Source organism: Pseudomonas sp. KCJK9016 (assembly GCF_046231795.1).
Taxonomy (GTDB): Bacteria; Pseudomonadota; Gammaproteobacteria; order Pseudomonadales; family Pseudomonadaceae; genus Aquipseudomonas; species Aquipseudomonas bananamidigenes.
In genome coordinates, this window is the sequence record NZ_JBJJMM010000013.1 from 1 (window position 1) to 57,671 (window position 57,671).

The 57,671-nt window shown below is 59.5% G+C and carries 53 protein-coding genes and 2 pseudogenes (1 of these 55 running past the window's edge); 13 read left to right on the forward strand and 42 right to left on the reverse strand.

The features are described from left to right. The 10 genes and pseudogenes from ACK6BI_RS14465 to ACK6BI_RS14510 all read right to left on the reverse strand — a co-directional run. Nucleotides 1–1,656: phage tail protein (locus tag ACK6BI_RS14465; RefSeq protein ID WP_409317603.1), on the reverse strand; the 1,656-nt coding region annotated here is incomplete at its 3' end. Continuing rightward, on the reverse strand, nt 1,657–2,292 hold the full coding sequence (locus tag ACK6BI_RS14470; RefSeq protein WP_409317604.1) for a phage tail protein I: 636 nt from the start codon (nt 2,290–2,292) through the stop codon (nt 1,657–1,659). Then, nucleotides 2,289–3,284 (reverse strand): baseplate J/gp47 family protein, encoded by a 996-nt coding sequence (locus ACK6BI_RS14475; protein ID WP_409317605.1) that lies wholly within the window; start codon nt 3,282–3,284, stop codon nt 2,289–2,291. The genes ACK6BI_RS14470 and ACK6BI_RS14475 overlap by 4 nt, the downstream gene beginning before the upstream one ends. Next, on the reverse strand, nt 3,281–3,613 hold the full coding sequence (locus ACK6BI_RS14480) for a hypothetical protein (protein ID WP_007954853.1): 333 nt from the start codon (nt 3,611–3,613) through the stop codon (nt 3,281–3,283). The genes ACK6BI_RS14475 and ACK6BI_RS14480 overlap by 4 nt, the downstream gene beginning before the upstream one ends. Before the next feature lie 14 nt (nt 3,614–3,627). Further along, nucleotides 3,628–4,236, reverse strand: a complete 609-nt coding sequence (locus ACK6BI_RS14485) for a phage baseplate assembly protein V (RefSeq protein WP_409317606.1) — start codon at nt 4,234–4,236, stop codon at nt 3,628–3,630. 3 nt (nt 4,237–4,239) lie between these two features. Continuing rightward, complete coding sequence (locus tag ACK6BI_RS14490; protein WP_409317607.1) at nt 4,240–4,761, reverse strand: hypothetical protein; 522 nt, start codon at nt 4,759–4,761, stop codon at nt 4,240–4,242. Nucleotides 4,762–4,833: 72 nt separating this feature from the next. After that, a complete protein-coding gene (locus tag ACK6BI_RS14495; protein WP_134825658.1) occupies nt 4,834–5,175 on the reverse strand; it encodes a phage holin family protein in 342 nt (113 codons plus the stop codon). Between the two features lie 199 nt (nt 5,176–5,374). Beyond that, on the reverse strand, nt 5,375–5,800 hold the full coding sequence (locus ACK6BI_RS14500; RefSeq protein WP_409317608.1) for a tail fiber assembly protein: 426 nt from the start codon (nt 5,798–5,800) through the stop codon (nt 5,375–5,377). 538 nt (nt 5,801–6,338) lie between these two features. Continuing rightward, nucleotides 6,339–7,073 (reverse strand): XRE family transcriptional regulator, encoded by a 735-nt coding sequence (locus tag ACK6BI_RS14505; RefSeq protein ID WP_085712860.1) that lies wholly within the window; start codon nt 7,071–7,073, stop codon nt 6,339–6,341. Nucleotides 7,074–7,512: 439 nt separating this feature from the next. Continuing rightward, nucleotides 7,513–7,823 (reverse strand): annotated as a pseudogene (locus ACK6BI_RS14510) (hypothetical protein). A gap of 537 nt (nt 7,824–8,360) precedes the next feature. Here ACK6BI_RS14510 and ACK6BI_RS14515 point away from each other — a divergent pair. From ACK6BI_RS14515 to fdxA, 6 genes and pseudogenes are all read left to right on the forward strand, one after another. Next, on the forward strand, nt 8,361–9,335 hold the full coding sequence (locus tag ACK6BI_RS14515) for a fimbrial protein (protein ID WP_409317609.1): 975 nt from the start codon (nt 8,361–8,363) through the stop codon (nt 9,333–9,335). A 77-nt stretch (nt 9,336–9,412) separates the two neighbouring features. Further along, nucleotides 9,413–9,634 (forward strand): hypothetical protein, encoded by a 222-nt coding sequence (locus ACK6BI_RS14520; RefSeq protein ID WP_409317610.1) that lies wholly within the window; start codon nt 9,413–9,415, stop codon nt 9,632–9,634. Beyond that, nucleotides 9,631–9,822: a hypothetical protein gene (locus ACK6BI_RS14525; protein ID WP_409317611.1), complete on the forward strand. Its 192-nt coding sequence runs from the start codon at nt 9,631–9,633 to the stop codon at nt 9,820–9,822. Before ACK6BI_RS14520 ends, ACK6BI_RS14525 begins: the two co-directional genes overlap by 4 nt. Nucleotides 9,823–10,218: 396 nt before the next feature. Next, a pseudogene (locus ACK6BI_RS14530) lies at nt 10,219–10,775 on the forward strand (tyrosine-type recombinase/integrase); the annotation flags it as partial. A gap of 77 nt (nt 10,776–10,852) precedes the next feature. Continuing rightward, on the forward strand, nt 10,853–13,396 hold the full coding sequence (gene mutS / locus ACK6BI_RS14535) for a DNA mismatch repair protein MutS (RefSeq protein ID WP_409317711.1): 2,544 nt from the start codon (nt 10,853–10,855) through the stop codon (nt 13,394–13,396). Between the two features lie 163 nt (nt 13,397–13,559). Further along, nucleotides 13,560–13,883 carry a ferredoxin FdxA gene (gene fdxA, locus ACK6BI_RS14540; protein WP_007924025.1) on the forward strand — a complete coding sequence of 108 codons (324 nt, stop codon included), beginning with the start codon at nt 13,560–13,562 and terminating at the stop codon, nt 13,881–13,883. Nucleotides 13,884–14,395: 512 nt separating this feature from the next. On the opposite strand, the gene rpoS is transcribed toward fdxA, so the two are convergent. From rpoS to ACK6BI_RS14580, 8 genes are all read right to left on the reverse strand, one after another. After that, nucleotides 14,396–15,403 carry an RNA polymerase sigma factor RpoS gene (gene rpoS / locus ACK6BI_RS14545; protein ID WP_260522398.1) on the reverse strand — a complete coding sequence of 336 codons (1,008 nt, stop codon included), beginning with the start codon at nt 15,401–15,403 and terminating at the stop codon, nt 14,396–14,398. 106 nt (nt 15,404–15,509) lie between these two features. Beyond that, nucleotides 15,510–16,391, reverse strand: coding sequence for a peptidoglycan DD-metalloendopeptidase family protein (locus ACK6BI_RS14550; RefSeq protein ID WP_409317612.1), 882 nt, complete (start codon nt 16,389–16,391; stop codon nt 15,510–15,512). A gap of 211 nt (nt 16,392–16,602) precedes the next feature. Then, nucleotides 16,603–17,238, reverse strand: coding sequence for a protein-L-isoaspartate(D-aspartate) O-methyltransferase (locus ACK6BI_RS14555; RefSeq protein ID WP_176704451.1), 636 nt, complete (start codon nt 17,236–17,238; stop codon nt 16,603–16,605). Between the two features lie 41 nt (nt 17,239–17,279). Next, a complete protein-coding gene (surE, locus tag ACK6BI_RS14560) occupies nt 17,280–18,029 on the reverse strand; it encodes a 5'/3'-nucleotidase SurE (protein ID WP_409317613.1) in 750 nt (249 codons plus the stop codon). Next, nucleotides 18,017–19,075: a tRNA pseudouridine(13) synthase TruD gene (gene truD, locus ACK6BI_RS14565; protein ID WP_409317614.1), complete on the reverse strand. Its 1,059-nt coding sequence runs from the start codon at nt 19,073–19,075 to the stop codon at nt 18,017–18,019. Before truD ends, surE begins: the two co-directional genes overlap by 13 nt. Further along, nucleotides 19,072–19,545, reverse strand: a complete 474-nt coding sequence (ispF, locus tag ACK6BI_RS14570; RefSeq protein ID WP_409317615.1) for a 2-C-methyl-D-erythritol 2,4-cyclodiphosphate synthase — start codon at nt 19,543–19,545, stop codon at nt 19,072–19,074. The genes truD and ispF overlap by 4 nt, the downstream gene beginning before the upstream one ends. Nucleotides 19,546–19,598: 53 nt before the next feature. Continuing rightward, entirely contained in the window at nt 19,599–20,444 is an 846-nt protein-coding gene (fghA, locus tag ACK6BI_RS14575; protein WP_409317616.1) for an S-formylglutathione hydrolase, read from the reverse strand. 55 nt (nt 20,445–20,499) lie between these two features. Next, entirely contained in the window at nt 20,500–21,612 is a 1,113-nt protein-coding gene (locus ACK6BI_RS14580; protein WP_065259207.1) for an S-(hydroxymethyl)glutathione dehydrogenase/class III alcohol dehydrogenase, read from the reverse strand. 116 nt (nt 21,613–21,728) lie between these two features. Between ACK6BI_RS14580 and ACK6BI_RS14585 the strand changes: the two genes are divergently transcribed. Next, nucleotides 21,729–22,625 carry a LysR substrate-binding domain-containing protein gene (locus ACK6BI_RS14585; protein ID WP_260522394.1) on the forward strand — a complete coding sequence of 299 codons (897 nt, stop codon included), beginning with the start codon at nt 21,729–21,731 and terminating at the stop codon, nt 22,623–22,625. Here the strand turns inward: ACK6BI_RS14585 and ispD are convergent. From ispD to rpsB, 23 genes are all read right to left on the reverse strand, one after another. Further along, on the reverse strand, nt 22,622–23,329 hold the full coding sequence (gene ispD / locus ACK6BI_RS14590; RefSeq protein ID WP_409317617.1) for a 2-C-methyl-D-erythritol 4-phosphate cytidylyltransferase: 708 nt from the start codon (nt 23,327–23,329) through the stop codon (nt 22,622–22,624). The two genes, ACK6BI_RS14585 and ispD, sit on opposite strands and share 4 nt — an antisense overlap. Next, nucleotides 23,326–23,604, reverse strand: coding sequence for a cell division protein FtsB (gene ftsB, locus ACK6BI_RS14595; RefSeq protein WP_003222158.1), 279 nt, complete (start codon nt 23,602–23,604; stop codon nt 23,326–23,328). Before ftsB ends, ispD begins: the two co-directional genes overlap by 4 nt. Before the next feature lie 171 nt (nt 23,605–23,775). Continuing rightward, on the reverse strand, nt 23,776–25,065 hold the full coding sequence (gene eno, locus ACK6BI_RS14600; RefSeq protein ID WP_409317618.1) for a phosphopyruvate hydratase: 1,290 nt from the start codon (nt 25,063–25,065) through the stop codon (nt 23,776–23,778). A gap of 156 nt (nt 25,066–25,221) precedes the next feature. Then, nucleotides 25,222–26,067: a 3-deoxy-8-phosphooctulonate synthase gene (kdsA, locus tag ACK6BI_RS14605; protein WP_065259203.1), complete on the reverse strand. Its 846-nt coding sequence runs from the start codon at nt 26,065–26,067 to the stop codon at nt 25,222–25,224. 4 nt (nt 26,068–26,071) lie between these two features. Further along, a complete protein-coding gene (locus ACK6BI_RS14610; RefSeq protein ID WP_409317619.1) occupies nt 26,072–27,703 on the reverse strand; it encodes a CTP synthase in 1,632 nt (543 codons plus the stop codon). Nucleotides 27,704–27,977: 274 nt separating this feature from the next. Then, complete coding sequence (gene tilS, locus ACK6BI_RS14615) at nt 27,978–29,306, reverse strand: tRNA lysidine(34) synthetase TilS (protein WP_409317620.1); 1,329 nt, start codon at nt 29,304–29,306, stop codon at nt 27,978–27,980. Nucleotides 29,307–29,452: 146 nt separating this feature from the next. Next, nucleotides 29,453–30,400, reverse strand: a complete 948-nt coding sequence (locus tag ACK6BI_RS14620) for an acetyl-CoA carboxylase carboxyltransferase subunit alpha (protein WP_260522389.1) — start codon at nt 30,398–30,400, stop codon at nt 29,453–29,455. Nucleotides 30,401–30,540: 140 nt separating this feature from the next. Continuing rightward, a complete protein-coding gene (gene dnaE / locus ACK6BI_RS14625) occupies nt 30,541–34,062 on the reverse strand; it encodes a DNA polymerase III subunit alpha (RefSeq protein WP_409317621.1) in 3,522 nt (1,173 codons plus the stop codon). A 76-nt stretch (nt 34,063–34,138) separates the two neighbouring features. Further along, on the reverse strand, nt 34,139–34,765 hold the full coding sequence (gene rnhB / locus ACK6BI_RS14630) for a ribonuclease HII (protein WP_409317712.1): 627 nt from the start codon (nt 34,763–34,765) through the stop codon (nt 34,139–34,141). Nucleotides 34,766–34,776: 11 nt separating this feature from the next. Further along, on the reverse strand, nt 34,777–35,907 hold the full coding sequence (lpxB, locus tag ACK6BI_RS14635; protein WP_409317622.1) for a lipid-A-disaccharide synthase: 1,131 nt from the start codon (nt 35,905–35,907) through the stop codon (nt 34,777–34,779). A gap of 2 nt (nt 35,908–35,909) precedes the next feature. Next, the gene (lpxA, locus tag ACK6BI_RS14640) at nt 35,910–36,686 is read right to left on the reverse strand and encodes an acyl-ACP--UDP-N-acetylglucosamine O-acyltransferase (protein ID WP_065259196.1); all 777 of its coding nucleotides are present in this window, start codon (nt 36,684–36,686) and stop codon (nt 35,910–35,912) included. Continuing rightward, entirely contained in the window at nt 36,683–37,123 is a 441-nt protein-coding gene (gene fabZ / locus ACK6BI_RS14645; protein ID WP_409317623.1) for a 3-hydroxyacyl-ACP dehydratase FabZ, read from the reverse strand. The genes lpxA and fabZ overlap by 4 nt, the downstream gene beginning before the upstream one ends. A 106-nt stretch (nt 37,124–37,229) precedes the next feature. Beyond that, a complete protein-coding gene (lpxD, locus tag ACK6BI_RS14650) occupies nt 37,230–38,285 on the reverse strand; it encodes a UDP-3-O-(3-hydroxymyristoyl)glucosamine N-acyltransferase (protein WP_409317624.1) in 1,056 nt (351 codons plus the stop codon). 3 nt (nt 38,286–38,288) lie between these two features. Next, nucleotides 38,289–38,792 (reverse strand): OmpH family outer membrane protein, encoded by a 504-nt coding sequence (locus ACK6BI_RS14655; RefSeq protein WP_409317625.1) that lies wholly within the window; start codon nt 38,790–38,792, stop codon nt 38,289–38,291. Nucleotides 38,793–38,837: 45 nt separating this feature from the next. Further along, nucleotides 38,838–41,225, reverse strand: a complete 2,388-nt coding sequence (gene bamA / locus ACK6BI_RS14660; RefSeq protein WP_409317626.1) for an outer membrane protein assembly factor BamA — start codon at nt 41,223–41,225, stop codon at nt 38,838–38,840. A 74-nt stretch (nt 41,226–41,299) separates the two neighbouring features. Continuing rightward, a complete protein-coding gene (gene rseP, locus ACK6BI_RS14665) occupies nt 41,300–42,652 on the reverse strand; it encodes a sigma E protease regulator RseP (protein ID WP_409317627.1) in 1,353 nt (450 codons plus the stop codon). Between the two features lie 56 nt (nt 42,653–42,708). Further along, nucleotides 42,709–43,899 carry a 1-deoxy-D-xylulose-5-phosphate reductoisomerase gene (gene ispC / locus ACK6BI_RS14670; RefSeq protein WP_409317628.1) on the reverse strand — a complete coding sequence of 397 codons (1,191 nt, stop codon included), beginning with the start codon at nt 43,897–43,899 and terminating at the stop codon, nt 42,709–42,711. Beyond that, nucleotides 43,896–44,702: a phosphatidate cytidylyltransferase gene (locus ACK6BI_RS14675; RefSeq protein ID WP_409317629.1), complete on the reverse strand. Its 807-nt coding sequence runs from the start codon at nt 44,700–44,702 to the stop codon at nt 43,896–43,898. Before ACK6BI_RS14675 ends, ispC begins: the two co-directional genes overlap by 4 nt. Beyond that, complete coding sequence (gene uppS, locus ACK6BI_RS14680) at nt 44,702–45,457, reverse strand: polyprenyl diphosphate synthase (RefSeq protein ID WP_409317630.1); 756 nt, start codon at nt 45,455–45,457, stop codon at nt 44,702–44,704. The genes ACK6BI_RS14675 and uppS overlap by 1 nt, the downstream gene beginning before the upstream one ends. 14 nt (nt 45,458–45,471) lie before the next feature. Beyond that, nucleotides 45,472–46,029 (reverse strand): ribosome recycling factor, encoded by a 558-nt coding sequence (gene frr, locus ACK6BI_RS14685; RefSeq protein ID WP_065259188.1) that lies wholly within the window; start codon nt 46,027–46,029, stop codon nt 45,472–45,474. Further along, a complete protein-coding gene (gene pyrH, locus ACK6BI_RS14690) occupies nt 46,026–46,769 on the reverse strand; it encodes a UMP kinase (protein WP_011332683.1) in 744 nt (247 codons plus the stop codon). Before pyrH ends, frr begins: the two co-directional genes overlap by 4 nt. Before the next feature lie 209 nt (nt 46,770–46,978). Next, a complete protein-coding gene (gene tsf, locus ACK6BI_RS14695; RefSeq protein WP_065259187.1) occupies nt 46,979–47,842 on the reverse strand; it encodes a translation elongation factor Ts in 864 nt (287 codons plus the stop codon). Between the two features lie 203 nt (nt 47,843–48,045). Further along, nucleotides 48,046–48,783, reverse strand: a complete 738-nt coding sequence (gene rpsB, locus ACK6BI_RS14700; RefSeq protein ID WP_409317631.1) for a 30S ribosomal protein S2 — start codon at nt 48,781–48,783, stop codon at nt 48,046–48,048. A gap of 373 nt (nt 48,784–49,156) precedes the next feature. Between rpsB and map the strand changes: the two genes are divergently transcribed. From map to ACK6BI_RS14720, 4 genes are all read left to right on the forward strand, one after another. Beyond that, on the forward strand, nt 49,157–49,939 hold the full coding sequence (map, locus tag ACK6BI_RS14705) for a type I methionyl aminopeptidase (RefSeq protein WP_065259186.1): 783 nt from the start codon (nt 49,157–49,159) through the stop codon (nt 49,937–49,939). 40 nt (nt 49,940–49,979) lie between these two features. Beyond that, the gene (locus ACK6BI_RS14710) at nt 49,980–52,682 is read left to right on the forward strand and encodes a [protein-PII] uridylyltransferase (protein WP_260522381.1); all 2,703 of its coding nucleotides are present in this window, start codon (nt 49,980–49,982) and stop codon (nt 52,680–52,682) included. A gap of 35 nt (nt 52,683–52,717) precedes the next feature. Next, the gene (dapC, locus tag ACK6BI_RS14715; protein ID WP_409317632.1) at nt 52,718–53,917 is read left to right on the forward strand and encodes a succinyldiaminopimelate transaminase; all 1,200 of its coding nucleotides are present in this window, start codon (nt 52,718–52,720) and stop codon (nt 53,915–53,917) included. Between the two features lie 159 nt (nt 53,918–54,076). Continuing rightward, nucleotides 54,077–54,805, forward strand: coding sequence for a M12 family metallopeptidase (locus ACK6BI_RS14720; protein WP_409317633.1), 729 nt, complete (start codon nt 54,077–54,079; stop codon nt 54,803–54,805). Between the two features lie 6 nt (nt 54,806–54,811). On the opposite strand, the gene ACK6BI_RS14725 is transcribed toward ACK6BI_RS14720, so the two are convergent. Next, entirely contained in the window at nt 54,812–56,443 is a 1,632-nt protein-coding gene (locus ACK6BI_RS14725) for a Na+/H+ antiporter (protein WP_409317634.1), read from the reverse strand. A 181-nt stretch (nt 56,444–56,624) separates the two neighbouring features. Here ACK6BI_RS14725 and ACK6BI_RS14730 point away from each other — a divergent pair, with 181 nt between their 5' ends. Then, complete coding sequence (locus ACK6BI_RS14730) at nt 56,625–56,987, forward strand: ArsC family reductase (RefSeq protein WP_047601306.1); 363 nt, start codon at nt 56,625–56,627, stop codon at nt 56,985–56,987. 31 nt (nt 56,988–57,018) lie between these two features. Beyond that, a protein-coding gene (dapD, locus tag ACK6BI_RS14735) for a 2,3,4,5-tetrahydropyridine-2,6-dicarboxylate N-succinyltransferase (protein WP_409317635.1) crosses the window boundary here: on the forward strand, nt 57,019–57,671 show its 5' portion. The gene runs 382 nt beyond the window's last position; the window shows 653 of its 1,035 coding nt (coding positions 1–653); the start codon lies at nt 57,019–57,021; its stop codon lies off the right edge, out of view.

Genomic DNA, 57,671 nt, shown 5'->3' on the forward strand with positions numbered 1-57,671 from the left:
AGCCCCGCCACCGCCTTCGCCGCGAACCCTGATTTTGTTAGTGCCGGGGGTCGCGTTGTACGCTTGAGTGGCACGAATGCGCCGCACACCGAGCAGGCGACCGGGAGCGTTTTTGATTACCAATTGCTCCAGGGCAGCGATATCAATCGTTCCCTGATTGACCGGTGCGTTCCAGGCTTTGATGCACCACATGACGGCGATGTTGCGGGGGCGGGTTTCGCCGTTACCCGACGAAATGGCTGGACCTGTCTTCAGCCAACTGTCCTCACCGGAGGGGTAGTAAGTTGTATTGGTGCTTACAGTATTTGTTCCAGTAATACCGATAGCTTCCGCACCGTAAGGCCAACTTCCAACCCCCGCTCCCATGCCGCGCGCACTCTGAATCGCCGCAACTGCCGCCGTATCATTCACGCCCGTTACATGTGAGTGCCCCTCAGACAGCATGGATTGCAGACTACCGAGACCACGACCCGCATCCACCCCACGCCCATGATCCCAACCCCGCAAGAACTCCCCGCGCGCCTCCGGCAACCGGAAATTCCCGACACCCTCATCACCCTTGTTGAACTTGCCGCCCAGATAGGCGCTCAAGTCCGGGTAGGTCGCGCTGCTCTTGACGCTGTTGTCCAGCTCCAGAAAACCCGGCGGCGGCGTATCGACGGGGAACGCCACAATCGATCCCACCGGCAACGCCGAGGCCTTGGCGATCAGCGCTTCGACTTCAGCCTTGGTGTAGGAATCCTTGATGCCGAAACCGGCGAGCGTGTCGGGATTCGAGCCGGCCATCGCGCGACCATACTCGTCGACGCTCAGGCTCTTGTAAGTACCGGCAGCAATCCCGGTGCGACCTGCCAGCATCTTGAAAGTCAGCGCAGTGGTGCCGAGGGTGATCGGCGCGTTGGTGGTCAGGTGCCACAGCGAATCACCGTTGAGCGTGCCCTCTTCCACCATCACCGTCAGGCCCGGGGTGACCTTGGCGCTGACGTTGGCATCGTTGGCCCGAACCCAGTCACCGTTGGCGACGATCCACAGACCGTTGTCCTTGGCCAGGGTCTGGTTCGGCAGCAACACACGGTCGCCGGCGATCACGGCAACACCGTCGATCTGCTGCGCACCGTTCAACACCACGTTGGCGGTGGCAGCGACGCGCACCGATTGCTTGCCATCGAGTTTGCCGAGTTCTTCGGCGAGGTAACTCATGACCCAGGCACGAGTGGCCTTGACCACGGTGTCGTCGATCAGCAGCGTCACCAGCGAGGCATTGCTGGTCTCGAAAATCGAGCGGATGTAGAACTCTTTGCCCGAGCCGGAGGTGGCCAGCACCGGTTTGAACGACTCCGGGTATTTGACGATGGCGTAGAGAATGCCGGTGTCGGTCCACAGACCGGCTTCACGCACGTACCAGCCGCCGACGTCCGGCGGGATGGTCACTTCGGCGAGCAGCCAGCTCGGATTTTTCTCGTCCTGGAACAGTGCGTTGAGCGGTCCGCGCCAGACTTCGCGCTTCAGCGCGGTAGCTGTCGCGGCCGGGTTGTAGACCGCGCCGCCGCCATCGCCGACGGAAATCTGCGTCAGCTTGATCGGCACGCCCGCTGCCTTGCAGGCGGTTTCGTAGGCAATCCCTGCGTTGGTGAGCAGGGTGTAATAGTCAGCCATTCAGGCCCCCTGAGGATAAATAGTGGATGTTTCGACGGTGTACAGAGCGGCCGCCATGAAGGCTTCACCGGAGGTTTCGAGGCCTTCGAGGAACACCGGGTAGACCGTGGTCAGCTCACCACAAAAAGTCGCGGCACCAATCACATGAGAGCCGAAGGCGCTGAGGCCGACCGACACCGACAGCACGTCCCGCTCGCTCTTGGCATCGGCCAGGCGTCGGTCGAGACGGGCGTCGATGGCTTCGCTGTAGGGTTGTTCAGTGAAGGCCCGCACGGAAAAGCTGTAGGGTTCGCCGGGCGGTGTCGTCTCGTACCAGGCGCGGACTTCCGGCCTCAGTTGCAACCCCTTGGCAGCGTTTTCCAGCGCCTTGCGAGTGCCGGCCTGGCGCGCGGTGGGCCAGGCCAGTTCGACGGTCAGGCGCTTTTCCGCTTCCGGTGCGTCGGTGCTCCATTCGGCCACGCCGCGATCCGCTGCGAGATACGGCAGGAACGCGACCGGTGTTTCGCTCGGGTTCATCAGTTCGGGAAACGGCGGCATGATGCGGTCAAGCAAGGTGCCGAAGCCGATATCAAGCGCCCGTTCCAGCGCCGAGCTGTTGGCCGGCAGCAGGGTCGGACGCGGTGTCTGGTCCGTCATAGCGTCTGCACCTCGACCTCGACCGCCGTACAGTACGGCGCTTGAAACGCGCTGCACACGATGGGTGTCAGCGGTTCAAGAATCTGCAACTGCACGGCGCCGGCGCTGTGCAGCGTGTAGTCGATCCAGCTCGGATCGACCCGGCCTTCCAGGCGATGACAACTGTCGGCATAGGCTTGCAGATGTTGCTCGGCGGCGACTTTGGTCAGGCCCGAATCCGGGCCCGAATTGATCTTCGCCACGACGCGGATTTTGTAGCGCTGAATCTCGGCGCCCTTGACGGTGACCTTGTCGGTTTCCGGGCAGACGTCGGGCCGGGCAAAGTGTCGACGCACGCCGTCGAGCAATGCGGTGGACGGTGTACCGTCCGCCTCGCGGGACAGCACAGTCACCTGCACTTCTCCGGGTGCGGTGCGACGACCGTTGCCATCCTTGACCTTTGCGGCGAGGCCGTCCGGGGCGAAGGTGTAGGTGACGTCGACGACACCGGCATCAGTGGACTCGACTTTCACCGTCGGCCGCTCGCCGAGGGTGAAGACTTCGCGGCGATACTGCATCCGCGAACCGGCCGCCGGGGCATGGGGCGCCAGGTAATAGCGCAGCCGGGCGTCATCGTCGCTTTCGTAAATCGCCGGCACTGGCGGGAATGCCGCCGGGTCGCCAGGGTCGAGCAACTGTCGCTCCAGGCCCATGTCCGCCAGCCGCGCATCGAGGTTGCTGCCAGTGGCCCACCACGCCAGCATCTGCTTGATGCGGGCGTTATATTTGCGTTCGTGGGTTTGCAGGCGAACGCAAAATGCTTCGAGCGCCATGGTCAGCAGTTCGCTTTCGTTTTCCAGGCTAGTCTTGAGTTTCGCAGCGCTCTGCGGCGAGCGGGATCCGACGTATTCGAGGACGAAGGTCTTGAACTCGGCCAGCAAATCCTCGAAGGCCTCGACCTTGATCAGCGAAGGTTCGGCCAGTTGGTTCTGGCCAGGGATCAACATGCTCATGTCACGACCTCGAAAGTCTGTTGGCGGTTTTTCCAGGTGCCGGCGAAACGCAGCAGCAGGCCGGCGCCCTGTCGGGTGGCGACGATCACGCCGGGCTGGAAATCGCCGATGCCGTTCTGCGGGTTGTAGAACGCCTGCGCGGCGTGGCTCTGGGCCAGAAGCAGAATGTCATCGCCGAGGTTTTGCCCCAGCAGCGTGGGGATCAACGAACCATAAAGGGGCCTTTTTTGCCGGGTGCCCAGCGGCGTGGTCAGGGCTCGTGTCGCGCGCTGCACGAATTGCAGCCAGTCGTCGACCGTGGCCCCGCTGTCTCTATCGATTCCGATCATGGGAGGCTCTTGATTCAGGGGCTGATGACGCGACCCTGGTGATCCACCAACGGGCCGCTGAAGTGCACGCCCGAGGCGTCGATGGTCAGGCCGGTGGCGCCCAGTTGCAGGGTGATCGCTTGCGGCGTCATCGCCAGCCGCGCCGGGCCGATACTCAGTTCCAGCGCTTCGCGAGAACCGCTGAACGCGGCCGGGCCGTTTTGCCAGTGCAGGGTGTGAGACGCGTCGTCGTAGCCGCTTTCGCTGCCATCGCCATGCACCCGTCGCGTCAGCGTGGGGATCGTCGCAGCGGGTGGAAAGCGGTCACTGTTCAGGCCGAACAACGCCACGCTTTGTGCACCGCTTTCGCCGCTGCCGTAGTTGAACAGCAGACACTGTTCACCCACGCTGGGAATCCGCGATTCGCTCTGGGCGCCGGCGCTCGGGTTGAAGAACTTGATGGCCGGCGTGAGCAATCCTCCGTGACTGACCTTGCACGTATTGCTCGCCGCGTCGACCTCCTGACAAACGCCGATGCGGCAAAAACTCTCGGCGCGCCGATGCAGGTCTTCGATCTCCGCGTCCATCTCCGCCAGCCGTTCGATGATCGGGCCCAGTTGCATTCGCAGTAACGCGTCGAACATCGGTCAGGCCTCCAGCGAGGTGTATTGGTCGGGGTCGTCGATGTCGCTGACTTCCCAGGTGCGGGCGAATTTCGGCGTACCGAGCGGGTCGTCGAGCAAGGTCGGGCCCAGGTAGAGGGTCTGGTTGAATGTCAGGGTCCAGGCCTTGTTGGGCTGATCGGCGCGAATCGCCAGCGACGGCAAACCATCGATGTTCATGGGCAGATCGCACTGTTCGCCGGGCAGGCCCCAACGGTTGTCAGTGATCAGGTTTTTCAGGGCGGCGATCAGGTCACACGCGGCAAACGCCGTGGCGGAAAGCGCCGGAATGACTTGCAGCGACAGTGTCAGCACATGGGCGATTCGCCCGTTGGCGGCGCGCTCTCCCGGTGCATTGCGTTCGATGTCGATCAACACCCAGGCCTTGTCGCCGGGGGCCGTGAAGTCATCGTGATTACCGACTTGCACGTTCAGGTCGATGTTGTTGCGCAAGGCTGTCGCCATTGCCGTGAACAGCTGCGAAGGCTGCTGGATCGGTGCAGACATGCATGACCTCCTTTTCGAATGTCCACGCAAAATCCCGCCGCACAGCGTGCAGCGAGGCAAGAAAGGGGTGGGTTACTGTGGATCGCGCGGTGGCGGAACTTCGCAGACGCCGATGCGTTTGGCGGCCCAGCGTTCGTACAGACCGATGGCCACGTCGGCGCCGGCCATGGCGGTCAGGCAACCGAAGGCGCCGGCAGCCCAGATCGACATGCCGGCGGCGTACAGCAGCATGATCGCCGAGACGCCGCAGATCATGCAGGCGCCGGAGCGCAGGGCCAGACGTCGCAACAGGGGCCAGCCGCGGGCGCCGTCCTTGTCCGCACGCCACATTTCGCCGGACACCCCGCCCGCCACGGCAAGGAGGATGACCAGCCAGATTGGCATGTCTGCCAATGCTTGTTGCTCGGTTGTCATGTCACGCCTCCTGGGAAAATTGATGTGTGATGTGTTTTGTTCTCAAACGACGTATCTGTGCAAATCCTTTTGGTTCTCCGCCTGACTTTTTGTTTTTGCCGCACAACTTCGCTTACGCGGTGCGCATCAAGTGGATATTCCAGAAAGCCCGGCGCATTGACCGGGCTTTTCAGTGTGCGCTCTCTGAATTGGTACTGATTCAGAAGGGCGCTACGGGCCATTCGACCGTGTACGGATAGCCGGATTGTTTTTTTGCATCACAGACCGCGACGTAATACTGCTTGAAAGCCAGCAAAGACGCTTCCTCTTCAGGTGTGGCAATCCCCAGATCCTGTTTGTATTGCAGCGGGTTCATCATCAGCCAGCCTTCTGCCGCTCCCACCAGAAACCGAATGCGATTGGTAACGATATCAACCTGATCCTGGTAGGTTGGCTCGGAAAAGGCCCAACCATTGCCCGTGTACTCAGCCTTCCATCCCACCTGAACTATGGTGTCAACGCTGGTCTCGATCCAGTTGCCGATGACGCCAGGCGGGATCATTGGCATTTGCTCGGCATCCACAAATTGCAGAACCTTTGGAAAAGGGTTCAGGTTGCTCATTTCAATCAATACGTAACGAATCATTATTCTTCCTTGTTGCTGATACTCAGCATGGTTGTCGTTGAACTCTGCGAGCCGGTGGTACCGGTGACCATTCGAGGCAGGCATTCCAAAAAGCCCGGCATTTCGCCGGGCTTTTCAGTAATGCGCTCCTTCGCCTTCCTTCAATCCTGTGTACGTGAAGGAAGCTGACTTTTCGGCGCTACTGGCGCGGTACGAGTCCATTCAAATTGTTTTTCCGACCGCGGTCCCTGCCCGCCGGATAACTGCTTCTGGTGCTTTACGCTGCACACCCGGGTCAGTTGCCAACCCTCTGAACCGTTAAGGCCGGTTCATCGCTGCCTGTTCTTGTGGAACTAAAGAGCTGTTGTTGCCAGCCGCTTTGTCGAGCGGCTTGGTGGCAAGAATATGCATGTATGCATATCCAGTCAATGCGTAAATGCATTTATTTGTGCATGAGAATTGCGCGGATGCATGGAAGCCCCGCCAATCAAGGGTTGTCCGGTTTTCTACAGGCGAAAAAAAACCCGCCGTGGGCGGGTTTTATCTGAGAGAGGGATCGTTACCGGGCGTACATGCCCCACCAGAAGACGTGACCGAGGATGACAATCTGTTCTTCCTGCATGTCCTGGAAGCTGTAGTCCTCGTCCGGATGCTCATCGCGATTGAAGCTGCGCAAGCGTATACCGGTGGGCAGGCGATAGAGCTGTTTCACCCGCAACTGACCGTTGTGGTTGATCGCGTAAAGGTCGCCATCAATGATGTCGCCGATCCCGCACTTGCCCGCGTTCACACCGACGGTGGCGCCGTCACGCAGCACCGGCAACATGCTGTTGCCCCGTACGGTCACGCATTTGGCCTGGTCGAACTGCACGCCGTTATGGCGCAGGCTGCGCTTGCCAAAGCGCAGACTGGAGCGTTCGCTCTCTTCGATGACGAATCTTCCTGATCCAGCAGCCAATTCAACCTCGCGAAGAAAGGGCACCGACACCTCGTCGTCATCGACGGGCGTGTCATCGTCCCACAGGCTTATGTCCTTGAGTTCGGAATGCAACTCCTCGCGCCCGCCGCCGGCGACCGGCGCAACATCCGCGCGCCCGCGCAACTGATCGGTGCTCACGGCGAAGTACTCGGCGATCTTAGAGATGTGTTTATCCGAAGGATCGACGATCTTCCCGCTGAGAATCCGCGAGAGAGTGGATTGAGGCACGCCGGTGCGACGGTGGAGCTCCGTGGGGGAGATCCCGTGCTGATCGAGCAGTGCTCTTAAGACGGAGGATACGTTGCGTTTTTGCATAACGCGCATAGTGCTTGAAGTTTTTCGGGAAGACAAATGCTGATTTGCATAAATCGTGCATAATCGACCTTTTTGCGCCAGATAGATGTCACCGGGCCGCGATGCCTGCGTCCGACAGACCGCCCATGGTAACCTTGCGCCCATCGCGGAAAAGCCCGGCCACGGCCTCGCTTTTGCCCCACATCTTCCAACGAGTTACCTGACAATCCGATGAATAAAGCCGTCTCCGACCTGTCCTCCCACACTCCGATGATTCAGCAGTAATGTGGAAAATCGACCTCAGGCCGCACCGTTCACGGCCTATGCGTCGAGCCTGTCCAATATGCATTGGCGAGTTTGGGCGACTTTCGCCTAGTAAAACCGAGAAGCTTTCGAGCGGTTTTAGACAGCCTATGCGCCCCACCCTGGCGTTCTGCCGATAACGATCCGTCCTGGCTCGTCACCTTCCCAGCTTTTCAAATTCTGCCCTGCACCACCAGGACTGCGCATACAGCACGCCGTCAATGTCCTCGAATCCATTGATGTTCATCCCGGGTTGGGCCATGCCGTTGACCTTGGCGTCGTGCAGCCGAGGAATGATGTCAGGCCCAGGAGTCGGGCTGAATACCCAGGCCTGTGTGGCTACCCGGCCAAGCGGTACGCTGTGGTGGTCGCCGATGTGGAGTCGGCGCGCAGGGGCTGAACCTTCTTCAGTTGATCAGAGGGGATGGCCTGGCCATTCACGCGGCGGCGGACGAGGAGGTAGTACATGTCGCACCGAAATACTGTATATAGATACAGCACCCAGCATCAGGAAACGCAAACGCGCCAGTACCGCTCGGCGGACTATGCTTGTTCGTTCAAGCAGAAGGGCGGCACATGTATGGAAGGTTGAGCCAGGACCGAGGCACACACGACATATCGTGTCACGGGTAATCAGTTGCTAAGCCCATTCAGCAAACAACCGCTCCAGGTAGAGATCTTACTGTCATCTGGGCACGTGTGTAGCTATCAGAATTGTCTGATTAAACCTGCAGCCCTTCTGGGGGTAACTTGGTGCGTTAATTTATCGGGCGCGCACCATGCGAGACTTAAGACAAACTCACAAGAAAGCAAATAAGCATTATAGTAGCTGGAATATAATTTTATTGAGTATGCTCTTCACTATTTCTGCATGCACTTCACCAACTCACAACTCTTTAAACAACACATCCAGCGAAACAGAGAGCACCCATTTAAACGAGACTTACCATCATTTAACGACTGAGCACCCTGAATCCAACTGGAAATTCGCTGAGGGCTCGGCAAATGATTAAACCTATTACATCACTGGTAGCTTGTATTTTTATCGCTGCACCTTCGCTCTCGTTTGCAGCTTGCGAGTTTGTCACCGGTCACTCACAAAAACAGATAAATATAAGTATACCTTCAACGCTTTCCATCCCAAGAGATGCAGCAGTCAACACCGTGATTTACGAATCACCGGCAATAACCTTTTATGGTGACGCATCGTACTATTGCACGACCACATTCACGGGCGGGATCAAAAACAACGTGGGAACGGATTCAACCTCAACTTATTTCCCAATAGGTAATACGGGGCTTTCGTGGCAGTGGATTTATCAGGGCGCTGAATATAAGGGATTTGCCGCTGGAAAACCTCGAGAACCTGGCAGATTCGGTTTCAATACCACTACAAACGCCCTACGCATAGTTAAAACTGGAGTTATTTCACCAGGCGCAACCATACCAGCCGGAGTCCTAGGGTATATACAAATAGAATCGGCAAACCTAAGACCTTTAGCAATGGTAACTAGTAATATTTCAGCCATTACACTTCAGTCATGCGAAACCCCAAACATTGCCGTTGAAATGGGCGAGCACAACCTTAGCGTATTTTCAAGAAGCGGAAATACCACACCACCCAGAGCGGTCAATATAAAATTAAGTAACTGCCCGAGCGGAATCCAGAAAGTGAGCTATAGCTTATCTGCCACATCAGACTCTCCTGCTGTGGACGGCGCAATCGGCATTATCGAATTAAACAAAAGCTCAACAGCAAAAGGTATCGCACTGCAATTACTTGACAACAATCAGACCCCCATTCAACTCGACAAAATTTATGACTTCAACGAGTACTCAACAGCCGGCGGAAACTTCTCCATACCCTTGAATGCCAACTATATTCGTACCCTACCGAATGGTAATGCTGGCCAATACGATGAGGGAATGAGCGCGGGTTCCGCCAACAGCGAAGTGACCTTCGTTATGAATTATTTGTGACTAATGTCTGGGCATGACGGCTTTCCGAGTGAACGTCAGTGGCCGTCTCAGGTTCATATCGCTGACTGGCTATCGGAATGAGTCGTACGCCTCGCCCGCTCTCCCGGTCGAGCATCAGCCCGTGCGAGCAGTTCACCGGCCGTGACCTCACCGAAGCCGAGGGGTGGCTGCTGCTCCGGGTGTTGAAGGATGTGCACCCGTGGCAGAACACCGACAAGTTCCACGAGGACAGCGCGCTGGATGGCGTGGCGTACTCGTTGCTGAAGGCTGAGGCCCTGGCCGTTGGTGCCCGGCCATGAGAACTCTCGGCGAAATCATCGAAGCAGCTAAATCCGGCGAGCGCCCTGACTACGACGACCTGCGCCTGGCCGTGTGCGCCATGGACGGGCTCACGACCTTTGACCGCCAGGCCATCTGGATGGCTGGCCGAGGGCGAGGAGACAGGCAAGAAGCCGTTCTTGACCAGGAGCTGCGTCTGGCACCGTGACGAGCCATCGCTGACACCGACTGGATATCGGCAAACGTCAAACGCAACGCGATGACAAGGCTGGCGACGCTCCTGGGTGCAGCCACCCGGGAAGGCCTACTAATCAAAAAACCTGCCGAGATGATTGAACTGCCGAAGCGATCAAGGAAGGAAATCGCCCCCTTCACCCTCGCAGAGGCCAATAACATCATCGACAGGCTGTACCAGCATGAGCACTGGCCAAGCCTTATCTACGCACCTCTGTTCGAGGTCATATTTTTCACTGGCCTCCGGCTCTCGGAGGCCTTGGCCGTACGTGGGATGCAACCGATATGGGAAAGAAGACGGTACACCTCAAGAGGACCGTTGCGCTGGGCAAGGTGGAGGAAAGGACAAAAACCGGCAGAGACCAGTTCGTGCACGCGCATTCGGCGACACACGGAGAAGCGGCGCGATCGGAACATCACCGATGCCGAGTTTGAAAGGATCTGTGACAAGGCGAGCCCGAACATGCGGGTCATCTATGAGATGTACTATCTGACCGGCCAGCGGATCAGCGACATGCTGTCCATTCACCTGTCGGATATCAGTGAGGAAGGTATTGCGCTCAAGCAGCAGAAGACTGGTGCTCGGCTCATCGTCTGGATGAGCCAGACCTAGAAGCCCTGGTCTCCAGGACCAAGGCGTTGCCTCGTCGCGTTCGGGGCCTGACATTGTTCTGCTCACCGCGTGGCGGCAAACCGGTTCATTACAGCTCGGTGAAAGATGCATTCAAGCGTAACTGTGACGCGGCTGGAGTCGTCGGTGCAACGCTGCACGACGTGCGCGCGAAGTCGCTGACCGACACAGCCAAGCAAGGAAACAACGCCCAGAAGCTTGGCGGCCATACCGACGCAAAAATGACCGCGCGCTATCTTCGCCTTCGTGAAACTGACATTGCCGAGCTTCCAACAATGCCGAAAAAATCCCTGTAGTATTAGAGAATTGCCCCGTGTCAAATAGACAGACTGAGCCAAAGCCTTTGAATATCGACGTTTCCAGCCACACCCCAATGATGCAGCAATACTGGCGCCTGAAGAATCAGCACCCGGACCAGCTGATGTTCTACCGCATGGGCGACTTCTACGAGATCTTCTACGAAGACGCGAAGAAAGCGGCCAAATTGCTGGACATCACCCTGACTGCCCGCGGGCAGTCGGCGGGGCAGGCGATTCCGATGTGCGGGATTCCGTATCACGCGGCGGAAGGCTATCTGGCGAAGCTGGTCAAGCTTGGCGAGTCTGTGGTGATCTGCGAGCAGGTCGGCGACCCGGCCACCAGTAAGGGGCCGGTGGAACGTCAGGTGGTGCGGATCATCACCCCGGGCACGGTCAGCGATGAAGCGCTGCTCGATGAGCGCCGCGACAACCTGATCGCGGCGGTGCTGGGTGACGAGCGTCTGTTCGGTCTGGCGGTGCTGGACATCACCAGCGGCAACTTCACGGTGCTGGAGATCAAGGGCTGGGAAAACCTGCTGGCGGAGCTGGAGCGAGTCAACCCGGTCGAGCTGTTGATCCCGGATGACTGGCCGAAGGATCTGCCGGCGGAAAAACGCCGTGGCGTTCGTCGCCGTGCGCCGTGGGATTTCGAGCGTGATTCGGCGCTTAAGAGTCTCTGCCAGCAATTCTCCACCCAGGATTTGAAAGGCTTCGGTTGCGAAACCCTGACCCTGGCCATCGGTGCTGCCGGTTGCCTGCTGGCGTACGCCAAGGAAACCCAGCGTACCGCCCTACCCCACTTGCGCAGTCTGCGCCATGAACGTCTGGACGATACCGTGGTGCTGGACGGCGCCAGCCGTCGCAACCTGGAACTCGATACCAACCTGGCCGGTGGTCGCGACAACACCCTGCAATCGGTGGTCGATCGCTGCCAGACCGCCATGGGCAGCCGCTTGCTGACGCGCTGGCTCAATCGCCCGTTGCGTGATCTGACCGTGTTGCTGGCGCGCCAGACTTCGATCCGTTGCCTGCTCGACGGTTACCGCTTCGAAAGACTGCAGCCGCAGCTCAAGGAAATCGGCGACATCGAACGGATTCTGGCACGGATCGGTCTGCGCAATGCCCGCCCTCGCGATCTCGCTCGTCTGCGTGATGCACTCGGCGCGCTGCCGGAACTGCAAGTGGCGATGACCGATCTGGAAGCGCCGCACCTGCAACGCCTGGCGGCTACCACCAGCACCTATCCGGAACTGGCGACGCTGCTGGAAAAAGCCATCATCGACAACCCGCCTGCGGTCATCCGCGATGGCGGCGTGCTGAAAACCGGTTACGACAGCGAACTCGATGAACTGCAATCGCTGAGCGAGAACGCCGGCCAGTTCCTGATCGATCTGGAAGCCCGGGAAAAAGCCCGCACCGGTCTGGCCAACCTGAAAGTCGGTTACAACCGTATTCACGGCTATTTCATCGAATTGCCGAGCAAGCAGGCTGAATCGGCACCGGCGGACTACATCCGCCGTCAGACCCTCAAGGGTGCCGAGCGCTTCATCACTCCCGAGCTGAAAGAGTTCGAAGACAAGGCGCTGTCGGCCAAGAGCCGTGCCCTGGCTCGCGAAAAGATGCTTTACGAAGCGCTGCTGGAAGATCTGATCAGCCAGTTGCCGCCGCTGCAGGACACTGCTGGTGCCCTGGCCGAACTGGATGTGTTGAGCAACCTCGCCGAACGTGCGCTGAATCTCGACCTGAATTGCCCGACCTTCGTCAGCGAACCTTGCATGCGCATCACTCAGGGTCGTCACCCGGTGGTCGAGCAAGTGCTGACCACGCCGTTCGTGGCCAACGACCTGAGCCTGGACGACAGCACCCGGATGCTGGTGATCACCGGCCCGAACATGGGCGGTAAATCCACCTATATGCGCCAGACTGCGTTGATTGTGCTGCTGGCACACATCGGCAGCTTCGTGCCGGCCGCCAGTTGCGAACTGTCGCTGGTGGACCGGATCTTCACCCGGATCGGTTCCAGCGATGACCTGGCGGGCGGCCGCTCGACCTTTATGGTGGAAATGAGCGAAACCGCCAATATCCTGCACAACGCCACCGAGCGCAGCCTGGTGTTGATGGACGAGGTCGGTCGCGGCACCAGTACCTTCGACGGTCTGTCCCTGGCATGGGCGGCAGCCGAACGCCTGGCGCATTTGCGTGCCTATACTCTATTTGCAACGCACTATTTCGAACTGACAGTGTTGCCGGAAGCCGAGTCTCTGGTGGCCAACGTGCACCTCAACGCAACCGAGCACAACGAGCGGATCGTATTCCTGCACCACGTGCTGCCTGGGCCGGCCAGCCAAAGCTACGGCCTCGCGGTGGCACAACTGGCCGGCGTACCGAACGAGGTCATCACCCGCGCCCGTGAACACTTGCGCCGCCTGGAAGATACCGCACTGCCACATGAGGCACCGAAACCGGCAGCCAAGGGTAAACCGGCGACGCCACAGCAGAGCGATATGTTCGCCAGTCTGCCGCACCCGGTGCTGGACGAACTGGCCAAACTGGATCTGGATGACGTGACACCACGTCGCGCGCTCGAAATGCTATATGCACTGAAGAACCGGATATAAGCACTGAAGAAGCGGATATAACGCAAACGGCTTCAAGCTGTTAGAATCTCGCGCGGTTCGGGATGCTGCCGGCTATTAGCCTGACCGGCAGACATCGCTCCCGAACCTGGCGACCCCAACCGTGAAGGGGCAACGCTGCCGCCGCCTGAGGAGAAAATTAGAAATGACCTTCGTCGTCACCGACAACTGCATCAAGTGCAAGTACACCGACTGCGTAGAAGTCTGTCCGGTGGACTGCTTTTACGAAGGCCCGAACTTCCTGGTGATTCACCCGGATGAATGCATCGACTGCGCACTGTGCGAACCTGAATGCCCGGCCGTCGCCATTTTCTCCGAGGACGAGGTTCCGGAAGAAATGCAGGAATTCATCCAGCTGAACGTTGAACTGGCCGAAATCTGGCCGAACATCACCGAAAAGAAAGATTCGCTGCCGGACGCCGAAGAGTGGGATGGGGTCAAAGGCAAGATCAAAGACCTCGAACGCTGATTCCCTCTGCGTTCATGCAAAAGGCCCCACGAGGGCCTTTTTGCTTTTCTGTGTCTTGCTTTTCTTCAAGCAAAAAAAAGGGGCGGTTTGACCCGCCCACATTTTTTCCCTATTCCCTGTGTTCCTTTTCATCGTCCTGATGAATCGCGTCCTGCGATGTCCATTCCCTTCTTCCTTGAAGGGCGTGTCTATCCGTCGACACACCCCGAATACTAAAGAGTTCCCTGGTTCGAGCAACCGGCCCGTTCCGGTAAAACCTCGTGTCATAAGCATTTAACATCTAAAAATATTCATATAAATCAATAGTTTAAATGCACGCTTACAGTTCAATGGATGTCCTCCACAGTGTAAAAATAACGAACACTTACGAAAGAGTAAGCCAGGGCTTACACCGGGAGACTACAAACCCGGGAACAGATGACCTTCCGGCATGATTCGAAAAGCGTGTCAAAGCCAGGCAGCAAAAAGCCCCGAACAGGTCGGGGCTTTTTGGGGGCGATCAGGCGAAACGCTTACTGAAACAGCGACTCGCTCGACAGGCCATTCTTTTCAAGGATCTCGCGCAGACGCTTGAGGCCTTCAACCTGGATCTGTCTCACCCGTTCCCGGGTCAGGCCAATCTCAAGGCCTACATCTTCCAGCGTGCTGCTCTCGTGACCGCGCAGGCCGAAGCGGCGGACCACCACTTCGCGTTGCTTGTCGGTCAGCTCCGAGAGCCATTGATCAATGCTCTGCGACAGATCGTCGTCCTGCAGCAGTTCGCATGGATCTGTCGGACGGTCATCCGTAAGGGTGTCCAGCAGGGTTTTATCCGAATCCGGACCCAGCGAGACGTCGACCGAAGAAACACGCTCGTTCAGGCCCAGCATGCGCTTGACCTCGCCCACCGGTTTCTCCAGCAGGTTGGCGATTTCTTCGGGTGAAGGTTCGTGATCGAGCTTTTGCGTCAACTCCCGTGCGGCCCTCAGGTACACGTTGAGCTCCTTGACCACATGGATCGGCAGCCGGATGGTCCGGGTCTGATTCATGATCGCGCGCTCGATGGTCTGACGGATCCACCAGGTCGCGTAGGTCGAGAAGCGGAAGCCGCGCTCGGGATCGAACTTTTCCACCGCCCGGATCAGCCCGAGGTTGCCCTCTTCGATCAGATCCAGCAGCGACAGCCCCCGATTGACGTAACGCCGGGCGATCTTGACCACCAGCCGCAGGTTACTTTCGATCATGCGCTTGCGTCCGGCAGGATCGCCACTTTGCGACAGACGCGCAAAATGAACTTCTTCCTCCGGGGAGAGCAATGGGGAAAAGCCGATTTCGTTGAGATACAACTGCGTGGCATCGAGTGCCCGAGTGTAGTCGATGTATTTGTGTTGCTTGAGTGAAGCGGAGTGTTTGGATTTGGCACGAACGGAAGGTGGAGCAGCCCCTTCATCATTCGACATCGAATCCGAATCGATGGCGGTCTCCATCAGGAGAACCTCATCGTCGATGTCAAACTCCGGCACTTCTTTACTGAGAGCCATTGTTATAGTCCTTTGGTGAGTTCGACCCCAAGCTCAAGCGGCGCCTTTATCCTTGGCAACGCTGGAGCCTGTCCCCTCTACGTGACGGAACAGGCTGGTCTGCAAATCAACGTCTTGGCAGGAACTGCAGCGGATCTACAGGTTTACCTTGTCGGCGAATCTCAAAATGCAGTTTCACCCGGTCTGTACCCGTTGACCCCATTTCGGCAATTGTCTGTCCGACCTTGACCTGCTGCCCCTCCCGTACCAACAGCCGACGGTTGTGTCCGTAAGCACTGACGTAGGTTTCGCTGTGTTTGATGATGACCAATTCGCCGTAGCCCCTTAAGCCACTCCCGGCGTAAACCACCGTCCCATCAGACGCAGCTAAAACAGGCTGTCCCAAATCTCCGGCGATATCAATTCCTTTATTCAAACTACCGTTTGAAGAGAATTTACCAATCAGAATGCCATTAGATGGCCATCCCCAGCCGGTCGGGGCCGGGCCCGGAGGAGGCAATGGCGCCGGTGCCGGCTTGTTGGCGACGGACGGTACAACCGTCGTGGATGCAGCCCCGGAACCGGTGGTTGTGGTGGTCGTCGTGCCATTTGCCTGGCGCCGGATTATCGTGGTTTTGCTGGACGAAGACGGTGCAGAAGCGCTGTTGCTCACCACCGCTGTCGGCGTTGAACCCGGGCGACCGTCGAAGCGAATTGTCTGACCCGGGTGGATCGTGTACGGCGTAGGAATGTTGTTCCGGGCAGCGAGCGCTTTGTAGTCCCAGCCGTAGCGAAACGCGATGGAAAACAGTGTGTCACCCGGACGGACTACATACTGCCCGGTCGTCACTGTAGGACGCTGGGCCACCGCGTTGTTACGATCGACGACCCGCACGTTTTTCGATTTGGTGCTGGAGCAACCGACCAGCAAGGTGCTCAAGACAAGGCCAGTCACCAGGCGCTGAAAGCTCGTGTTACCCATACGCTGCGCAATGACTGTGAGACTCACCCGCCGCTCCCTTTGTGGTGGCTGAAAAATGTGGATGGCCGATTTCGGCCTGTAACGTCGCAAGTATAACGGGCGAATCCGGCTTTACCTTTAATGAAGCGTTATCGCCCGGCGCACACGTTTGCTCATGGATGATGAATTCCGTTTAAACAATCGGTGCCGCTGTAAGACAGGTGCACTCGCAAGGAATTCAGCGCCGAAAAACAAATGCTCAGGCCAGCGGCCCGTTGAGCAATGGCACAAAGCGAACCGCCCCGAGAACATGTCGCGAGAAGCCGTTTTCTTCGCGCACGATCAACATCAATTGCTGAACTTCGCCCGAGCCGACCGGTATGACCATTCGCCCGCCCGGTGCCAGCTGATCGAGCAGCGCCTGCGGAACATCGGTCGCCACGGCCGTCACGATGATGCCGTTATAAGGCGCCAGTGCCGGCCAGCCTTCCCAGCCATCGCCCCAGCGGAACACCACGTTACGCAGGTTGAGTTCAACCAGCCTTTCCTTGGCCCGGTCCTGCAGCACCTTGATCCGCTCGACGGAGAACACCCGCTCGACCAGTTGCGATAACACCGCCGTCTGGTAGCCGGAACCGGTACCGATCTCCAGCACTTTGTCCAGCGGACCCGCTTCGAGCAATAACTCGCTCATGCGCGCCACCATATAAGGCTGGGAGATGGTCTGGTTGTGGCCGATCGGCAGCGCAGTGTCTTCATAGGCACGGTGCGCCAGCGCTTCGTCGACGAAGAGATGGCGCGGCGTGCGACGGATCACTTCCAGCACACTGGCGTTGGACAAGCCTTCTTCATAGAGACGCTGGATCAGGCGTTCACGGGTTCGCTGGGAGGTCATCCCGATGCCGCTGCGCAACCGGTCGTCTTGTTCACGAGCCATCAGTCGAGCCCCTCCAGCCAGCCGTCGAGACTTCTGAACGCATCATTGAAGGTGCGATCGAGCATCAACGGAGTGATGGAAACATAACCCTGCATCACTGCATGGAAATCGGTGCCCGGCCCGCCGTCCTCTGCGTCTCCCGCGGCGGCGATCCAGTAACCGGCCTTGCCACGGGGATCGACCACTTTCATCGGCGCCGCCGCACGGGCGCGGTGCCCGAGGCGGGTCAATTGAATGCCGCGAATGTGATCGACAGGCAGGTTGGGAATGTTCACGTTCAGTACCGTGCGCGGTGGCAGATCGAGCCCCGCGTGGGCCTGGACCAGCTTGCGCGCAAAGTGGGCGGCCGTGGGCAGATTCTCCACTTGCCGGGAAACCAGCGAAAAGGCAAACGATGGGCGTTCGAGAAAACGACCCTCGAGGGCCGCCGCCACCGTTCCGGAATACAACACGTCGTCACCCAGGTTGGCGCCGAGGTTGATGCCCGAAACCACCATGTCCGGCTCGCGCTCCAGCAGGCCGTTGAGCCCCAGATGCACGCAGTCGGTGGGCGTACCGTTGAGACTGATGAAGCCATTGTCCAGGTATTGCGGGTGCAGTGGACGATCCAGCGTCAGCGAACTGCTGGCGCCGCTTTTGTCCTGCTCCGGGGCGATAACCACGCATTCGGTGTAATCCGCCAGCGCAGCGTAAAGCGCGGCGAGACCGGGTGCGGTTACCCCATCATCGTTTGAAATCAGAATACGCATGGGCTGTCCGTCTGCCCCACCGGCACCAGATCAACGAGTTCGCGCACCAATGCGGTGGCGAAGCATCCGGCCGGGAGGACGAATTCCAGTTGCAGAATGTCAGGCTCGGGATAATGCCACGTCAACCCGCCAATGGGCAGCCGCAGGATGCGACGTTCGTGGCTCATACCGGCATTAATCAACCAATCGCGCAGATCCGTTTCGCGTGCGGCGATCGCCTGCTCCAGATCATGGACAGCACCGGCGGCCGGTGAGTCACCTTCCCCCCACTGCGGACCGGTCGGATGCAAATCGAGAATCGCCAGGCGCGGATCGCTGCACTCGGCTTCACCTGCCGGGAAAAAGCTGCGGCTGTCGGTGAACGCCAGCAGATCGCCGACCTGGGCGCGCTGCCAGGTGCCATCGGCAACGCGCGCCGCCAGCACCTGATTGAACAGGTAACTGCGTGCAGCCGACAGCAGGCGCGAACGTACATTGCGCTGCTCCGGCAGGGCCTTGCGCGCCGCCCATGAACGGGCATCGGCGACGTTGCCGCCATCATGGCCGAAACGCTGGGCGCCGAAGTAGTTCGGGATACCTTGCCGGGCGATCTGTTGCAGGCGTTCGTCAATGGCAGCCTTGTCGCCATTGAATTGAGTCAGGCGCAAGGTAAAACCGTTTGCCGAATGCGCACCGCGTTGCAGCTTGCGCTTGTGACGGGTGGTCTTGAGGATCTTCAGCGTGTCGTTTTCCGCTGCCGACAGATCCGGATCGGCCTTGCCCGGCAGTTGCACGCTGAACCACTGGCGAGTCAGTGCCTGACGGTCTTTCAGACCGGCATAGCTGACCGTGCGCAGCGGCACGCCGGCTGCCCTGGCGATACGTCGTGCGGCCTCTTCAGTGTTCAGGCCGCGCTTTTCCACCCAGATCCACAGATGCTCGCCGTCACCGCTGAACGGAATGTCGAGCACCTCATCGACCTGGAAATCTTCGGCGATGGCTTTCAGCACTGCGGTGCCGAGGACGTCGCCATAGGCCCGCGGGCCGAGCAGTTGCCGTTCGTTCATGCGCGCAGCAACAAGGCAACGGAATGCACGGCGATGCCTTCTTCGCGACCGACGAAACCAAGCTTCTCGGTGGTGGTGGCTTTCACGTTCACTTGATCCAGTTCTATTTGCAGGTCCGCGGCAATCAGCGCACGCATGGATTCGATATGGGGCGCCATTTTCGGTGCCTGAGCGACGATGGTGTTGTCGACGTTGCCGACTTTCCAGCCTTTGGCGTGGATCAGACTGACCACATGACGCAACAGCACACGGCTGTCGGCGCCCTTGAATTGCGGGTCGGTGTCCGGGAAATGCTTGCCGATATCACCCAGCGCCGCCGCGCCGAGCAGGGCGTCGCTCAAGGCATGCAGCAGGACGTCACCGTCGGAGTGAGCGAGCAGCCCGAAGCCGTGTGCGATTCGCACGCCGCCCAGAGTAATGAAATCGCCTTCAGCGAAACGGTGCACATCATAGCCGTGGCCAATACGCATAAAAAAACGCCCCGAATTTTGTCAGGGCGTGATTCTACCTGCTTTGTCAGGCGTTAGGCGCCTAGAGCGCGTGCGTGATGCTGCAAGTGGTCGTCAATGAAGCTCGCAATGAAGAAATAGCTGTGGTCGTAGCCCGGTTGCAGGCGCAATGTCAGCGGATGTCCCGCCTGTTTTGCCGCTTGTTGCAGGGCTTCGGGCTTGAGCTGAGTGGCGAGGAAATCGTCGCGGTCACCCTGATCGACCAGCAATGGCAGTTTCTCGTCGGCCTCGGCAATCAGCGCACAGGCATCCCACTCGCGCCACTTCGAACGGTCTTCGCCCAGATAACGGGTGAATGCCTTCTGCCCCCACGGGCAATCCATCGGGTTGTTGATCGGCGAAAACGCGGACACTGACCGGTAGCGCCCCGGATTGCGCAATGCGCATACCAATGCGCCGTGCCCGCCCATGGAGTGACCGCTGATGCTGCGCTTTTCCGAAGCCGGGAAATGCGCCTCAACCAGTGAAGGCAATTCCTGCACGACATAGTCATGCATCCGATAATGCCGCGACCAAGGCTCCTGCGTGGCATTCACATAGAACCCGGCACCGAGACCGAAATCCCATGCGCCATCCGGATCACCCGGTACATCCGGGCCACGCGGGCTGGTGTCCGGCGCCACAATGATCAGGCCGAGTTCGGCCGCCATGCGCATCGCGCCGGCTTTCTGCATGAAGTTCTCGTCCGTGCAGGTCAGGCCCGACAGCCAATACAGCACCGGCAACTTGCCGCCCTGCTCTGCCTGCGGCGGCAGGTACACGGCGAACACCATGTCGCAGCCCAGCACCTCGGAGCGATGCCGATAGCGTTTGTGCCAGCCGCCGAAACTTTTCTGACAGGAGATGTTTTCCAGATTCATGTAGGACTCCTACGCAACCACGGCTGCACACTGGCAACCGTGGCATCGCGATTGATCAGAAATGAATGACGGTGCGGATGCTCTTGCCTTCGTGCATCAGATCGAAGGCCTTGTTGATGTCTTCCAGGCCCATGGTGTGGGTGATGAAGGTATCCAGCGGGATTTCGCCGCTCTGCGCCATGTCGACATAGCTTGGCAATTCGGTACGGCCACGCACGCCGCCAAACGCCGAACCGCGCCAGACACGACCGGTCACCAGCTGGAACGGACGGGTGGCGATTTCCTGGCCGGCACCGGCGACACCGATGATCACCGACTCGCCCCAACCTTTATGGCAGCACTCGAGGGCTGCGCGCATCAGTTGCACGTTGCCGATGCATTCGAAGGAGAAGTCGACACCGCCATCGGTCATGTCGACGATCACTTCCTGGATCGGACGATCGAAATCTTTCGGATTCACACAGTCGGTAGCCCCCAGTTGCCTGGCGATTTCAAACTTGGCCGGGTTGATGTCGATGGCAATGATGCGCGAGGCCTTGGCCTTTACCGCGCCAATCACCGCCGACAGACCGATGCCGCCGAGACCGAAGATGGCCACGGTGTCGCCCGGTTTGACCTTGGCGGTGTTGATCACAGCACCGATACCGGTGGTCACGCCGCAACCGAGCAGGCAAACCTTTTCCAGCGGCGCATCCTTGGAGATTTTCGCCACCGAGATTTCCGGCAGCACGGTGTACTCGGAGAAGGTCGAAGTACCCATGTAGTGGAAAATCGTTTGGCCCTTGTAGGAAAAACGCGAAGTGCCATCCGGCATCAGGCCTTTACCCTGAGTGGCGCGAATCGCCTGGCACAGGTTGGTCTTGCCCGACTTGCAGAATTTGCACTGGCCGCATTCCGGGGTGTACAGCGGGATCACGTGGTCGCCGACAGCGACCGAGGTCACGCCCTCGCCGATCGCTTCGACGATGGCGCCCCCTTCATGACCGAGGATCGACGGGAAGATACCTTCCGGATCAGCACCGGACAGGGTGTAGGCGTCAGTGTGGCAAACCCCGGAAGCCACCACGCGCAGCAACACTTCACCGGCCTTGGGCATGGCGACATCCACTTCTACGATTTCCAGCGGCTTCTTGGCCTCGAAGGCAACGGCGGCGCGGGACTTGATCATGCTGACTCTCCAGTGAATCCATTGAATAAAAAACCAGATCGCCAGTGTAGTTCAGCGTCTATTGATGAATAATCCGGACAAAAGCAAAACATTATTGCCACACAGGGATAATCCCGATGTCCGAGAACCGCTGGGAAGGCATCGACGAGTTCGTCGCCGTTGCCGAATGCAGTCAGTTCACCGCCGCTGCCGAACGCCTGGGCGTTTCTTCCTCACATATCAGCCGTCAAATCGTACGACTGGAAGAGCGTTTACAGACGCGCCTGCTGTACCGAAGCACCCGTAGAGTGACGCTGACGGAGGCCGGTCAGACTTTTCTGCAACATTGTCAGCGTCTGCAGGATGGTCGCGAAGAAGCGTTGCGCGCGGTCGGCGACCTGACCAGCGAACCCAAAGGCATGCTGCGTATGACTTGCGCCGTGGCGTATGGCGAGCGCTTCATCGTGCCGCTGGTGACCCGGTTCATGGGGCACTACCCACAACTGCGCATCGATATCGAGTTGACCAACCGGCAACTCGATCTGGTCCATGAAGGGCTGGATCTGGCGATCCGTCTCGGGCGTCTTCAGGATTCCCGATTGGTGGCAACCCGACTGGCACCACGACGCATGTATCTTTGCGCGTCGCCGTCCTACCTCGAACGGTACGGTCGACCACACAGTTTGTCGGAACTGAGCCGACACAACTGCCTGATCGGCAGCTCGGATATCTGGCAGCTGGAGCAGAACGGGCGGGAATTTTCCCAGCGGGTGCAGGGAAACTGGCGTTGCAACAGTGGGCAAGCGGTGCTGGATGCGGCGCTACAAGGCGTCGGTCTGTGTCAGTTGCCGGATTATTACGTGCTGGAGCATCTGCACAGCGGCGCGCTGATTTCGCTGCTGGAGGCGCATCAACCGCCGAACACGGCGGTGTGGGCGTTGTATCCACAACAACGGCACTTGTCGCCGAAGGTGCGCAAGCTGGTGGATTTTCTCAAGGAGGGTCTGGCCGAACAGCCGGAGTACCGGATTTAACGACGGTTGGCCCATCGCTGGCGCAACCATTCCAGGTCTTCCGGACGGGTGACTTTCAGGTTATCCGAACGGCCCTCGATCAGACGCGGCGCCATGCCGGCCCACTCCATCGCCGAAGCTTCATCAGTAATGACCGCATCGGCGACCAGACTGTCCGCCAATGCGCGGTGCAGTGCGCCGAGGCGGAACATCTGCGGCGTGTACGCCTGCCAGATCACGCTGCGGTCCACGGTTTCGACCACACGACCGTGCTTGTCGACCCGCTTCAGGGTGTCGCGCGCCGGCACGGCCAGCAAACCGCCTACCGGATCGTTTGCCAGCTCGGCGAGCAACTTGTCCAGATCGTCACGGCTCAGATTCGGTCGTGCCGCATCGTGCACCAACACCCAATCCTCATCGTCGGCACCTTGCGCGTGCAAATGCAGCAAGGCGTTGAGCACCGAACCGGAACGCTCGGCGCCACCCTCGACCCGTTGAATTCGCGGATCGCTGGCGCTGGCCAGGTCCGGCCAATAAGGATCATCGACAGCCAGACTGACCACCAGCCCTTTGAGGCTCGGGTGATCGAGGAAACAGCCGAGGCTGTGTTCGAGAATTGTGCGCCCGCCCAGTTGCAGATATTGCTTGGGACGGTCCGCGGCCATACGGGCACCGACGCCCGCGGCAGGAATCACGGCCCAGAAGGCCGGCAGGGAATCGATCATTGGGCCAACTGGTAAAGGGTTTCGCCGTCCTTGACCATGCCCAGCTCGTGACGAGCGCGCTCTTCAACGGTCTCCATGCCTTTCTTCAACTCGCTGACTTCAGCGTCCATCACCCGGTTGCGCTCCAGCAAGGCTTCGTTCTCGGCGTGTTGATCAGCGATCTGCTGATTCAGTTCGGCAACTTGCGCCAGACTGCCATTGCCCACCCACAGGCGGTACTGCAGACCGGCCAGCAGCAAGAGCAAGACGAGAAACAACCAGTAAGGACTGCGCATCGAATATCAGGTATCCAGTGAAAAAAGACAGCCACGCAAAAACTTTGAAGCATCTGATAGCACGAAGCCTGGAATATCCAGGCTTGTGCATATAAGGCATCAGATTAGTGGCAAATCCATCGCTGTCACGACTTTTCCGACACAATCCGGTGTCTTTCTATCATTTACTGCTCAGCCGCGAAACTCGGAGCGGCCGTTGTACTTGGCCTTGCCATTCAACTGCTCTTCGATACGCAGCAGTTGGTTGTACTTGGAAACGCGGTCGGAACGGCACAGCGAGCCGGTCTTGATCTGGCCAGCCGAGGTGCCCACGGCCAGGTCGGCGATGGTCGAATCTTCGGTTTCGCCCGAGCGGTGCGAGATCACGGCAGTGTAACCGGCAGCCTTGGCCATCTGGATGGCTTCCAGGGTTTCGGTCAGGGAGCCGATCTGGTTGAACTTGATCAGGATCGAGTTGGCGATCTTCTTGTCGATGCCTTCTTTCAGGATCTTGGTATTGGTCACGAACAGGTCGTCGCCGACCAGTTGCACCTTGTCGCCGATCTTGTCGGTGAGGATCTTCCAGCCAGCCCAGTCGGACTCGTCCAGGCCGTCTTCGATGGAGATGATCGGGAAGCGCTCGGTCAGACCTTTCAGGTAATCGGCGAAACCTTCGGCGTCGAAGGACTTGCCTTCGCCGGAAAGGTTGTACTTGCCGTCTTCGAAGAACTCGCTGGCGGCGCAGTCCAGGGCCAGGGTCACGTCGGTGCCCAGCTTGTAGCCAGCGTTGGCGACAGCTTCGGCGATCGCCGACAGGGCGTCTTCGTTGGACGACAGGTTAGGCGCGAAACCACCTTCGTCACCCACGGCGGTGTTCAGGCCACGAGCCTTCAGAACAGCTTTCAGGTGATGGAAAATCTCGGTGCCCATGCGCAGACCTTCCGAGAAAGTCTTGGCGCCGACCGGCTGAACCATGAACTCCTGGATGTCGACGTTGTTGTCGGCGTGTTCGCCACCGTTGATGATGTTCATCATTGGAACCGGCATCGAGTACACACCCGGGGTGCCGTTCAGGTTGGCGATGTGTGCGTACAGCGGCAGGTCCTGATCCTGTGCAGCTGCCTTGGCCGCGGCCAGGGAAACGGCGAGGATGGCGTTGGCGCCCAGGTTCGCCTTGTTTTCGGTACCGTCGAGCTTGATCATCGCGTGATCCAGGGCTTTCTGGTCGCTTGGGTCGGTGCCCAGCAGCAGATCGCGGATCGGACCGTTGATGTTGGCTACCGCCTTGAGCACGCCCTTGCCCAGGTAACGGCTCTTGTCGCCATCACGCAGCTCGAGCGCTTCACGCGAGCCAGTGGATGCACCGGACGGCGCGCAGGCGCTGCCGATGATGCCGTTGTCGAGAAGCACGTCCGCTTCCACGGTGGGATTGCCACGGGAGTCGAGAACTTCACGACCTTTGATGTCGACGATTTTTGCCATTGTTGTAAACACTCCAAAGTTGACGAAAACGACGCAGCTAGAGGAAATCTTTTGACCGTCGGCAAGTGGTTTACAGCGGGCAGCTTGCAGACGACAACGCTCATGCCCGAGGGCATGAGCGACAAATCGTGCGGTACTTTACCGGAGAATTGAGGTTTACGCGGTTTCTACCGTCGGAAAACTCTTCACCAGTTCGTCCAGGGCTTTGAGCTGGGCCAGGAATGGCTCCAGTTTGTCCAGGCGCAAGGCGCAAGGGCCGTCGCATTTGGCGTTGTCCGGATCCGGGTGAGCTTCGAGGAACAGACCCGCCAGCGACTGGCTCATGCCTGCCTTGGCCAGGTCGGTGACCTGGGCGCGACGACCGCCGGCGGAGTCGGAACGTCCGCCAGGCATTTGCAGCGAATGGGTCACGTCGAAGAATACCGGGTACTCGAACTGCTTCATGATGCCGAAGCCGAGCATGTCGACCACGAGGTTGTTGTAGCCGAAGCTCGAACCCCGCTCGCAGAGGATCAACTGATCATTACCCGCTTCCACGCACTTGTTCAGGATGTGCTTCATTTCCTGAGGCGCGAGGAACTGGGCTTTCTTGATGTTGATCACCGCACCGGTTTTCGCCATCGCCACGACCAGATCGGTCTGGCGCGACAGGAAGGCCGGCAGCTGGATGATGTCGCAGACTTCGGCGACGACCGCGGCCTGGTCAGGCTCGTGGACGTCGGTGATGATCGGTACGCCGAAGGCTTGTTTGATGTCCTGGAAGATGCGCATGCCCTCTTCCAGGCCAGGACCGCGATAGGAGGTCACAGAAGAACGGTTGGCCTTGTCGAAACTGGCCTTGAACACGTAAGGGATACCGAGCTTCTCGGTGACCTTCACATACTCTTCGCAAACCTGCATGGCCATGTCACGGCTTTCCAGCACGTTCATGCCGCCGAACAGCACCATGGGTTTGTCGTTGGCAATCTCGATGTCGCCGACGCGGATGATCTTCTGTGCCATCGGGTTACGCCTTCTTCTGGTGTTGAGCCAACGCTGCTTTCACGAAACCGCTGAACAGCGGGTGACCGTCACGTGGCGTCGAGGTGAATTCCGGGTGGAACTGGCAAGCGACGAACCATGGATGATCCGGAGCCTCGACCACTTCAACCAGCGCTGCATCGGAAGAACGACCGGAGATCTTCAGGCCGGCCTCGATGATTTGCGGCAGCAGGTTGTTGTTCACTTCGTAACGGTGACGGTGACGCTCGACAATCACATCCTTGCCGTAGCAGTCATGTACCCTGGAGCCGGGTTCGAGCAGGCATTCCTGAGCGCCGAGGCGCATGGTGCCGCCCAGATCGGACGCTTCGGTACGCACCTCGACGGCACCGGTGGCGTCTGCCCACTCGGTGATCAGACCCACGACCGGATGACCGCTGGCGCGATCGAACTCGGTGGAGTTGGCGTCTTTCCAGCCCAGCACGTTACGGGCGAACTCGATGACCGCCACTTGCATGCCCAGGCAGATACCCAGATACGGAACCTTGTTTTCGCGAGCGTACTGAACGGCAGTGATCTTGCCTTCCACGCCACGCAGACCGAAGCCGCCCGGTACGAGGATCGCGTCGGCACCTTCCAGCAGCGCAGTGCCCTGGTTCTCGATGTCTTCGGAATCGATGTAACGCAGGTTGACCTTGGTGCGGTTGGTAATGCCGGCATGACTCATCGCTTCGATCAGCGACTTGTAGGCATCCAGCAATTCCATGTACTTGCCGACCATCGCGATGGTGACTTCGTGCTCCGGATTGAGCTTGGCATCGACGACCTTTTCCCATTCGGACAGGTCGGCGCCATTGCATTGCAGGCCAAAACGCTCGACGACGAAGTCGTCCAGACCCTGGGCGTGCAGCACGGCCGGAATCTTGTAGATGGTGTCGACGTCTTCCAGGGAGATCACCGCACGCTCTTCAACGTTGGTGAACAGCGCGATCTTGCGACGCGACGACACATCCACCGGATGGTCGGAGCGGCAGATCAGCACGTCTGGCTGCAGGCCGATCGAACGCAGCTCTTTCACGGAGTGCTGGGTCGGCTTGGTCTTGGTCTCGCCAGCGGTGGCGATGTACGGAACCAGGGTCAGGTGCATCAGCATCGCCCGCTTGGAACCGACTTCCACACGCAGTTGACGGATGGCTTCGAGGAACGGTTGCGACTCGATGTCGCCAACGGTACCGCCGATTTCCACCAGTGCCACGTCGGCATCGCCGGCACCCTTGATGATGCGACGCTTGATTTCGTCGGTGATGTGCGGAATCACCTGGATGGTTGCACCCAGGTAGTCACCACGGCGCTCTTTGCGCAGCACGTGCTCGTAGACACGGCCGGTGGTGAAGTTGTTGTTCTGGGTCATGGTCGTGCGGATGAACCGCTCGTAGTGGCCCAGGTCCAGGTCGGTCTCGGCGCCGTCGTGGGTGACGAACACTTCACCGTGCTGGAACGGGCTCATGGTGCCCGGATCGACGTTGATGTACGGATCCAGCTTCAGCATGGTGACCTTAAGCCCCCGCGCCTCCAGGATGGCCGCCAATGAAGCCGATGCAATGCCTTTCCCCAAAGAAGAAACAACACCGCCCGTGACGAATATGTAGCGCGTCATGAAAAACCCTAGAAGTCTGCGTTAAAGCGGTCCGAGCCGCCGGGGAAAGCGAAGGAAGGCCGAAGCCCCCGATCACCTGCATTAATCACAGTGCACCTTTCAAAAAAACCGCCGCGTTGGGACAGACCGGAAGTGGAAACACCGGTACGTTGCTCGCTACACATTTTTTGGAATCGCCCAGCAAAGACTGCTTGGTAATCGGCAACTCCTGCAATTCAGGCGAATCCACAGAAGTTGTATCAAGAAGGGAGCGTAGTCTACCGGAATGCCCCCTTCATCTCAAACCTTGATCTTCGTCAGAAGGCTGCCAATGCAATCGCCAGCCCTCCAGCGCATTGCCATCGAGCCCCGGCAGGTTTGCCACGGCAAGCAATTCTTCACCGCGAAACAGCAGCGGCAATCTGCCACGCACAAAGGCCGGCACCGCGCGCTCATTGAGCAGACGCTTGAGATCACGATGACCGCGATCGGCCAGATGCATCACCTCACCGCCCTGCCGATAGCGGATATGCAGCGGCCCTACAGGAGTCTGACCGCTGAACATGACACGTCCGTTATCGGGCAAGCGTAGCGCCAGTGAAGGCTCGTGCCAGTCGCCGCAGACCACCGGCCTGAGCAACCATTGCCCACTGAGCCACCACAGACGACCGGCACTTCGGTGCAGTTCCCCATCCGCCAGACGCCAGACCGGAGCGGCATCGTTACCGGCATCCCGCAGATCATTCCAACCCGACCAGTGGTCGGTATCCGGCAGTCGGGTGAGCGGTTCAAGCCAGTGACTGAGCGCATTTCGCTGACGCGCATCAGACAACCTGGCAATGGCCGCGAACTCCAGTGATGGCAATCCCGGCCAGTCGAATGCACCGGGTACGCTCGCCTGAGCCAGATCGATCTGCGCCAGCTCATCGAGCAAACCCTGCGCCTCACGCAGATGCGCTGCACTGCGGGCCATGCTTGCCTGAGCCTGTGACCAGCGACCTGTCAGCAATGGCATGACCTGGTGACGCAAGTAATTGCGCGAGAACTGTCGATCCTGATTGGAAGGATCCTCGATCCAGCGCAATCCATGTGCCCGGGCGTAAGCCTCCAGTTCGGCACGCGGGATGTCGAGCAAGGGCCGAACCAGACTGCCCTGTCCCAACGCCCGTTGCGCCGGCATGCCGGACAGGCCACGCACGCCGGCACCTCGCAGCAGACGGAACAGCAGCGTTTCGGCCTGATCGTCGCGGTGCTGGCCGGTCAGCAACACATCATTGAGCTGAATCGCTGCACTGAATGCCGCGTAACGGGCATCCCGCGCCACACGCTCGAGGCTGGCGCCTTTTTGCACAGTCACGTGAGCGACCTGCAATGGAACGCCCAATCCGTCACAGACAGACCGACAATGCGCCGGCCACGCGTCGGCTGCAGCCTGAAGGCCGTGATGGACATGGAGGGCGCTTAGCGCCGGAAGGGATTCGGTTTTGGCGAGCGTTGTCAGAAGGTGTAGCAGGACGGTGGAGTCGAGTCCGCCGGAGAAAGCAATGCGCCAATGGGCAGCACCGAGCCAGGGCTTGAGATTGCGCAGAAGCCTGGAAGGCAAATCAATCGAGGGCTGACCCATTTTTCTACCTGTTCACAAACCAGATGTGGGAGCGGGCTTGCTCGCGAAAGCGGTGAAACAGCCAACACAGTTGTTGAATGTTACATCGCATTCGCGGGCAAGCCCGCTCCCACAGTGTTTTGCATCGATGGCCGAAACGGCTCGGCTTAGAGACCGTAGCTCATCAGACGATCGTAACGACGCTTGAGCAGCGTTTCGTTGTCGAACTTCTTCAGCATTTCCAGCTGCGAGTTCAGCTCGGCACGAATCGAAGCAGCAGCGGCAGCCGGATCGCGGTGAGCGCCGCCCAGAGGCTCGCTGATCACTTTGTCCACGATGCCCAGGCCTTTCAGGCGCTCGGCCGTGATACCCATGGCCTCAGCGGCATCCGCCGCCTTTTCTGCGGTTTTCCACAGAATCGAAGCACAGCCTTCCGGCGAGATCACCGAGTAGGTCGAGTATTGCAGCATGTTCAACTGATCGCAGACGCCGATTGCCAGCGCACCGCCGGAACCACCCTCACCGATCACGGTGGCGATGATCGGGGTTTTCAGGCGGGCCATGACGCGCAGGTTCCAGGCAATCGCTTCGCTCTGGTTGCGCTCTTCTGCGTCGATGCCCGGGTAGGCACCCGGGGTGTCGATGAAGGTCAGGATCGGCATTTTGAAGCGTTCGGCCATTTCCATCAGGCGGCAGGCCTTGCGGTAGCCTTCTGGACGCGGCATGCCGAAGTTGCGGCGGACTTTCTCGCGGACTTCGCGGCCCTTCTGGTGACCGATCACCATCACTGGCTGGTCTTCCAGACGTGCCACGCCACCCACGATGGCCGCGTCGTCGGAGAAGTGGCGGTCACCGTGCAGTTCGTCGAACTCGGTGAAGATGTGCTCGATGTAGTCCAGGGTATATGGACGTTTCGGGTGACGCGCCAGACGTGCGATCTGCCAGCTGGTCAGCTTGCCGAAAATGTCTTCGGTCAGCGTCTTGCTCTTGTCCTGCAGGCGGGAGATCTCATCGCCAATATTCAGCGAATTGTCATTACCGACCAAGCGCAACTCTTCGATCTTGGCTTGCAGGTCGGCGATCGGCTGTTCGAAATCCAGGAAATTCGGGTTCATAGGCGTCCGTCTTGGGGCGTGTCCCAAATGAGCTTGGGGCCGGCCGGTTGTCTATTCGCGCCCTACCTTAAGGGAGAGGCGCGCTGAGGTCGAGATTAAAAATTCAGGTTGCGGGCAGGCGGTCTGATCTCACCTGCCGGTCAACGGTATTGGAGGAAGACGTTGTCTCGCCCGAACTGGTCACGCAGGGCTTGAATCAAGGTATCCGCCGGATCGATCCGCCAGGTTTCTCCAAATTGCAGCAAAGTCTTCGCATCGGGACTGGTGTACTCCATGGTAATCGGGCACGCCCCGCGATGGCGCTTGAGCAAATCACCCAACCAGCGTAGCTGATCGCCCTTCAGGTCCTGGGTCTGCAATTTCAGACGCAGGCTTTCGGCCAGGTTGGTGCGTGCGTCTTCCATGCTCATGACCCGCTTGACCCGCAGCCGCAGGCCACCGGAGAAGTCGTCGTTGCTGACCTCGCCTTCGACCACCACCATCGCGTCGGTCTGCAACAGCGATTGCGCGGAGTGGAAGGCGTCGGCAAACAGCGACGCCTCGATCCGGCCGGAGCGGTCGTCGAGGGTGATGAAACCCATCTTGTCGCCTTTCTTGTTCTTCATCACCCGCAGGGCAATGATCATCCCCGCCACGGTCTGGGTATCCCGGGCCGGCTTCAGGTCAATGATGCGCTGACGGGCAAACCGGCGGATCTCACCTTCGTATTCGTCGATCGGATGGCCGGTCAGGTACAGGCCGAGGGTGTCCTTTTCGCCCTTGAGGCGTTCCTTGAGGGTCAGTTCCTTGGCCTTGCGATGCAGCGCGTAAACGTCTGCGTCTTCCTCGACGAACAACCCGCCAAACAAGTCGGCATGACCACTGTCTCGGGTGCGCGCAGTCTGTTCGGCCGACTTGATGGCTTCTTCCATCGCCGCCAGCAACACCGCACGATTGCGGTCGATATTGGCCTGATAAGCCTTTTGCTCGTCATGGAAGAACGGGCCGAGGCGATCCAGCGCGCCGCTGCGGATCAGGCCGTCCAGCGTGCGCTTGTTGATACGCTTGAGGTCGACACGGGCGCAGAAGTCGAACAGATCCTTGAACGGACCGTCCTGACGCGCCTCGGTGATCGCTTCCACCGGGCCCTCGCCGACGCCTTTGATCGCGCCAAGGCCATACACGATGCGGCCCTCATCGTTCACCGTGAACTTGAACTCCGAAGTGTTCACATCCGGCGCGTCGAGGCGCAGCTTCATCGTGCGCACTTCTTCGATCAAGGTCACGACCTTGTCGGTGTTGTGCATATCCGCCGACAGTACCGCGGCCATGAAGGGCGCCGGGTAGTGAGCCTTCAGCCAGGCGGTCTGGTACGAGACCAGGCCGTAGGCGGCAGAGTGAGACTTGTTGAAGCCGTAACCGGCGAATTTCTCTACCAGGTCGAAAATGTTACCGGCCAGATCCGCGTCGATGTTGTTCTTCGCGCAACCCTCGATGAAGCCGCCGCGTTGCTTGGCCATTTCCTCGGGTTTCTTTTTACCCATCGCCCGACGCAGCATGTCCGCACCACCGAGGGTGTAGCCGGCCATGACCTGGGCGATCTGCATCACCTGTTCCTGGTACAGGATGATGCCGTACGTCGGAGCCAGTACAGGCTGCAAGCCATCGTACTGGTAGTCCGGGTGCGGATAGGCAAGCTCGGCACGACCGTGCTTGCGGTTGATGAAGTCGTCCACCATGCCGGACTGCAGAGGGCCAGGGCGGAACAGCGCCACCAGTGCGATAAGGTCTTCGAGGCAGTCGGGCTTGAGCTTTTTGATCAGCTCTTTCATGCCACGGGATTCAAGCTGGAACACCGCAGTGGTTTCAGCCTTTTGCAGCAACTGATAGGTCGGCTTGTCATCCAGCGGGATGAACGCGATGTCCAGTGGCGGCTCGTTGACCTTGGCGCGGTCGCGGTTGATGGTTTTCAGCGCCCAGTCGATGATCGTCAGGGTCCGCAGACCGAGGAAGTCGAACTTCACCAGACCGGCGGCCTCGACGTCGTCCTTGTCGAACTGGGTCACCAGACCGTCGCCGGCCTCGTCGCAATAGATAGGCGAGAAGTCGGTCAGTTTGGTCGGCGCGATCACCACGCCACCGGCGTGCTTGCCGACGTTTCGCACCACGCCTTCGAGCTTGCGCGCCATCTCCCAGATTTCCGCCGCCTCTTCATCGACCTTGATGAAGTCGCGCAGGATTTCTTCCTGCTCGTAGGCTTTTTCCAGGGTCATGCCGACTTCGAACGGAATCATCTTCGACAGTCGATCGGCCAGGCCGAAGGATTTGCCCTGAGCCCGCGCCACGTCCCGCACCACAGCCTTTGCCGCCATGGAACCGAAGGTGATGATCTGGCTCACCGCATTGCGGCCGTACTTTTCGGCCACATAGTCGATCACCCGGTCGCGACCGTCCATGCAGAAGTCGACGTCGAAGTCGGGCATGGAAACCCGTTCCGGGTTGAGGAAACGTTCGAACAGCAGGTCATATTCCAGCGGATCGAGGTCGGTGATCTTCTGCACATAGGCCACCAGCGATCCGGCACCCGATCCCCGGCCCGGGCCCACCGGTACGCCGTTGTTCTTGGCCCACTGGATAAAGTCCATCACGATCAGGAAGTAACCGGGGAACCCCATCTGGATGATGATATCCAGCTCGAAATTCAGCCGGTCGACATAGACCTGACGCTTGGCCTCGTAGTCTTCGGTGGTCTCCCTGGGCAACAGAACCGCCAGACGCTCTTCCAGACCGTCGAACGACACTTTGCGAAAGTACTCGTCGATGGTCATGCCATCGGGAATCGGATAGTCGGGCAGGAAGTGCTTGCCCAGCTTCACGTCGATGTTGCAGCGCTTGGCGATCTCGACGGTGTTTTCCACCGCATCCGGCAAGTCGCTGAAGAGTTCGGCCATTTCCTCGGCGCTTTTCAGGTACTGCTGGTCGCTGTAGTTCTTCGAACGGCGCGGATCGTCGAGGGCACGGCCTTCACCGATGCAGACACGGGTTTCGTGAGCCTCGAAATCCTCCTGCTTGATGAAGCGCACATCGTTGGTGGCGACCAGCGGTGCGCCGAGCTTCTCGGCCAGGGCCACGGCGCCGTGCAGTTGTTCTTCGTCGTTGGGACGATTGGTGCGCTGGACTTCCAGATAGAAGCGATCCGGGAACACCGACATCCACTCGCGGGTCAGGGCCTCGGCCTCGGCGGGGTTGCCGCCGATCAACGCCATGCCGATCTCGCCCTCTTTCGCAGCGGACAGCATGATCAGCCCTTCATTGGCTTCGGCCACCCATTCGCGCTCGACAATGATCATGCCGTTGCGCTGACCGTCGATGAAGCCCCGGGAAATCAGTTCGGTCAGATTGCGATAGCCCTGGGCATTCATGACCAGCAGGCTGATCCGGCTCAATGGCCCGTCGGGATCCTTGTTCGACAGCCAGAGGTCGGCACCGCAGATCGGCTTGATCCCCGCAGCCATGGTGTTTTTATAGAACTTGACCAGCGAACACATGTTGTTCTGGTCGGTAACCGCAACCGCCGGCATGCCCATGCCGGTCAGGGCCTTGACCAGCGGCTTGATCCGCACCAGGCCGTCGATCAGGGAGTATTCAGTGTGCAGGCGTAGATGAACGAATGAAGCCGGCATAGTGATCCTGTCCAGTTACATAGAGACAACAAGGCCCGGATTGTACCGGGCCCGGAATAAAACATCAGCCTCGCCACTAGACCGGCGCGAGACCTTCCAGCGCTTCCCAGGCTTGCCGGACCGGAGCGAACGAGCGTCGGTGAATCGGCGTCGGCCCCAGGCGTGCCAGCGCCTCCAGATGAACGGGCGTCGGATAGCCCTTGTGGCCACCGATACCGTAACCCGGATAGATCAATTCAAACGCCGCCATCTCGCGGTCACGGCTGACCTTGGCCAGAATCGACGCCGCCGCAATGGCCGGCACCTTGCTGTCGCCCTTGACCACCGCCTCGGACCGCATGGGCAGTTTCGGGCAGCGGTTGCCATCGATCATCGCCAGTTTCGGCTGAATGTGCAGCCCGGCCACCGCGCGCTGCATCGCCAGCATGGTGGCATGCAGAATATTCAGTTCGTCGATCTCTTCGACTTCGGCGCGGGCGATGCACCAGCTCAGCGCCTTTTCGCAGATTTCGTCGTAGAGCTTTTCACGCCTGGCTTCGGTGAGCTTTTTCGAATCATTGAGGCCGAGAATCGGCCGGTTGGGATCGAGGATCACCGCCGCCGTGACGACCGCGCCACACAACGGGCCCCGACCGACTTCATCAACGCCGGCCACCAGTTCTTCGACTTCGGCGACCAGAGTGAAATCCAGGCCCATCTGCATGCTTGTCTTGCTCATCGTGTTTGACCGATCAGGTTCAGAACGGCGTCAGCCGCCTGATTCGAAGCGTCGAGACGCAGGGTGCGGTGGATCTCGTCGAAGCCGCGGGTCTGCTCTTCCCCACCGTCGATCAACGGCGCCAGGGTCTGGGCGAGCGCCTCGACCGTCGCATCATCCTGCAACAACTCCGGCACCAGCAAGCGCTGGGCCAACAGGTTCGGCAGGGAAACGTATGGACTCTTGACCATCCGCTTGAGAATCCAGAACGTCAGTGGTGCAAGCCGATACGCCACCACCATCGGGCGTTTGTACAGCAACGCTTCCAGCGTGGCAGTACCGGACGCGATCAGAACCGCGTTACACGCTGCCAGCGCCAGATGGGACTTGCCGTTGAGCAGGGTCACCGGCAGATCTCGGCCGACCAACAGTTCTTCGAGCTGGGCCCGACGCTCGGGGTTGGCACATGGAATGACGAAGCGCAAACCCGGACGCATGGCGCACAGGCGTTCGGCGGTATCGAGAAAAAGCGCCCCCAGACGACTGACTTCGCCGCCCCGGCTGCCCGGCATCAGGGCAACCAGCGGACCGTCCGGCAGCCCCAGTTCGGCCCGCGCTGCGGCTCGGTCGGCTTCCAGTGGAATGGTATCGGCCAGCGTATGGCCGACGAACCGCACCGGTACGCCCTTCTCTTCGTAAAACTTCGCCTCGAACGGCAACAGCGTGAGCATCAGGTCGCAGCCTTCGCGGATCTTCAGCACCCGCTTCTGCCGCCACGCCCATACGGACGGACTGACGTAATGCACGGTCTTGATTCCGGCCTGACGCAGCTTGAGTTCGATATTGAGGTTGAAGTCCGGGGCATCGATGCCAATGAAGGCGTCCGGTTTTTCGGCAATCAGCGTGGCGATCAGATCCTTGCGACGCTTGAGCAGTTCGCGCAGCCGCCCGAGAACCTCCACCAGCCCCATGACCGACAGGCGCTCCATGGGAAAGTAGGAATTCAGACCTTCGGCCTGCATCAAAGGACCGCCGACGCCGATGAACTCGACCGCCGGATGCTGCGCCTTGAGCGCGCGCATCAGGCCGGCGCCCAGAATATCGCCGGAAGCTTCACCCGCCACCAGCGCTATACGCAGACTGGCCATGATCAGCGGGTGATGCCGCGAGACGACGACTGGATGGAGTCGCGGAATACCGCGACTTCCGGGAACTGAGTGGCAGGTTCCGCCAGCTCGGCCAGCGCCTGCTCGACGGTCAGCCCCTGGCGGTACACCGTTTTATAGGCGCGGCGCAGGGCGTGAATGGCATCCTCGCTGAAGCCGCGACGACGCATGCCCTCGAAGTTCATGCTGCGAGCCTCGGCCGGGTTGCCGAATACCGTGACGAACGCCGGAACGTCCTTGCCGATGGCCGTGCCCATGCCGGAAAAGCTGTGGGCACCGATGTGGCAGTACTGGTGTACCAGGGTAAACCCCGACAGGATCGCCCAGTCATCAACGTGAACATGGCCGGCCAGTGCGGTGTTGTTGACCAGAATGCAGTGGTTGCCGATGACGCTGTCGTGACCGATGTGGGCATAAGCCATGATCAGGTTGTGATCGCCCAGGGTCGTTTCGGAACGGTCCTGGATCGTGCCACGGTGAATGGTCACACCTTCACGGATCACGTTGTGGTCGCCGATCACCAGACGGGTATCTTCGCCCTTGTACTTGAGGTCAGGCGTGTCTTCACCTACCGAAGAAAACTGGTAGATGCGGTTGTGCTTGCCGATTCGGGTCGGACCTTTGAGGATCACGTGGGGCCCGATCACTGTTCCCTCGCCGATTTCCACACCTGCGCCGACGATCGACCATGGGCCGACCTCGACACCTTCGGCCAGCACGGCCGAAGGATCGATGATTGCGCGAGGGTCAATCAAACTCATAGCTTGCGTTCCGCACAGATGATTTCAGCGGAGCAGACCGGCTTGCCATCGACCGAAGCCTGGCATTCGAATTTCCAGATCTGGCGTTTGCAACTGATGAATTTGGCTTCAAGGATCAACTGATCGCCCGGCAGCACCGGTTGACGGAAGCGCAGCTTGTCGGAGCCGACGAAATAGTAAAGGGTGCCATCGGCCGGCTTCACATCGAGCATCTTGAAACCGAGGATTCCGGCAGCCTGAGCCATCGCTTCGATAATCAGCACGCCCGGCATGATCGGGTGGGCCGGGAAGTGACCATTGAAGAACGGTTCGTTGATGCTGACATTCTTGTAGGCACGAATGCGCTTGCCTTCGGTATCCAGGTCCACTACCCGGTCCACCAGCAGGAACGGGTAACGGTGAGGCAGGTATTCGCGAATCTCGTTGATGTCCATCATTTCGGGGGGAAGCCTATGTAAAGATTGGGAGCGCGACTGATGCGCACTCCTCTAGCAAATCAAGGAGGCAGTCCAGAGGCCGTGCATACTTGATATGGAAATGGTATCAGCCTTCAGATGAAGCATTGCCGCCAGGGGTCACTTCCCCTGCGCGCTTTTCAAGCTGTTTCAAACGCCGTGCAAGATCATCGAGCTGACGGATGCGTGCCGCGCTTTTGCGCCATTCGGCAGCCGGTTGCATGGCTGTACCGGATGAGTAGGCACCTGGCTCGGTAATCGAGTGGGTCACCATCGTCATCCCGGTCAGGAAAACGTTGTCACAAATATCGATATGCCCCACCAGGCCGACACCGCCAGCGAGCATGCAGTGCTTGCCGATCTTCGTGCTGCCGGAAATTCCCACACAGGCCGCCATCGCAGTGTGATCGCCAACCTGGACGTTGTGGGCAATCTGAATCTGGTTGTCGAGCTTCACGCCATTGCCGATCACGGTATCGGCCAGGGCGCCGCGGTCGATGGCGGTATTCACGCCAATCTCAACATCGTCGCCGACGGTAACACCACCGATCTGGGCGATCTTCTGCCAGACGCCTTTCTCGTTGGCAAAGCCAAAGCCTTCACCGCCAAGCACTGCACCGGACTGGATCACTACACGTTTACCGATGCGTACGTCGTGATACAGCGTCACCCGTGGCGCCAGCCAGCCGCCCTCGCCGATTTCGCTGCGGGCACCGACAACGCAATGCGCACCGAGGGTCACACCGGCCCCGATCCGTGCGCCCGCTTCGATCACCACGAAAGGGCCGATGCTGGCAGTCGGATCAATCACGGCGTCCGGTGCGATGACCGCGCTCGGATGAATGCCGGCAGCGGATTTCGGTTTCGGATCGAACAGGTGGGAAATACGTGCGTAAGCGAGATAAGGATCCGGCACCACCAATGCATTACCGGCATAACCTTCCGCATCGGCCGCCTTGAGCAGCAATGCCGCTGCTTGCGAACCTGCCAGGTATTTTCGGTATTGAGGGTTTGCCAGAAAGCTCAACTGAGCTGGGCCAGCCTCCTGCAAGGTGGCCAGCCCAGTAATTTGCTGCTCGGGATCGCCACTCAGGGTGGCACCGAGGAACTCGGCCAACTGGCCGAGTTTGATAGTCACAGTCATGGGTTACTTCAGCTGGTTCATGCGCTCGATAACCTGGCGCGTGATGTCGTATTGAGGCTTGACGTCGATGACTGCGCCACGCTCGAACACCAGGTCATAGCCACCTTTCTTGATGACTTCTTCCACTGCGCTATCCAGTTTCGGCTTCAGTTGCTTGAGCATTTCGCGGTCAGCAACGGCTTTCGCTTCGTTCAGCTCCTTGGACTGGAACTGGAAGTCACGGGCCTTTTGCTTGAATTCCAGCTCCAGACGCTCACGCTCGCCCTGCTGCATCTTGTCGCCGCCTGCCATCAGGCGATCCTGAATACCCTTGGCGCTGCTTTCCAGCGTCTTGAGCTTGTTCAGCTGAGGACCGAACTTCTTCTCCGCATCCACGGCGTACTTCTTCGCAGCATCGGATTCCAGCAGCGCCATCTGATAGTTCAGAACAGCGATTTTCATGTCGGCGAACGCCGGGCCTGCCACCAGTACGGAGGCCAGGAGAACCAATTGAGTCAACTTACGCACGATGCACTCCTACAAAATCCATTGTCGTTGTCTTGGGTCAGACGCTTAGAACGTCTGACCGAGGGAGAATTGGAACACTTGAGTTTCAGCGTTATCCGGTTTCTTGATCGGTGTGGCCAACGCGAAGCTCAAAGGTCCCAGTGCGGTAACCCAGGTCACGCCAACACCGACGGAACTGGCCATGTTGCTCAGGCTGATGTCGTTGCATTGAGTGTTGGCCTTTGTACCGTCAGCGTTTGTGGTCGACTTGCAAGTCGAATCGAACACGTTACCGACGTCCCAGAATACCGACGTACGCAGCGAACGCTGGTCCTTCACGAACGGCAGCGGGAACAGCACCTCGACACCACCCTGGATCAACACGTTACCACCGAATGGCAGCGGGTCCTGATCGGGGTCGGCAATCGTACCAACGTTACCGGTAACTGCCTGTCCACGGCTCGGTGTACTGCGCGGGCCTAAGGTGCTGTCTTTAAAGCCGCGAACCGAGTTGAAACCACCAGCATAGTAGTTTTCATAGAACGGCAAGCCGTCGGTCGAACCGTAACCATCGCCATAACCCAGCTCGGTGTGCAGACGCAGGGTGTAGTTTTCGGTCAGTGGCTGGAACAGCTGGCCACGGTAATCCAGTTTGTAGAACGACAGATCGCTACCAGGAATGGTGGTTTCCAGGGTCAGGCTCTGGGAACGGCCACGGGTTGGCAGTACGCCCTTGTTCAGGGTCGACTCGGACCAGCCGGCCGACGCCTTGAAGTTCAGGTACTGATCGCCTTCCTGACGAACGAAGTCGAAGATTTCGTCAACGGTGTACTGACCGGTCTTGATCTTGTCCTGCTGAGCGGACAGACCGAAGGTCAGACGCGAAGTCTCGCTGATCGGATAACCGACGTTCACGCCGGCACCCAGGCTGTCTACCGCATAGCTGGCTACGTCGATGTTCAGATCTTTGTAGTCGGTGGTGCGATAGAACGCGTTGTAGCCCAGGCTCACGCCATCGGCGGTCCAGTAGGGGTCAACGTAGCCGAAGTTGTAGCGGCTCTGGTATTCACTGCGGGTCAGGCCGACGCTGACGCGGTTACCGGTACCCAGGAAGTTGTTCTGAGTGATGGAGCCACCGAGGATCAGACCGGCGCTCTGGGCGAAACCGACACTGGCGGTGATCGAACCGGAAGCCTGCTCCTCGACCGCATAGTTCACGTCAACCTGGTCATCGACACCCGGAACGGCCGGGGTCTCGACGTTGACTTCCTTGAAGAAGCCCAGACGCTCGAGACGGGTCTTGGACTGGTCGATCAGGTAGGTCGAAGCCCAGCCACCTTCCATCTGGCGCATTTCACGGCGCAGTACTTCGTCTTCGGACTTGGTATTGCCACGGAAGTTGATGCGGTTGACATAGGCGCGCTTGCCCGGATCGACGGCAAACAGGATGTCCACGGTGTGGTCATCGTCGTGCGGCTGCGGAACACCGTTGACGTTGGCGAAGGTATAGCCCTCGTTGCCCAGGCGACGAGTGATCAGTTCCGAAGTGGTGGTCATCAGCTTGCGCGAGAACACCTGGCCTTTCTGCACCAGCAACAGCGACTTGACCTGGTCTTCAGGAACTTTCAGATCGCCACTGAGCTTGACGTCACGAACGGTGTATTTCTCGCCTTCGTTGACGTTGATAGTGATATAGACGTGCTTCTTGTCCGGGGTGATGGAAACCTGGGTCGAAGCGATATCCATGTTGATATAGCCGCGATCCAGATAGTAGGAACGCAGACGCTCCAGGTCACCGGACAGCTTTTCACGGGCGTACTTGTCGTCGTTCTTGAAGAACGACAGCCAGTTGGTAGTTTTCAGTTCGAACAGGTCGACCAGGTCTTCTTCAGGGAAAACCGTGTTGCCGACCACGTTGATGTGCTGAATGGCAGCTACGGCGCCTTCGTTGATCTTCACTTTCAGGCCGACACGGTTACGCGGCTGCGATACCACTTCGGTATCGACGGTGGCCGAGTAACGGCCCTGTGCCACGTACTGACGCTGCAGCTCGTTACGCACACCTTCGAGGGTCGCACGCTGGAAGATCTCGCCTTCCGCCAGACCGGACTGCTTGAGCCCCTTCATCAGGTCTTCGGTGGAGATCGCCTTGTTGCCTTCGATTTCGATGCTCGCGACCGACGGGCGTTCGACGACCGTGATCACCAGAACATTGCCTTCGCGGCCCAGCTGGATATCTTGAAAGAAACCGGTTTTGAACAACGCACGAGTGGATTCCACCAGGCGACGGTCATCCGCCTGCTCGCCGACGTTCAACGGCAAGGCACCAAAAACGCTACCCGCGGAGACCCGCTGGAGGCCATTGACGCGAATATCAGAGATAGTGAAGGACTCGGCGTGAACTTCGGCGATCATCAATGCGGTGAGAACCGCAGTTAGCAGCAGACGTTTCATGAAGTCCTTTCTTATTCCAACTGGCAATAAACAAACTGCCGCAAAATGCGGCAGATTCGCGATTCAGCGAAGCGTTACAGGCGACCCAGGTCGTTGACCAGAGCAAGCAACATCACTCCGACCACCAAACTGATACCGATCTGTATCCCCCAACCTTGCACCCGATCCGACAAGGGACGACCACGCGCCCACTCGATCAGATAAAACAACAGATGCCCCCCATCCAGTACGGGAATGGGCAGCAAATTCAGAACCCCCAGGCTAATACTCAGATAAGCAAGGAAATTCAGGAAATCAGCAACGCCCGACTGGGCAGAAGCGCCCGCCACTTTAGCAATGGTTATCGGTCCACTCAAGTTTTTTACCGAGAGCTCGCCGAACAGCATTTTCTTCAGTGAATCCAGCGTCAGGACGCTCATGCTCCACGTGCGACGGGCCCCCTCGCCAATCGCGGCCAGGGGACCGTAACTGACTTCCCGGATCATTTCCGGTGGCCAATCGACCGCCTTCACCCCCGCCCCCAGATAACCGCTTGGCGACTTGGCCTCGCCGCGCGCAGCCAGCGTCACCGGGACGTCGATTTGAGCACCATCGCGCTCGACATGCAGCATGATTCTGGTATCAGGACGCGTACGTACCGTGTCGACCACTTGCTGCCAGTCATCCAGCGCCTTGCCATCCAGAGCCAAAAGACGATCACCGGTTTTCAACCCGGCCGCCTGGGCCGGACCTTTCGGGTCAAGCTCGGCAAGCACTGGCGGCAGTGCCGGACGCCACGGACGAATACCCAGCGAACGAATGGGGTCAGGCTCCTCTGCCCCTTTCAGCCAATGATCCAGCACAAGCTCGCGCGGCGAATCAGCGGTGGAACCCTGTTCGCGCACCAGCACATGCAGCGAACCGCTTTCCCCCAGACGACGTACCAGCTGCAGATTGACAGCAGCCCAGCCGGAAGTCGGTTCGCCGTCGATGGCAATGATTTCCTGGCCCGCCCCCAGCCCGGCCTTCGCCGCGATACTGCCGGACTCGACCGCACCGATGACCGGCCGCACCTGCTGGCTGCCCAGCATGGCCAGAACCCAGAAGAACGCCAGGGCCAGCAGAAAGTTGGCAACCGGGCCGGCGGCGACGATGGCAATGCGCTGACGAACGGATTTGCGGTTGAATGACCGATGGAGCTGATCGGCGGGCACTTCGCCTTCGCGCTCATCCAGCATCTTGACGTAACCGCCCAGCGGAATGGCGGCGACGACAAACTCGGTTCCCTGCTTGTCGTGCCAACGCAGCAAGGGCATGCCGAAACCCACGGAAAAACGCAGAACCTTGACGCCACAGCGACGCGCGACCCAGAAATGGCCGAATTCGTGAAAGGTGACCAGCACACCCAGGGCGATCAGGGTGCCGGCAATCATATAGAGCGCGCTCATCTACTTTCTCCGCAATCCTGTTCCGTTTCGCGTGATGCCGTATGCCCTCTTCAGAGCTATCGACCGTGGCGAGTCAGCCATTGGCCGGCCAGCCTGCGAGCCGCCGCGTCCGCCGCAAATACCGCATCGAGATCATTCAGAGCAACCACCGGCTCGAGATTCAACACTTCCTCGATGATACTCGCGATTTCAAGGTAGCGAACCCGCCCCTCAAGAAACGCTGCCACTGCCACCTCGTTTGCGGCATTAAGCATCGCTGGCGCGCTGTTGCCCGCCTCGGCGGCCTGGCGTGCCAGACGCAGGCAGGGAAACCGCTCTTCATCGGGCGCCTCGAAATCCAGCCGCGCGATGGCAAACAGGTCCAGCGGTGCCACACCCGAATCGATGCGCTCAGGCCAGGCCAGCGCATTGGCGATCGGGGTACGCATATCGGGATTGCCCAACTGCGCCAGTACCGAGCCGTCCACGTAATCGACCAGAGAATGAATCACGCTCTGCGGGTGAATCACCACCTCGACTTGCGACGGCCGGGCATCGAACAGCCAGCAGGCCTCGATCAATTCGAGCCCCTTGTTCATCATGCTGGCCGAATCCACGGAAATCTTGCGCCCCATGGACCAGTTCGGATGAGCGCAGGCCTGATCGGGTGAAACATGCGCCAGTTCGGCCATCGGCGTCTGCCGGAAGGGACCGCCAGAGGCTGTCAGCAAAATCCGACGCACACCGACCGAACTCAAACCGCGAGAAAAATCCTGCGGCATGCACTGGAAAATCGCATTGTGTTCGCTGTCGATAGGCAGCAGGACCGAGCCGCTCTTGCGCACGGCCTCCATGAACAGAGCGCCGGACATCACCAGCGCTTCCTTGTTGGCCAGAAGAATTTTCTTGCCGGCCTCGACAGCCGCCAGGGTCGGACGCAGACCGGCAGCGCCGACAATGGCGGCCATCACGGCATCCACCTCGGGAGCAGACGCGATCTGGCACAGACCGTCCTCACCCACCAGCACGCGCGTCGGCAGTCCGGCGGCACGCAAGTCATCCTGCAAGCCGCGGGCTGCGGCGATTTCCGGCACCACCGCAAATTGCGGCACATGGCGCACGCACAAGGCCAACAGCTCGCTCATCCGCGAGAAGCCACTCAAGGCGAAAACCTGATAACGCTCGGGATGACGAGCAATGACATCCAGAGTGCTCAGGCCAATCGATCCGGTCGCCCCCAGAACGGTAATCTGTTGCGGGCGGCTCACGGTGCCGACATCCACAGCAATACCGCGAATACCGGAATCGCCGCCGTCAGACTGTCGATACGATCCAGTACGCCGCCATGGCCCGGCAGCAGATTACTGCTGTCCTTGATGCCGGACTGACGCTTGAACATGCTTTCCGTCAGGTCACCCACCACGGAAATGAACACGATCAGCGCCGCACCGATCAAGCCCTTGAACAATTGGGCCACCGTCCAGTCACGAAACAGTGCGACCAGCGTGGTAATCACCAGGCTCAACGCCAGGCCGCCATACACGCCCTCCCAGCTTTTGCCGGGACTGACTTGCGGGGCCAGCTTGCGCTTGCCGAACGCGCGACCGGAGAAATAGGCACCGATATCGGCCCCCCAGACCAGCACCATCACGGCCAGGATCTGCAGGTTACCCAACTGGTTTTGCTTGATGTAGACCAGCCCTTGCCAGGCCGGCAGGAGAATCAGCAGGCCGATCACCAGCTTGCTCGCGGCACTGGCCCAGCGCTCGCTGGAGCGCGGATAGGTCAGCACCAGCCAGGTCGCCACCGCCCACCAGATCACCGAAGCACCGAGCACCCAGGGTGCCAGCCCCGGCAGGATATACATGACGAACAGCATCAGTGCGACGACCGCCGCATAACCAACACGAAACGATTGCGCAGTGAAACCGGCCAGGCGCGCCCATTCCCAGGCACCCAGACTGACAACCAGACCGATGAACAGCGCAAAGCCCGAACCTTCGAGCAGGAAAAATCCGCCCAGAGCGATCGGCAGCAGGATCAGCGCAGTGATGATTCGTTGTTTAAGCATTAAACCCGGGCTCCAGCTTCGACCTGCTCGCTCGTTTTACCGAAACGACGCTGACGCGAAGCGAAATCGGCCAGCGCATTGCGCATGGCATCGTGTTTGAAGTCCGGCCAGAACAGGTCGGAGAAGTACAACTCGGCATAAGCCAGCTGCCACAGCAGGAAGTTGCTGATGCGGTGCTCGCCGCCCGTGCGGATACACAGATCCGGCAACGGCAGATCGCCGGTCGCCAGGCAGGCTTGCAGCAGATCAGGCGTGATGTCTTCCGGCCGCAGGTGTCCTGCCTGAACCTCACGGGCCAGACGCTGCGCAGCTTGCGCGATATCCCACTGACCACCGTAGTTGGCAGCGATCTGCAGGATGAATCGATTGCTTCCTGCAGTCATGGCCTCCGCTTCGCGCATGGCGGCCTGAAGCTCGGGATGGAAACGCGAGCGGTCACCGATGATGCGCAGGCTGATGTTGTTGTCGTTGAGGCGCTTGGCCTCACGACGCAGTGCCTTGAAGAACAGATCCATCAATGCACTGACTTCATCGGCCGGGCGCTGCCAGTTCTCACTGGAAAAGGCGAACAGCGTCAACACCTCGACCTTGGCCTCGGCGCACACCTCGATCACCGCCCGCACAGCATCCACACCCGCCTTGTGCCCGGCGACGCCAGGCATGAAGCGTTTTTTCGCCCAGCGATTGTTGCCATCCATGATGATCGCGACATGGCGCGGCACCGCGGACGGCGCAGTCTGCTTGGTCTTTTCCATTTAAAGCTCGACCCTTATACGGCCATCAGGTCTTTTTCTTTTTCGTCAGTCGCCTTGGTGATCTGAGCTTCGAAGTCCTTGATCAGCTTGTCGATCTCGGCACTTGCACGACGCTCTTCGTCCTCGCTGATCTCCTTGTCCTTGGACAGTTTTTTCAGCTCTCCCATGGCGTCGCGACGAATGTTGCGCACCGCAACGCGAGCATCTTCGGCAGCGGCACGCGCCTGCTTGGTGAAACCCTTGCGGGTTTCCTCGGTCAGCGGCGCCATCTTGATCAGCAGCAGCTCACCCAGGTTCGTCGGGTTGAGGTTCAGACCGGCGCTGCCAATGGCCTTGTCGATGGCACCGAGCATATTGCGCTCGAACGGCACGACCTGCAGGGTCTGGTTGTCTTTCACGGTGACACTTGCAACACCGCTCAACGGGGTATCCGAACCGTAGTAAGGCACCATTACACTACCCAGGATGCTTGGGTGGGCCTTGCCGGTACGAATCTGACCGAATGCATGATTCAGCGACTCCAGCGACTTGTGCATGCGCGCCTGGGCGTCTTTCTTGATTTCATTGATCATTGTTGAACTTCCTCGATCAGGGTTCCTTCAGCGCCACCATGCACGATGTTCAGCAGGGCGCCGGGCTTGTTCATATTGAATACGCGCAATGGCATCTTGTGATCGCGGCACAGGCAGATAGCCGTCAGGTCCATTACACCCAGCTTGCGATCCAGTACTTCATCATAAGTCAGATGATCGAACTTCTCGGCATGCGGGTCCTTGAACGGGTCGGCAGTATAGACACCATCGACCTTGGTCGCCTTGAGCACGACGTCCGCGTCGATTTCGATTGCACGCAGGCAGGCTGCAGAATCCGTGGTAAAGAACGGATTGCCGGTACCGGCCGCGAAAATCACCACGTCCTTGGAGTTCAGGTGGCGCATGGCCTTGCGACGATCATAGTGATCGGTCACACCGACCATGGAAATGGCCGACATCACGATGGCCGAGATATTGGCACGTTCCAGCGCGTCGCGCATGGCCAGGGCGTTCATCACAGTGGCCAGCATGCCCATGTGGTCGCCCGTGACCCGATCCATACCCGCCTTGCTCAGCGCCTCACCGCGGAACAGGTTGCCACCGCCGATCACCAGGCCGACCTGAACACCGATACCGACCAGCTGGCCGACTTCCAGCGCCATGCGGTCCAGCACTTTCGGGTCGATCCCGAACTCTTCCGAGCCCATCAGGGCCTCGCCGCTAAGCTTGAGTAGAATGCGTTTATAGCGAGCCTGATAACCACTGCCCTGCTGAGCCATTGCGAATCTCTCCTGCGGCGTATTTAAAAAATTCTTTGCGAGCTGTTTGCAGCTGCGTTCACTCTAGCGTGGCGCTGCTTCAGCGCCATCGGAACATGGCTTTGTAAGTCAGTTCCAAGGGGAAACCAATTAAAAACTGGCAACCCTATCTGAAAAGAGGCTGCGCGCGTGAGCGGGCAGCCTCTTTCGGGCGACAGTCGAAAACCGTCTTATTGCTTGGCGGCAGCCACTTGAGCAGCAACTTCAGCAGCGAAGTCGTCAACTGGCTTCTCGATGCCTTCGCCTACTTTGAAGTAAGTGAAGGAAACGATTTCGGCACCGGCTTTCTTGGCCAGTTCGCCAACCTTGACTTCCGGGTTCATGACGAACGCCTGCTCTTTCAGCGAGGCTTCAGCCTTGAACTTGGTGATACGGCCGTTGATCATGTTCTCAACGATGTTTTCCGGCTTGCCGGCGATCTTGTCGGCGTTCAGTTGCAGGAATACATTCTTCTCGCGCTCGATGGCCTCGGCGGAGATTTCCGATGCATCCAGGAACTCCGGGTTCGAAGCCGCAACGTGCATGGCGATGTTCTTGGCCAGCTCGACGTCGCCACCTTTCAGAACGACCACTGCACCAATCTTGTTGCCGTGCAGGTAAGCACCTACAACGTCACCTTCAACACGCGCCAGACGACGAATGTTGACGTTTTCGCCACACTTGGCAACCAGGGCTTCACGAGCCGCTTCACGGGAAGCGATCAACGGAGCGGCATCGGTCAGCTTCTGAGCGAAGGCTTCTTCGAGGCTTTCGCTGACGAAGTTCTTGAAGTCATCCTGCAGAGCCAGGAAGTCGGTCTGCGAGTTCACTTCCAGCAGAACGGCGGATTTACCGTCGGTCTTGACAGCGATAGCGCCTTCAGCGGCAACGTTGCCGGCTTTCTTGGCAGCCTTGATCGCGCCCGAAGCACGCATGTCATCAATGGCTTTTTCGATGTCGCCGCCAGCCTTTTCCAGGGCTTTCTTGCAATCCATCATGCCTTCGCCGGTACGCTCGCGCAGTTCTTTGACCAACGCTGCAGTAATTGCTGCCATTTTCAAATTCCTCTTGGATAGGTTTTCAACCATTCCACCCGATCGAACGGGCGTTCAATTCTTCCCGAAACACCTTATACCCGCCGCACGTTACAGATGCTGGGGGAGCGCTGCCACAATCGGGCGCCGACAAATGGTTTTCGAGGTGGCAAAAAGGGGGCCAAGCCCCCTTTTTGCTTACTGAGTCAACGCCAGGGCGTCAATTACTCAGCTGCAGCCTGAGTTTCTTCAGCTGCGAATTCAACAGCACCGCCGGCAACGTTGTTGCGACCACGGATAACTGCGTCGGCCATCGAACCCATGTACAGCTGGATAGCGCGGATTGCGTCATCGTTGCCTGGGATGATGTAGTCAACGCCTTCCGGGCTGCTGTTGGTATCGACAACGCCGATGACCGGGATGCCCAGCTTGTTGGCTTCGGTGATCGCGATGCGCTCGTGGTCAACGTCGATCACGAACAGAGCGTCTGGCAGACCGCCCATGTCCTTGATGCCGCCCAGGGAGCGATCCAGCTTCTCGAGATCACGGGAGCGCATCAGCGCTTCTTTCTTGGTCAGCTTGGCGAAAGTACCGTCTTCGGCCTGTACTTCAAGGTCACGCAGACGCTTGATGGAAGCACGGATGGTCTTGAAGTTGGTCAGCATGCCGCCCAACCAGCGGTGATCGACGTACGGCGAACCGCAACGTGCTGCTTCTTCAGCAACGATCTTGCCAGCGGAACGCTTGGTGCCGACGAACAGAATCTTGTTTTTGCCCTGAGCCAGACGCTCTACGAAAGTCAGAGCTTCGTTGAACATTGGCAGGGTTTTTTCAAGGTTGATGATGTGAATCTTGTTACGCGCGCCGAAAATGTACTTGCCCATTTTCGGATTCCAGTAACGGGTTTGGTGACCGAAGTGCACACCGGCCTTCAGCATATCGCGCATGTTGACTTGGGACATGATAGTTCCTTGATAAGTCGGGTTGGGCCTCCACGTATCCCAATGACCAACCCCTGATCCGAGAATCAAAGGCACCCAGGTCATCGTGTCGACACGTGTGTGGGTTAATGTTCCCGGAGCTATCCCCGGAAAGCGGCGCATTTTATACCACAGCAAGGCCGCAAACGGAACCCGGAATCTGTAATCGCGTCAGGGACATGGATCCCGCCCCCTTGGAATAGGCCTTGCGCGCACTATTGTATAGAGAGAAGCGATGCACGCAGGCGCGGATTTGCGCCTTTGGTCTGTTAGAATCGCGTTTTTCAGGGTGGCATGGCGAAAACCGCTGCCCTGTCCGTATCAGCAAGCGCCGTCGAGCGCAGAGAGAGCCTGTATGACCGTCACCCTCAAAACTCCCGAGGACATCGCTGGCATGCGTGTCGCCGGCAAACTGGCCGCCGATGTGCTGGAAATGATTGCCGAGCACGTCAAGCCGGGCGTGACCACCGATGAGCTGAACCGGATCTGCCACGACTATATCGTCAACGTGCAGCAGGCGATCCCTGCCCCGCTCAACTACAAGGGCTACCCGAAGTCGATCTGCACCTCGATCAACCACGTGGTCTGCCATGGCATTCCGAACGACAAGCCGCTGAAAAACGGCGACACCCTGAACATCGACGTCACCGTGATCAAGGACGGCTACCACGGCGACACCAGCCGCATGTTCCACGTCGGCACCGTGCCGGTCTGGGCCGAGCGCCTGTCCCAGGTCACCCAGGAATGCATGTACAAGGCGATCGAGATCGTCAAACCCGGCTGCCGCCTCGGCGATATCGGCGAGATCATCCAGAAGCACGCTGAAAAGAACGGCTTCTCCGTGGTGCGCGAATTCTGTGGCCACGGCATCGGCAAGGTCTTCCACGAAGAGCCGCAGATCCTGCACTACGGCCGTGCGGGCACCGGCATGGAACTGAAGGCCGGCATGACCTTCACCATCGAGCCGATGATCAACCAGGGCAAGGCCGACACCAAGGTGCTGGGCGACGGCTGGACCGCGATCACCAAGGACCGCAAGCTGTCGGCGCAGTGGGAACACACTTTGCTTGTCACCGACACCGGTTACGAAATCTTCACCCTGCGCAGCGATGACACGATCCCGCGCGTATCGGCCTGATCCGCAAACCGCTCCCAGCCTATAGAAGGAAAGCCAATCGATGCCGCAGGTGGATCCCGAACTCTTCGACCGCGGCCAGTTCCAGGCTGAACTGGCCCTGAAAGCGAGCCCCATCGCCGCGTTCAAGAAGGCGATCCGCCAGGCCCGCGAGGTGCTGGACGCACGCTTTCGCAGTGGCCGTGACATCCGCCGACTGATCGAAGACCGCGCCTGGTTCGTCGACAACATCCTGCAAAAGGCCTGGGACCAATTCAGCTGGAGCGAAGACGCCGACATCGCGCTGGTCGCGGTCGGCGGCTACGGTCGCGGTGAATTGCACCCCTATTCCGATATCGACCTGCTGATCCTGCTGGACAGCGCCGATCACGAAATCTTCCGCGACTCCATCGAGCGGTTTCTGACGCTGCTGTGGGACATCGGCCTGGAAGTCGGTCAGAGCGTTCGCTCGGTAGAGGAATGCGCCGAAGAGGCCCGCGCCGACCTGACGGTGGTCACCAACCTGATGGAAAGCCGCACCATCTGCGGCCCGGAGCGTCTGCGCCAGCGCATGCTCGATGTCACCAGCACCGCGCACATGTGGCCGAGCAAGGAGTTCTTCCTGGCCAAGCGTGCCGAGCAGAAGGCCCGCCACCACAAATACAACGACACCGAATACAACCTGGAACCCAACGTCAAAGGCTCGCCCGGCGGACTGCGGGACATCCAGACGATCCTGTGGGTCGCCCGGCGCCAGTACGGCACCCTGAATCTGCGTGCCCTCGCCGGCGAAGGCTTCCTGGTCGAGAGTGAGAACGCCCTGCTGGCATCGTCCCAGGAATTCCTCTGGAAGGTGCGCTATGCCCTGCACATGCTGGCCGGGCGTGCCGAAGACCGACTGCTGTTCGATCACCAACGCACCATCGCCGGATTGCTGGGGTTTCAGGGCGACGACGCCAAGCAGGCCGTCGAAAACTTCATGCAGCAGTATTTCCGCGTGGTGATGAGCATTGCCCAGCTCAGCGACCTGATCATCCAGCACTTCGAGGAAGTCATCCTCGCCCCGGAAGACGAAGCACCACCACAACCGATCAACTCGCGCTTCCAGCTCCATGACGGTTACATCGAAGCACGCAACGACAACGTGTTCCGCCGCACGCCGTTCGCGATGCTCGAAATCTTCGTGCTGATGGCCCAGCAGCCGGAAATCAAGGGTGTGCGCGCCGATACCATTCGCCTGCTGCGGGAAAATCGCCACCTGATCGACGACAACTTCCGTAACGACATCCGCAACACCAGCCTGTTCATCGAACTGTTCAAGTGCAAGATCGGCATTCACCGTAACCTGCGGCGGATGAATCGTTACGGTATCCTCGGACGCTATCTGCCGGAATTCGGTTTCATCGTCGGGCAGATGCAGCACGACCTGTTCCATATCTATACGGTCGATGCGCACACGCTGAACCTGATCAAACACCTGCGCAAATTGCAGTACACCCAGGTGTCGGAGAAGTTTCCGCTGGCCGCCAAACTCATGGCCAAACTGCCCAAACCCGAACTCATCTACATGGCGGGCCTGTATCACGATATCGGCAAGGGCCGGCATGGCGACCACTCGGAGATCGGCGCGGTCGATGCCGAGGCGTTCTGCCAGCGCCATCAATTGCCGGTATGGGACAGCCGCCTGATCGTCTGGCTGGTGCAGAACCACCTGGTGATGTCGACCACTGCGCAGCGCAAGGACTTATCGGACCCACAAGTCATCCATGACTTCGCGCTGGCGGTGGGCGATGAAACCCGGCTCGACTACCTGTACGTGCTCACGGTGGCCGACATCAACGCGACCAACCCGACCCTGTGGAACTCCTGGCGCGCCAGCCTGTTGCGCCAACTCTACACCGAGACCAAACGCGCCCTGCGCCGGGGTCTGGAGAACCCGGTAGACCGCGAAGAACAGATTCGCCAGACCCAGAGCGCGGCGCTGGACATTCTGGTGCGCGGCGGCACTGATCCGGACGACGTCGAGCAGTTGTGGGCGCAACTGGGCGATGACTACTTCCTGCGCCACACGGCCGGCGACGTGGCCTGGCACAGCGATGCGATTCTCCAGCAACCTGCAGACGGCGGGCCGCTGGTGCTGATCAAGGAAACCACCCAGCGCGAATTCGAGGGCGGCACGCAGATCTTCATCTACGCGCCGGACCAGCACGACTTTTTCGCCGTGACCGTGGCCGCGATGGACCAGCTCAACCTGAACATTCATGACGCCCGGGTCATCACCTCCAGCAGCCAGTTCACTCTCGACACCTACATCGTGCTCGACACCGATGGCGATTCGATCGGCGACAATCCGCTGCGGATCAAGCAGATCCGCGACGGGCTGACCGAAGCCCTGCGTAACCCGGACGAATATCCGACGATCATCCAGCGCCGGGTGCCGCGCCAGCTCAAGCACTTTGCCTTTGCTCCGCAAGTCACGATCCATAACGATGCCCAGCGCCCGGTAACGGTTCTGGAACTGACTGCACCCGACCGGCCGGGCCTGCTGGCGCGGATTGGCGGGATTTTCCTGGAGTTCGACCTGTCGCTGCAGAACGCCAAGATCGCCACCCTCGGCGAACGGGTTGAAGACGTTTTCTTCATCACCGACGCCCACAACCAGCCGCTGTCCGACCCGCTGCTGTGCAGCCGTTTGCAGGATGCCATCGTCGAACAGCTCAGCGTCAATCAGGAACCCGACATCAAACTGTCGCGCATCAGTATCTGAATCAACCATTTCCCCCCTGTGGGAGCGAGGCCCTCATGAACAACGCTCTGACCCAGTTGCAGCCCTACCCGTTCGAAAAGCTCCGCGCCCTGCTCGGCAGCGTCACGCCAAACCCGGACAAGCGCCCGATCGCACTGTCCATCGGCGAACCGAAGCACCGCTCGCCAAGCTTTGTCGCCGAGGCGCTGGCGAACAATCTGGATCAGATGGCGGTGTATCCGACCACCCTTGGCATTCCGGCCCTGCGCGAAGCCATCGCCGCCTGGTGCGAGCGTCGTTTCAACGTACCGAGTGGCTGGATCGACCCGGCGCGCAACGTGCTGCCGGTCAACGGCACCCGTGAAGCGCTGTTCGCTTTCACCCAGACCGTGGTCAATCGCGGCGAAGACGCACTGGTGGTCAGCCCGAACCCGTTCTATCAGATCTACGAAGGCGCGGCGTTCCTCGCCGGCGCCAAGCCGCACTACCTGCCATGCCTGGATGAAAACGGCTTCAACCCGGACTTCGATGCGGTATCGCCGGACATCTGGAAGCGCTGCCAGATCCTGTTCCTGTGCTCGCCGGGCAATCCGACCGGCGCGCTGATTCCGGTCGAAGTGCTGAAAAAGCTGATCGCCCTGGCCGACGAATACGACTTCGTGATCGCCGCCGACGAGTGCTACAGCGAGCTGTACTTCGACGAGCAGACACCACCGCCGGGCCTGCTCAGCGCCTGCGCGGAACTGGGTCGCAAGGACTTCAAGCGTTGCGTGGTGTTTCACAGCCTGTCCAAGCGCTCGAACCTGCCGGGCCTGCGCTCGGGCTTTGTTGCAGGTGACGCCGAGATCCTCAAAGGCTTCCTGCTGTACCGCACCTACCACGGCTGCGCGATGCCGGTTCAGACGCAACTGGCCAGCGTTGCCGCGTGGAACGATGAAGTGCATGTGCGCGCCAACCGTGCGCTGTATCGCGAGAAGTTCGATGCCGTGTTGGCCATCCTCGGCCCGGTGATGGACGTCCAGCGTCCGGATGGCAGCTTTTATTTGTGGCCGAATGTGCAAGGTGATGATGCAGCGTTCTGCCGTGATCTGTTTGCCGAAGAGCACGTAACCGTGGTGCCGGGTTCGTATCTGTCCCGGGATGTCGACGGCGTCAACCCGGGCGCCGGTCGTGTGCGCATGGCTCTGGTCGCACCGCTGGCTGAATGTGTGGAAGCGGCCGAACGCATCCGCGATTTCGTCCTGCGTCACAAGTAATGCCTGAGCGCCCGGGCCGGGTGATCCGGCACGGGCGCCTTTTGCATCCGGTTACAGATCGCTCAACTATTTACACCCATCTGCCTGTCGGCCAGACGTTAGTCTTGAGCCGCGCACAGCCGTGCGCCCTCGCGAACCAACTTCAAGGAAGAAGTCGACATGAACGATCTGTTGGATTGTCAGCTCATTCAGTGGCCCGATGATCAAGCCGCCTACATCGCAGCCATCAACGAAAACCCGGCCAATGCCGGCCAGCGTTCCGGCACTCGCCGCAAACGCTCCGTACTCCATTACTCAAAGCTGTGGGCCAATGGCCGCACACTGAAAATCGCCTTCATGGACGCTCCCGATGCAGAGCACAAGGCGAAAATCATCTGCGCCGCCAGCCGGTGGTTGCCGTACATCAACCTCAAGTTCGATTTCGTCGACGATTTGCAAGGCGATATCCGCATTGCCACAAAAAACAACGACAACAGTTCGATGCTGGGCACCGACGCCCTGCTGATCCACCCCGACCATCCCACCATGAATCTGGGGGTCAAACCGGAACATGAAGACTTCGAGGTGATCGTCATCCACGAATTCGGCCACGCACTGGGTGCGATGCACGAGCATCAACACCCGAAAGCCAATATTCCGTGGGATAAGCCAAAGGTGTATGAGTTCTACAAGAACCGTGAAATGAACCCGCTGACCGAGGAGCAGGTCGACAGAAACCTGTTCGCGTCCTTCGACACACTGGATGCGATCTACACCACCTACGATCGCAGGTCGATCATGCACCACCCGGTCGCCAACACATTGACGGTGGGCGACTGGGAAGTGCCGATCAACCGCAAAATCAGCAAGAAGGACAAACGCCTGATGAGACTGCTTTATCCCGGGTAACTTTCCCTATTTGACCTGCCCCAGATTCGCCTCACTCAAGTCAAGTTCACCCAACACTTCACGCAACACGTCGTCGCCGATCTGGTGTTGACGACTCAGGCTGTACAACTCAAGACGCTGCGCGCGCAGCGCCTTGAGTCGTAAACGGCGCTCAAGCAAGTCCATCTGAAAGGCCAGCGCCTGAGCCTCGACAGAGTCATTGAAGACTTCAAGCTGATGACGGTACTCCGACATGATCCGCGCCTTGAGCTCCGCCGACAGTGCGGCTTGCGCGGCATCCTGCGGATTGACCTCTTCGACCTCCAGCGCATGGATCGCCGCTTCGGCGGTCTTGCGCCAGGCATCACGGACTTCCTGGCGGCGTTTGTCGTCGGGGCTTTTCTGGATCCCGCGCAACAGCAACGGCAACGCAATGCAGGCCGCCACCAGCGACATCAGGATCACCCCGGCAGCGATGAAAATCAGCAGGTCGCGCTCGGGAAAGGCCTCGCTGCCCATCAGCATCGGCACCGACATGACGCCTGCCAGCGTCACCGCGCCACGCACCCCGCCGACGGTCAGCAACCAACAGGAACGAGCCGTGGGCACCTGGGTCAGTTCGCCCTTGCCGCGCAACCGCCGCAACAACACCGACAGACGCCAGATGCTTTGTACCCAGATGAAACGCAGCAGCACCAGCGCCAGGAAAATCGCCACCACGTCGAGGCAGCGGTAGAACAGGGTCGGCCACAAAGAGGTTTCGTGGCTGACCACGGCCTTGATGATGTCCGGCAGTTGCAGGCCAAGCAGCAGGAAGATCAATCCGTTGAAGGCAAACTCCAGCAACGACCAGACACTGCGATTGAGCAAGCGGGTGCTGGTCTGGCGCGGCAGCAGGTCGAGCCAGCTCTGCATCATCCCCGCCGCCACGGCCGAGAGAATGCCCGACGCGCCCAGTCGTTCGGCCAGCACATACGCGGCGAACGGCAGCAACAACATGAACACCACGTGAGTGGCGGGGTCATCCCAGCCCCGGGCGATCATCCAGGCGCGCAAACGGCCCACCAGCCAGCTCAGCGCCACCCCCAATGCCAGTCCTCCGACCGCTACCAGCACGAACGTCAGACTGGCATTGGCCAGCGAGAATGCACCAGTGACTGCCGCAACCAGGGCGAACTTGAACGTCACCAGACCCGAAGCATCGTTCATCAACGCTTCGCCTTGCAGCATGTGCATCAGCGGCGTCGGCAGGCGGTTCTGCGATATGGCCGACACGGCCACGGCGTCGGTCGGCGACAGCACCGCCGCCAGTGCGAAGGCCACCGGCAACGGAATCGTGGGCAACAACCAGTGAATAAAGTAGCCGGCACCGACCACCGTAAACAGCACCAGACCGACCGCCAGCGTCAGCACCGGCCCGCGCAGACGCCACAACTCACGCTTGGGCATGCGCCAGCCATCGGAAAACAACAGCGGCGGCAGGAACAGAAACAGAAACAGTTCGGGATCCAGCGCCACATGCAGGCCCAGAGTCGGCCAGGCCAACAAGGCACCGGCAGCGATCTGCACCAGCGGCAGCGGCAGTGGAATCACCCGTCCCACCAGGCGCGAGACGCTGACCAGCATCAGCAGGATCAGGACGGTATAAGCGGTTTGCATAAAGCGGAAATCCCGGACAATCGACAGCGTTGAACTGCCATATTAGCCGCTTGGGCTGTGGCTGACCGTTGCACCTATGTCGCAGGCCCCACTGCAAAAGCAACCTCGGCGCCGCGAAACCGTCTGGTCATGGCATAATCCGACACCATTTTTTCCCAGCACCTGTAAAGGGGACGATTCCTTGACCGTTTCAAGCAAAACGTTGCACCTTTTCGGCATCAAGGCCTGCGACACCATGAAGAAGGCGCGCACCTGGCTCGATGAACACGCTGTCAGCTACGATTTTCACGATTACAAGACCGCCGGCATCGACCGTGAACACCTGACCCGATGGTGCGACGAACACGGCTGGCAAACGGTGTTGAACCGCGCAGGCACGACCTTTCGCAAGCTCGACGACGAACGCAAAGCCGATCTCGACCAGTCGAAAGCCATCGAACTGATGCTCGCTCAACCCTCGATGATCAAGCGCCCGGTGCTCGATCTCGGCGACCGAACCCTGATTGGCTTCAAGCCAGATATCTACGCGGCCGCGCTCAAGTAAGCAGCCCGTCACTTTTCGCAGAGGTATTCACATGTCCAAATCCCTGTTCAGCCTGGCCTTCGGCGTCGGCACTCAAAACCGTCAAGGCGCATGGCTGGAAGTGTTCTACGCCCAACCGCTGCTCAACCCGTCCGCTGAACTGGTCGCAGCGGTCGCGCCGATTCTCGGTTACACCGAAGGCAACCAGGCCATCGCTTTCACCAACGCACAGGCTGCGCAACTGGCTGAAGCGGTAAAAAGCGTTGACGCGGTACAGGGCAAGTTGCTGACCCGCCTGGCCGAAAGCCACAAGCCGCTGGTCGCCACCCTGCTGGCCGAAGACGCTCAGCTGACCTCCACGCCAGAGGCGTACCTGAAGTTGCATCTGCTGTCCCATCGTCTGGTCAAGCCGCACGGCGTGAGCCTGGCCGGGATCTTCCCGCTGCTGCCGAACGTGGCCTGGACCAGCCAGGGCGCCATCGACCTGAGCGAACTGGCCGAGCTGCAACTCGAAGCCCGTCTGCGTGGCGAGCTGCTGGAAGTGTTCTCGGTGGACAAGTTCCCGAAAATGACCGACTACGTGGTACCGGCCGGCGTACGTATCGCTGATGCCGCACGTCTGCGTCTGGGCGCCTACGTGGGCGAAGGCACCACCGTGATGCACGAAGGTTTCATCAACTTCAACGCCGGCACCGAAGGCCCGGG

Excerpts from the sequence above, each read along its gene's own strand:
- ACK6BI_RS14470 (WP_409317604.1), bottom strand. The coding sequence starts at position 2,292 with ATGACGGACCAGACACCGCGTCCGACCCTGCTGCCGGCCAACAGCTCG.
- ACK6BI_RS14475 (WP_409317605.1), bottom strand. The coding sequence starts at position 3,284 with ATGAGCATGTTGATCCCTGGCCAGAACCAACTGGCCGAACCTTCGCTG.
- ACK6BI_RS14480 (WP_007954853.1), bottom strand. The coding sequence starts at position 3,613 with ATGATCGGAATCGATAGAGACAGCGGGGCCACGGTCGACGACTGGCTG.
- ACK6BI_RS14485 (WP_409317606.1), bottom strand. The coding sequence starts at position 4,236 with ATGTTCGACGCGTTACTGCGAATGCAACTGGGCCCGATCATCGAACGG.
- ACK6BI_RS14490 (WP_409317607.1), bottom strand. The coding sequence starts at position 4,761 with ATGTCTGCACCGATCCAGCAGCCTTCGCAGCTGTTCACGGCAATGGCG.
- ACK6BI_RS14495 (WP_134825658.1), bottom strand. The coding sequence starts at position 5,175 with ATGACAACCGAGCAACAAGCATTGGCAGACATGCCAATCTGGCTGGTC.
- ACK6BI_RS14500 (WP_409317608.1), bottom strand. The coding sequence starts at position 5,800 with ATGATTCGTTACGTATTGATTGAAATGAGCAACCTGAACCCTTTTCCA.
- ACK6BI_RS14505 (WP_085712860.1), bottom strand. The coding sequence starts at position 7,073 with ATGCAAAAACGCAACGTATCCTCCGTCTTAAGAGCACTGCTCGATCAG.
- ACK6BI_RS14515 (WP_409317609.1), top strand. The coding sequence starts at position 8,361 with ATGATTAAACCTATTACATCACTGGTAGCTTGTATTTTTATCGCTGCA.
- ACK6BI_RS14520 (WP_409317610.1), top strand. The coding sequence starts at position 9,413 with ATGAGTCGTACGCCTCGCCCGCTCTCCCGGTCGAGCATCAGCCCGTGC.
- ACK6BI_RS14525 (WP_409317611.1), top strand. The coding sequence starts at position 9,631 with ATGAGAACTCTCGGCGAAATCATCGAAGCAGCTAAATCCGGCGAGCGC.
- mutS (WP_409317711.1), top strand. The coding sequence starts at position 10,853 with ATGATGCAGCAATACTGGCGCCTGAAGAATCAGCACCCGGACCAGCTG.
- fdxA (WP_007924025.1), top strand. The coding sequence starts at position 13,560 with ATGACCTTCGTCGTCACCGACAACTGCATCAAGTGCAAGTACACCGAC.
- rpoS (WP_260522398.1), bottom strand. The coding sequence starts at position 15,403 with ATGGCTCTCAGTAAAGAAGTGCCGGAGTTTGACATCGACGATGAGGTT.
- ACK6BI_RS14555 (WP_176704451.1), bottom strand. The coding sequence starts at position 17,238 with ATGACCTCCCAGCGAACCCGTGAACGCCTGATCCAGCGTCTCTATGAA.
- surE (WP_409317613.1), bottom strand. The coding sequence starts at position 18,029 with ATGCGTATTCTGATTTCAAACGATGATGGGGTAACCGCACCCGGTCTC.
- truD (WP_409317614.1), bottom strand. The coding sequence starts at position 19,075 with ATGAACGAACGGCAACTGCTCGGCCCGCGGGCCTATGGCGACGTCCTC.
- ispF (WP_409317615.1), bottom strand. The coding sequence starts at position 19,545 with ATGCGTATTGGCCACGGCTATGATGTGCACCGTTTCGCTGAAGGCGAT.
- fghA (WP_409317616.1), bottom strand. The coding sequence starts at position 20,444 with ATGAATCTGGAAAACATCTCCTGTCAGAAAAGTTTCGGCGGCTGGCAC.
- ACK6BI_RS14580 (WP_065259207.1), bottom strand. The coding sequence starts at position 21,612 with ATGATCAAGTCCCGCGCCGCCGTTGCCTTCGAGGCCAAGAAGCCGCTG.
- ACK6BI_RS14585 (WP_260522394.1), top strand. The coding sequence starts at position 21,729 with ATGTCCGAGAACCGCTGGGAAGGCATCGACGAGTTCGTCGCCGTTGCC.
- ispD (WP_409317617.1), bottom strand. The coding sequence starts at position 23,329 with ATGATCGATTCCCTGCCGGCCTTCTGGGCCGTGATTCCTGCCGCGGGC.
- ftsB (WP_003222158.1), bottom strand. The coding sequence starts at position 23,604 with ATGCGCAGTCCTTACTGGTTGTTTCTCGTCTTGCTCTTGCTGCTGGCC.
- eno (WP_409317618.1), bottom strand. The coding sequence starts at position 25,065 with ATGGCAAAAATCGTCGACATCAAAGGTCGTGAAGTTCTCGACTCCCGT.
- kdsA (WP_065259203.1), bottom strand. The coding sequence starts at position 26,067 with ATGGCACAGAAGATCATCCGCGTCGGCGACATCGAGATTGCCAACGAC.
- ACK6BI_RS14610 (WP_409317619.1), bottom strand. The coding sequence starts at position 27,703 with ATGACGCGCTACATATTCGTCACGGGCGGTGTTGTTTCTTCTTTGGGG.
- tilS (WP_409317620.1), bottom strand. The coding sequence starts at position 29,306 with ATGGGTCAGCCCTCGATTGATTTGCCTTCCAGGCTTCTGCGCAATCTC.
- ACK6BI_RS14620 (WP_260522389.1), bottom strand. The coding sequence starts at position 30,400 with ATGAACCCGAATTTCCTGGATTTCGAACAGCCGATCGCCGACCTGCAA.
- dnaE (WP_409317621.1), bottom strand. The coding sequence starts at position 34,062 with ATGCCGGCTTCATTCGTTCATCTACGCCTGCACACTGAATACTCCCTG.
- rnhB (WP_409317712.1), bottom strand. The coding sequence starts at position 34,765 with ATGCAGATGGGCCTGGATTTCACTCTGGTCGCCGAAGTCGAAGAACTG.
- lpxB (WP_409317622.1), bottom strand. The coding sequence starts at position 35,907 with ATGGCCAGTCTGCGTATAGCGCTGGTGGCGGGTGAAGCTTCCGGCGAT.
- lpxA (WP_065259196.1), bottom strand. The coding sequence starts at position 36,686 with ATGAGTTTGATTGACCCTCGCGCAATCATCGATCCTTCGGCCGTGCTG.
- fabZ (WP_409317623.1), bottom strand. The coding sequence starts at position 37,123 with ATGATGGACATCAACGAGATTCGCGAATACCTGCCTCACCGTTACCCG.
- lpxD (WP_409317624.1), bottom strand. The coding sequence starts at position 38,285 with ATGACTGTGACTATCAAACTCGGCCAGTTGGCCGAGTTCCTCGGTGCC.
- bamA (WP_409317626.1), bottom strand. The coding sequence starts at position 41,225 with ATGAAACGTCTGCTGCTAACTGCGGTTCTCACCGCATTGATGATCGCC.
- rseP (WP_409317627.1), bottom strand. The coding sequence starts at position 42,652 with ATGAGCGCGCTCTATATGATTGCCGGCACCCTGATCGCCCTGGGTGTG.
- ACK6BI_RS14675 (WP_409317629.1), bottom strand. The coding sequence starts at position 44,702 with ATGCTTAAACAACGAATCATCACTGCGCTGATCCTGCTGCCGATCGCT.
- uppS (WP_409317630.1), bottom strand. The coding sequence starts at position 45,457 with ATGGAAAAGACCAAGCAGACTGCGCCGTCCGCGGTGCCGCGCCATGTC.
- frr (WP_065259188.1), bottom strand. The coding sequence starts at position 46,029 with ATGATCAATGAAATCAAGAAAGACGCCCAGGCGCGCATGCACAAGTCG.
- pyrH (WP_011332683.1), bottom strand. The coding sequence starts at position 46,769 with ATGGCTCAGCAGGGCAGTGGTTATCAGGCTCGCTATAAACGCATTCTA.
- tsf (WP_065259187.1), bottom strand. The coding sequence starts at position 47,842 with ATGGCAGCAATTACTGCAGCGTTGGTCAAAGAACTGCGCGAGCGTACC.
- rpsB (WP_409317631.1), bottom strand. The coding sequence starts at position 48,783 with ATGTCCCAAGTCAACATGCGCGATATGCTGAAGGCCGGTGTGCACTTC.
- map (WP_065259186.1), top strand. The coding sequence starts at position 49,157 with ATGACCGTCACCCTCAAAACTCCCGAGGACATCGCTGGCATGCGTGTC.
- ACK6BI_RS14710 (WP_260522381.1), top strand. The coding sequence starts at position 49,980 with ATGCCGCAGGTGGATCCCGAACTCTTCGACCGCGGCCAGTTCCAGGCT.
- dapC (WP_409317632.1), top strand. The coding sequence starts at position 52,718 with ATGAACAACGCTCTGACCCAGTTGCAGCCCTACCCGTTCGAAAAGCTC.
- ACK6BI_RS14720 (WP_409317633.1), top strand. The coding sequence starts at position 54,077 with ATGAACGATCTGTTGGATTGTCAGCTCATTCAGTGGCCCGATGATCAA.
- ACK6BI_RS14725 (WP_409317634.1), bottom strand. The coding sequence starts at position 56,443 with ATGCAAACCGCTTATACCGTCCTGATCCTGCTGATGCTGGTCAGCGTC.